The 57,671-nt window shown below is 42.3% G+C and carries 50 protein-coding genes and 1 pseudogene (1 of these 51 cut by a window edge); 22 read left to right on the top strand and 29 right to left on the bottom strand.

Annotated elements, in window-relative coordinates; all coding sequences use genetic code 11:
- A protein-coding gene (locus tag UN64_RS05050) for a thiamine pyrophosphate-binding protein (protein ID WP_077360308.1) crosses the window boundary here: on the top strand, positions 1-991 show its 3' portion. Its footprint begins 644 nt before the window's first position; the window shows 991 of its 1,635 coding nt (coding positions 645-1,635); its start codon lies off the left edge, out of view; the stop codon is at positions 989-991.
- Between the two features lie 112 nt (positions 992-1,103).
- Here the strand turns inward: UN64_RS05050 and UN64_RS05045 are convergent, their stop codons facing one another.
- Positions 1,104-1,931 (bottom strand): M23 family metallopeptidase, encoded by an 828-nt coding sequence (locus UN64_RS05045; protein WP_077360306.1) that lies wholly within the window; start codon positions 1,929-1,931, stop codon positions 1,104-1,106.
- A 524-nt stretch (positions 1,932-2,455) separates the two neighbouring features.
- Here UN64_RS05045 and UN64_RS05040 point away from each other — a divergent pair.
- A complete protein-coding gene (locus UN64_RS05040; protein ID WP_077360304.1) occupies positions 2,456-3,214 on the top strand; it encodes a TrmB family transcriptional regulator in 759 nt (252 codons plus the stop codon).
- Positions 3,215-3,329: 115 nt separating this feature from the next.
- Here the strand turns inward: UN64_RS05040 and deoD are convergent, their stop codons facing one another.
- Positions 3,330-4,043, bottom strand: coding sequence for a purine-nucleoside phosphorylase (deoD, locus tag UN64_RS05035; protein ID WP_077361149.1), 714 nt, complete (start codon positions 4,041-4,043; stop codon positions 3,330-3,332).
- A 93-nt stretch (positions 4,044-4,136) separates the two neighbouring features.
- Positions 4,137-5,306 (bottom strand): MFS transporter, encoded by a 1,170-nt coding sequence (locus UN64_RS05030; RefSeq protein ID WP_077360302.1) that lies wholly within the window; start codon positions 5,304-5,306, stop codon positions 4,137-4,139.
- Positions 5,307-5,480: 174 nt separating this feature from the next.
- Between UN64_RS05030 and UN64_RS05025 the strand changes: the two genes are divergently transcribed.
- The 6 genes and pseudogenes from UN64_RS05025 (at position 5,481) to UN64_RS05000 (ending at position 10,384) form a co-directional block, all read left to right on the top strand.
- Positions 5,481-5,831, top strand: a complete 351-nt coding sequence (locus UN64_RS05025) for a hypothetical protein (RefSeq protein ID WP_077360300.1) — start codon at positions 5,481-5,483, stop codon at positions 5,829-5,831.
- A gap of 53 nt (positions 5,832-5,884) precedes the next feature.
- Entirely contained in the window at positions 5,885-6,658 is a 774-nt protein-coding gene (locus UN64_RS05020) for a hypothetical protein (protein ID WP_077360298.1), read from the top strand.
- A 292-nt stretch (positions 6,659-6,950) separates the two neighbouring features.
- A pseudogene (locus UN64_RS05015) lies at positions 6,951-7,780 on the top strand (electron transfer flavoprotein subunit beta/FixA family protein).
- Positions 7,777-8,802 (top strand): electron transfer flavoprotein subunit alpha/FixB family protein, encoded by a 1,026-nt coding sequence (locus tag UN64_RS05010; RefSeq protein WP_077360296.1) that lies wholly within the window; start codon positions 7,777-7,779, stop codon positions 8,800-8,802. The pseudogene UN64_RS05015 and the gene UN64_RS05010 overlap by 4 nt, the downstream one beginning before the upstream one ends.
- Positions 8,795-10,090: an FAD-dependent oxidoreductase gene (locus UN64_RS05005; protein ID WP_077360294.1), complete on the top strand. Its 1,296-nt coding sequence runs from the start codon at positions 8,795-8,797 to the stop codon at positions 10,088-10,090. Before UN64_RS05010 ends, UN64_RS05005 begins: the two co-directional genes overlap by 8 nt.
- Positions 10,091-10,384 (top strand): ferredoxin family protein, encoded by a 294-nt coding sequence (locus UN64_RS05000; RefSeq protein ID WP_066293375.1) that lies wholly within the window; start codon positions 10,091-10,093, stop codon positions 10,382-10,384.
- A 273-nt stretch (positions 10,385-10,657) separates the two neighbouring features.
- Here the strand turns inward: UN64_RS05000 and UN64_RS04995 are convergent, their stop codons facing one another.
- From UN64_RS04995 to UN64_RS04910, 18 genes are all read right to left on the bottom strand, one after another.
- A complete protein-coding gene (locus UN64_RS04995) occupies positions 10,658-11,776 on the bottom strand; it encodes a Ger(x)C family spore germination protein (protein ID WP_077360292.1) in 1,119 nt (372 codons plus the stop codon).
- Complete coding sequence (locus tag UN64_RS04990; protein ID WP_171978797.1) at positions 11,773-12,834, bottom strand: GerAB/ArcD/ProY family transporter; 1,062 nt, start codon at positions 12,832-12,834, stop codon at positions 11,773-11,775. The genes UN64_RS04995 and UN64_RS04990 overlap by 4 nt, the downstream gene beginning before the upstream one ends.
- Positions 12,821-14,224, bottom strand: coding sequence for a spore germination protein (locus tag UN64_RS04985; protein ID WP_077360288.1), 1,404 nt, complete (start codon positions 14,222-14,224; stop codon positions 12,821-12,823). The genes UN64_RS04990 and UN64_RS04985 overlap by 14 nt, the downstream gene beginning before the upstream one ends.
- Before the next feature lie 320 nt (positions 14,225-14,544).
- Positions 14,545-15,813, bottom strand: a complete 1,269-nt coding sequence (locus tag UN64_RS04980; protein ID WP_077360286.1) for a helix-turn-helix domain-containing protein — start codon at positions 15,811-15,813, stop codon at positions 14,545-14,547.
- Between the two features lie 631 nt (positions 15,814-16,444).
- Positions 16,445-16,915, bottom strand: coding sequence for an HIT family protein (locus UN64_RS04975; protein WP_077360284.1), 471 nt, complete (start codon positions 16,913-16,915; stop codon positions 16,445-16,447).
- A complete protein-coding gene (locus UN64_RS04970; RefSeq protein ID WP_077360282.1) occupies positions 16,912-17,412 on the bottom strand; it encodes an HIT family protein in 501 nt (166 codons plus the stop codon). Before UN64_RS04970 ends, UN64_RS04975 begins: the two co-directional genes overlap by 4 nt.
- A gap of 102 nt (positions 17,413-17,514) precedes the next feature.
- Positions 17,515-18,276: a DUF2628 domain-containing protein gene (locus tag UN64_RS04965; protein WP_077360280.1), complete on the bottom strand. Its 762-nt coding sequence runs from the start codon at positions 18,274-18,276 to the stop codon at positions 17,515-17,517.
- Between the two features lie 199 nt (positions 18,277-18,475).
- Positions 18,476-18,805 carry a hypothetical protein gene (locus tag UN64_RS04960; protein WP_077360278.1) on the bottom strand — a complete coding sequence of 110 codons (330 nt, stop codon included), beginning with the start codon at positions 18,803-18,805 and terminating at the stop codon, positions 18,476-18,478.
- 162 nt (positions 18,806-18,967) lie between these two features.
- On the bottom strand, positions 18,968-19,363 hold the full coding sequence (locus UN64_RS04955; protein WP_077360276.1) for a hypothetical protein: 396 nt from the start codon (positions 19,361-19,363) through the stop codon (positions 18,968-18,970).
- A 138-nt stretch (positions 19,364-19,501) separates the two neighbouring features.
- Positions 19,502-20,935, bottom strand: a complete 1,434-nt coding sequence (eat, locus tag UN64_RS04950) for an ethanolamine permease (RefSeq protein WP_281249323.1) — start codon at positions 20,933-20,935, stop codon at positions 19,502-19,504.
- 199 nt (positions 20,936-21,134) lie between these two features.
- Positions 21,135-21,902 (bottom strand): SDR family NAD(P)-dependent oxidoreductase, encoded by a 768-nt coding sequence (locus UN64_RS04945; protein ID WP_077360272.1) that lies wholly within the window; start codon positions 21,900-21,902, stop codon positions 21,135-21,137.
- Positions 21,903-21,933: 31 nt separating this feature from the next.
- A complete protein-coding gene (locus UN64_RS04940; RefSeq protein ID WP_077360270.1) occupies positions 21,934-23,355 on the bottom strand; it encodes a glutamine synthetase family protein in 1,422 nt (473 codons plus the stop codon).
- 1 nt (position 23,356) lies between these two features.
- Positions 23,357-24,832, bottom strand: a complete 1,476-nt coding sequence (locus UN64_RS04935) for an NAD-dependent succinate-semialdehyde dehydrogenase (protein WP_281249322.1) — start codon at positions 24,830-24,832, stop codon at positions 23,357-23,359.
- A 113-nt stretch (positions 24,833-24,945) separates the two neighbouring features.
- Positions 24,946-25,524 (bottom strand): ANTAR domain-containing response regulator, encoded by a 579-nt coding sequence (locus tag UN64_RS04930; RefSeq protein WP_077360266.1) that lies wholly within the window; start codon positions 25,522-25,524, stop codon positions 24,946-24,948.
- Positions 25,521-26,936, bottom strand: a complete 1,416-nt coding sequence (locus tag UN64_RS04925; protein ID WP_077360264.1) for a histidine kinase N-terminal domain-containing protein — start codon at positions 26,934-26,936, stop codon at positions 25,521-25,523. Before UN64_RS04925 ends, UN64_RS04930 begins: the two co-directional genes overlap by 4 nt.
- A gap of 353 nt (positions 26,937-27,289) precedes the next feature.
- Positions 27,290-28,501, bottom strand: coding sequence for a M20 metallopeptidase family protein (locus UN64_RS04920; RefSeq protein ID WP_077360262.1), 1,212 nt, complete (start codon positions 28,499-28,501; stop codon positions 27,290-27,292).
- A 124-nt stretch (positions 28,502-28,625) separates the two neighbouring features.
- Positions 28,626-29,351, bottom strand: coding sequence for a CDP-diacylglycerol--serine O-phosphatidyltransferase (pssA, locus tag UN64_RS04915; RefSeq protein ID WP_077360260.1), 726 nt, complete (start codon positions 29,349-29,351; stop codon positions 28,626-28,628).
- 322 nt (positions 29,352-29,673) lie between these two features.
- Entirely contained in the window at positions 29,674-30,420 is a 747-nt protein-coding gene (locus UN64_RS04910; RefSeq protein ID WP_077360258.1) for a MurR/RpiR family transcriptional regulator, read from the bottom strand.
- Between the two features lie 166 nt (positions 30,421-30,586).
- On the opposite strand from UN64_RS04910, the gene UN64_RS04905 reads away from it, so the two are divergent.
- The 4 genes from UN64_RS04905 (at position 30,587) to UN64_RS04895 (ending at position 38,352) form a co-directional block, all read left to right on the top strand.
- Entirely contained in the window at positions 30,587-32,548 is a 1,962-nt protein-coding gene (locus tag UN64_RS04905) for a fructose-specific PTS transporter subunit EIIC (RefSeq protein ID WP_077360256.1), read from the top strand.
- Positions 32,549-32,636: 88 nt separating this feature from the next.
- Positions 32,637-35,297: a glycoside hydrolase family 38 N-terminal domain-containing protein gene (locus UN64_RS20450; protein WP_139343016.1), complete on the top strand. Its 2,661-nt coding sequence runs from the start codon at positions 32,637-32,639 to the stop codon at positions 35,295-35,297.
- Positions 35,298-36,971 (top strand): alpha-amylase family glycosyl hydrolase, encoded by a 1,674-nt coding sequence (locus UN64_RS20445; protein WP_139343015.1) that lies wholly within the window; start codon positions 35,298-35,300, stop codon positions 36,969-36,971. It begins immediately after the preceding gene.
- 238 nt (positions 36,972-37,209) lie between these two features.
- Positions 37,210-38,352: a glycerate kinase gene (locus tag UN64_RS04895; RefSeq protein ID WP_077360254.1), complete on the top strand. Its 1,143-nt coding sequence runs from the start codon at positions 37,210-37,212 to the stop codon at positions 38,350-38,352.
- Positions 38,353-38,466: 114 nt separating this feature from the next.
- On the opposite strand, the gene UN64_RS04890 is transcribed toward UN64_RS04895, so the two are convergent.
- Complete coding sequence (locus UN64_RS04890) at positions 38,467-38,805, bottom strand: hypothetical protein (RefSeq protein WP_077360252.1); 339 nt, start codon at positions 38,803-38,805, stop codon at positions 38,467-38,469.
- Between the two features lie 106 nt (positions 38,806-38,911).
- On the opposite strand from UN64_RS04890, the gene UN64_RS04885 reads away from it, so the two are divergent.
- The 5 genes from UN64_RS04885 (at position 38,912) to UN64_RS04865 (ending at position 44,695) form a co-directional block, all read left to right on the top strand.
- Positions 38,912-39,679, top strand: a complete 768-nt coding sequence (locus UN64_RS04885; RefSeq protein ID WP_077360250.1) for a LamB/YcsF family protein — start codon at positions 38,912-38,914, stop codon at positions 39,677-39,679.
- Positions 39,680-40,092: 413 nt separating this feature from the next.
- Entirely contained in the window at positions 40,093-40,857 is a 765-nt protein-coding gene (locus UN64_RS04880) for a DeoR/GlpR family DNA-binding transcription regulator (protein WP_245801960.1), read from the top strand.
- Positions 40,858-40,859: 2 nt separating this feature from the next.
- Positions 40,860-42,167, top strand: coding sequence for a four-carbon acid sugar kinase family protein (locus tag UN64_RS04875; RefSeq protein WP_077360246.1), 1,308 nt, complete (start codon positions 40,860-40,862; stop codon positions 42,165-42,167).
- A 46-nt stretch (positions 42,168-42,213) separates the two neighbouring features.
- Entirely contained in the window at positions 42,214-43,236 is a 1,023-nt protein-coding gene (gene pdxA / locus UN64_RS04870) for a 4-hydroxythreonine-4-phosphate dehydrogenase PdxA (RefSeq protein ID WP_077360244.1), read from the top strand.
- Between the two features lie 85 nt (positions 43,237-43,321).
- Complete coding sequence (locus UN64_RS04865) at positions 43,322-44,695, top strand: GntP family permease (RefSeq protein ID WP_077360241.1); 1,374 nt, start codon at positions 43,322-43,324, stop codon at positions 44,693-44,695.
- Between the two features lie 55 nt (positions 44,696-44,750).
- Here UN64_RS04865 and UN64_RS04860 read toward each other — a convergent pair whose 3' ends face one another.
- Positions 44,751-46,157 (bottom strand): DHA2 family efflux MFS transporter permease subunit, encoded by a 1,407-nt coding sequence (locus UN64_RS04860; protein WP_077360239.1) that lies wholly within the window; start codon positions 46,155-46,157, stop codon positions 44,751-44,753.
- A 111-nt stretch (positions 46,158-46,268) separates the two neighbouring features.
- Here UN64_RS04860 and UN64_RS04855 point away from each other — a divergent pair, with 111 nt between their 5' ends.
- Both UN64_RS04855 and UN64_RS04850 read left to right on the top strand, forming a co-directional pair.
- Positions 46,269-46,460, top strand: coding sequence for a hypothetical protein (locus UN64_RS04855; RefSeq protein WP_077360237.1), 192 nt, complete (start codon positions 46,269-46,271; stop codon positions 46,458-46,460).
- A 118-nt stretch (positions 46,461-46,578) separates the two neighbouring features.
- Complete coding sequence (locus tag UN64_RS04850; RefSeq protein WP_077360235.1) at positions 46,579-47,874, top strand: hypothetical protein; 1,296 nt, start codon at positions 46,579-46,581, stop codon at positions 47,872-47,874.
- A gap of 250 nt (positions 47,875-48,124) precedes the next feature.
- Here the strand turns inward: UN64_RS04850 and UN64_RS04840 are convergent, their stop codons facing one another.
- Positions 48,125-48,373 (bottom strand): hypothetical protein, encoded by a 249-nt coding sequence (locus tag UN64_RS04840; protein WP_077360231.1) that lies wholly within the window; start codon positions 48,371-48,373, stop codon positions 48,125-48,127.
- Between the two features lie 144 nt (positions 48,374-48,517).
- Between UN64_RS04840 and UN64_RS04835 the strand changes: the two genes are divergently transcribed.
- Positions 48,518-49,333 carry a YihY/virulence factor BrkB family protein gene (locus tag UN64_RS04835; protein WP_077360229.1) on the top strand — a complete coding sequence of 272 codons (816 nt, stop codon included), beginning with the start codon at positions 48,518-48,520 and terminating at the stop codon, positions 49,331-49,333.
- A 222-nt stretch (positions 49,334-49,555) separates the two neighbouring features.
- Here the strand turns inward: UN64_RS04835 and UN64_RS04830 are convergent, their stop codons facing one another.
- The 4 genes from UN64_RS04830 to pxpB are packed head-to-tail and all read right to left on the bottom strand — an operon-like array spanning position 49,556 to position 53,282.
- Positions 49,556-50,347 carry a putative hydro-lyase gene (locus tag UN64_RS04830; protein ID WP_077360227.1) on the bottom strand — a complete coding sequence of 264 codons (792 nt, stop codon included), beginning with the start codon at positions 50,345-50,347 and terminating at the stop codon, positions 49,556-49,558.
- Positions 50,348-50,365: 18 nt separating this feature from the next.
- Positions 50,366-51,556: an NRAMP family divalent metal transporter gene (locus UN64_RS04825; protein ID WP_077360225.1), complete on the bottom strand. Its 1,191-nt coding sequence runs from the start codon at positions 51,554-51,556 to the stop codon at positions 50,366-50,368.
- A gap of 15 nt (positions 51,557-51,571) precedes the next feature.
- Complete coding sequence (locus UN64_RS04820; protein WP_077360223.1) at positions 51,572-52,585, bottom strand: 5-oxoprolinase subunit C family protein; 1,014 nt, start codon at positions 52,583-52,585, stop codon at positions 51,572-51,574.
- Positions 52,578-53,282 carry a 5-oxoprolinase subunit PxpB gene (gene pxpB / locus UN64_RS04815; RefSeq protein ID WP_077360221.1) on the bottom strand — a complete coding sequence of 235 codons (705 nt, stop codon included), beginning with the start codon at positions 53,280-53,282 and terminating at the stop codon, positions 52,578-52,580. Before pxpB ends, UN64_RS04820 begins: the two co-directional genes overlap by 8 nt.
- Positions 53,283-53,497: 215 nt before the next feature.
- Between pxpB and manA the strand changes: the two genes are divergently transcribed.
- Together manA and UN64_RS04805 are read left to right on the top strand one after the other, a co-directional pair.
- Positions 53,498-54,463: a mannose-6-phosphate isomerase, class I gene (gene manA / locus UN64_RS04810; protein ID WP_077360219.1), complete on the top strand. Its 966-nt coding sequence runs from the start codon at positions 53,498-53,500 to the stop codon at positions 54,461-54,463.
- A gap of 105 nt (positions 54,464-54,568) precedes the next feature.
- Positions 54,569-56,311 (top strand): phospho-sugar mutase, encoded by a 1,743-nt coding sequence (locus UN64_RS04805; RefSeq protein ID WP_077360217.1) that lies wholly within the window; start codon positions 54,569-54,571, stop codon positions 56,309-56,311.
- Positions 56,312-56,348: 37 nt separating this feature from the next.
- Here UN64_RS04805 and UN64_RS04800 read toward each other — a convergent pair whose 3' ends face one another.
- On the bottom strand, positions 56,349-57,362 hold the full coding sequence (locus UN64_RS04800) for a LacI family DNA-binding transcriptional regulator (RefSeq protein WP_077360215.1): 1,014 nt from the start codon (positions 57,360-57,362) through the stop codon (positions 56,349-56,351).
- Between the last annotated feature and the right edge of the window lie 309 nt (positions 57,363-57,671).

Here is a 57,671-nt window from a genome sequence, read left to right as displayed (position 1 = left end):
GCTGGCAGAACTGGCGGAGCTGCTGAACTGGCCGATTCTATCAACTCCACAAGCTAAAGGCTTCATACCGACAGATCATCCCCTTAATGCAGGGGTGTTCGGATTTGCAGGCCACGAAAGTGCGTCAGAACTCATAAATGAAGGGAATGGGCGCACTCTTTTGGTGATTGGATCCAGCCTTGGAGAAACAGCAACAAACAACTGGAACGCGAATTTGACAAAAGACCGCACAGTCATTCAGATCGATTTCGATGGGACCGTCTTTAACAGAAAATATGAAGCAGATATTCCTATTTTAGGGGATGTTAATGCAAGTCTGGAAATGCTGATTCAGGAATTGAAAAGTCTCGGATTAGAAGGAACACCGAGTAAATGGATATCAGAAAAAGACACACATTTGGATGAAGACTTTAACACACAAAACGTGCTGCTGAAGCTACAAGAATACCTCCCGAAAACAAACCGATATACGATCGATATTGGAGAATTCATGTCTTACGTTATCCATCACATGAAGGTTTTGGATTCAGATACGTTTGATATCAACGTTCATTTTGGTGCGATGGGAAGTGGAATCAGCTCTGCTCTGGCTTCAAAACTTGCCGATCCGGCACGCCCGGTGGCTTGCATAACTGGCGATGGCTGTTTTTTCATGCACGGTATGGAAGTGCTGACGGCAAAGGAAAATAACTTGCCTATCCTCTTTGTAGTCATGAACAACGCCCGTTTAGGCATGGTGTATCATGGCCATTCCCTACAATATAAGCGCTCACATCCGAGCTTTGAACAAGAGCCTGTAAACATTTCAAAAATGGCTGAGGCGCTTGGGCTGCCAAGTGCGAGGATAGAAAGCTTAGATGAGATCAACCTTGATCTTTTAAGTTCATTGCAAAATAATCAAGGACCATCTGTTTTAGAGATTGCTTTAGTTGATAACAACGTCCCGCCGATGGGAGATCGAGTGAAGTTTCTTTCATCTTTTGGGAAGTAGAGGATAGATTTAATCAGTTGTTTAATCTGCAAAAAAGCACCCTTGATTCGGAGGGTGCTTTTCCCGTTTTCAGGTTTAAAGCCTGCTCCATTAAGAGGCAGGCTTTTGTTTTTTATTTATACCAAACCTTGTAACTAACGCTGGCAGCATCAGAGTTCTTCAAAAGAAGCCGGTATTGAAGATACGGAGATAATGCTGTGCCGCTATATTCTTGTGTGAACGTGACTGTTGTTACTCCTGTTTTAGGAACTTCAGTTTCTCCAACGCTTGTCCAGACGCCATTTATATTTCTTTGCAGATACACTTTGTATACTCCGCCGGTCGTACTTGTGGAATCTACTTTTACAATAATATCATTGTCGCCATTATATGAGTTTGGGTAGATGGTATCTGTGCCTACATGAGACGCGAAGCTGCCCGTTTTGTATTTGCCTTCCCACGTAGGGATATAATTCATCGGATTCATCGCATACGTTTTTGCTGAAGTCCAGTAGGGCTGGTGAATTTCAAAATGCAAGTGCTGCCCGGTTGAATTTCCCGTGTTCCCCATTGATCCAATCACTTGGCCCTGATAGACAGTGGCTCCAACACCAACATCTCTTGTATTTAAATGAGCGTAAACCGTTTCATATGGAAGCCCGCCAATCGTATGATTAATAAAGATGACATTGCCGTATGAAGTTGAAAAGTAGGATCTGCTGACTGTCCCTGCTGCGGATGCGGCGACTTTTACAAATCCGCTTTTAGCGATATCTATACCATAATGATTCGTACCATTTCTAGGTCCGAAATAAGATGTAATCGTTCCTTCAGCCGGCTTTAGAAATGTATTGTCCCCAGCCGCAGCCTGGGCCTCGGAACTTAAAAAGAATGCTGTAAATAAAAATGCAAAAACGGTTGATAGAATAAAACTCTTTCTCTTTATGCCAATACTTCTCATGCTAGTAATCCCCCGAATATTAGACTAAATTACATAATATAGAATTCTATATGTATACAATAAAACTTTTAAAGTCACACCAGAAGAGTTAAAAAGACTATTAAAAATTCAAATTTAAAATAGTAAATGTAAACTTTGTGGCTATTAAACTTTAGTCTTAATAGGGAAATGGTAGGGATTTCTTGCTGGCAAGAAAATCATTCAATGTAAAGCTGGGGGAAGGGGAAAATAAATATACATTGAGTTCTTCTATCACGATATGAAAAAGCACGACGATCCAGTGATGACTGGGTGAAACTCCAAGAAGTTGGAGTTAAAACAGGCAGAATCGGGGTGAAACGTGTGCTTGTTCGGGTGTAAATCCAAAATTAGAGGCGAATGTGTAATAAATAAAAGAACACGTACCGTAAAACGGGTGACCTAACCAACCGATAATTATGATTACCAGGGCTGGCGAAAGAGCTATAATTGTTTTAAGATACATGTAGTATGTTACGCCCTATAGAGGCTGTTCAGGAGGAACCATGTTACAAAAATTCGGTTTTTCACAATATGAGAGTCAGGTGTTCGAGGTCCTCGCATCGAGTGAGGAACCCATGGACGCAACGAACATCGTTAAATATTCAGGTGTTCCGAAATCCAAGATATACGAAGTGTTATCCCGCATGATCGAAAAAGGAATGGTGCTGGATTCGGTTTCGGAAAAGAAAAAGCTGTATACGGCACTTCCGCTGTCTATCGTGATTGAAAAACTGACGACGGAGTTTCAGGAAAATGTACAGCAGCTAAAAGCTAGTAAGAGTAAAAGAAAGTTTTATGATGAACACGTTTGGAGTCTAAAGGTGGATTCATCCATTCGGGCGCATACGAAGCAGCTTATTCAATCGGCGGAGAAATCAATTCGCGTTTCTGGCTGGCAGGACGATATTCAAGAAATCCTGCCTCTGCTGCAGGAAAAAGAAGATCAGGGAGTTGATGTTGAAGTGCTTGTCGTGGGAGAGCTGGATTCAACACTTTCCAATGTGCATACGCTGATTCCCGCACAAGAGCATCATTCGTTAGAGCGATTTCGCTTAGTGGTCGTGGATGAAGCAGAAGTCATTTTTTCGGGGATGGAAGGGCAGAGCTGGCAGGCATTGAAAACCAAATCGCGTCCATTCATTAAAGTGTTTATTGAGTTCTTTTATCATGATGTGGCGTTAGCGAAAATTACAGAAAAGCATTCTGAACTAATGATGAATGATGAAGAGATCAAGAGCGTATTGATGAAGTTGAGGTACTAAGCAGGTAAGGCGTCCTTTTTTTTACAGTCTAACGGCTATAAATAAATTAAGCACCACAACCACTAATCCACATAAAAAAAGCTCAGAGCCAACTCTGAGCTTTTCACATGCTTGATTAATTTTCCTTTGAACTCACAACTTCCAGCGCCATTTCAATCATATCATTGAAAGTCGTTTGACGTTCTTCAGCTGAAGTTTCTTCACCCGTAAAGATGTGGTCACTTACTGTTAAGATTGAAAGTGCGTTCACTCCGTATTTCGCTGCGATTGAGTATAGTGCTGTTGTTTCCATCTCTACAGCTAGTACGCCGTTTTCCGCTAACTTTTTCACGATATCCATGCTGTCGCGGTAGAACAGGTCAGCCGTTAACACGTTACCTGCTTTGATCTTTAAGCCTTTTTCTGTCCCAGCTTCATACGCTTTTTTCAATAGGTCGAAGTTTGCGCATGGTGCGAAGTCGATTCCAGGGAAAGCTAAGTGGTTCATGCGTGAATCTGTAGATGCTGTCATCGCCAAGATTACGTCACGAACTTTAACGTCTTGCTGAATCGCACCGCAAGTTCCAACACGGATCAAGTTTTTTACGCCGTATTCACGGATTAGCTCATTTGCATAGATCCCGATCGAAGGAATCCCCATGCCTGTCCCTTGAACAGATACGCGCTTTCCTTTGTATGTTCCAGTGAACCCAAGCATGCCGCGAACTTCGTTGTAGCATGTTACGTCTTCTAAAAATGTTTCTGCGATATATTTTGCACGAAGCGGGTCTCCAGGTAATAGAATGCTTTCTGCAATTTCACCTTGTTTTGCACCAATATGAATACTCATTTGTCCACCGTTACAACCCGTCATTAGTAGCTGTAACGGTTTCACCTCCTCAGAATTTTTTATCTCTCATTATCATGCCATAGTTTTACGAGACTAGCTAATGCTATGAGCATGACTCTCAGAACGTTCTCTTTTTGTCATGGAAAGAACGGCTGCACCTAATGCCAGTATGACCAAAAATCCGCCAACTGTTGCATTTATCTCAACAGATGCCTGTTCGATCACGATTCCGCCGATCATGGATCCGAAAGCAATGCCGAAATGAAGTGCAGAGTTGTTTAGACTTTGCTGAATATCGGATGTTTCAGGAGAAGACTCAATTAGATAACTCTGCATAGCGGGAGTGATCGCCCAGCTGAGCATGCTCCAAATGATCATGACCACTAAAAATAGCGGAAACGCAAACGTTGTATATGGAATCATAAAGATTGAGATGCCAAAGATTATAGTAACGGCTAAAATAGTAGGTTTCGTGCCGAACCGGTCAGCGAGCATGCCTCCGAAACCGCCGCCAAATACTGCTGCCACACCGAATATCAAGTATACAATACTTACCCATGTTCCATTAAGCCCAAGCGTCATTTTTAGAAAAGGCGTTAAGTAGCCGTATAACGTAAGATGTCCGGCTAGGAACAGGAACGATGTCAGTTGAGCAAATAGTACGGTGCGGTCTTTTAGCGTGCGCAGCTGCTGTCTGATCGGCATCGCGGGTTTTGGTTCGAGGCGTCCCATAAAGAAATACACGCCGAGTATAGATAAAACGGTCAGAGCAGTGATCAAGATAAATGGAGCACGCCAGCCAAATGCATTTCCGAGCATTAAGCCTATCGGAATGCCGAGTACGAGTGAAGCACTGATACCCATAAAGACCACGCCGATGGCACGGGCACGGTATTTTTCTTCTACGATGTTGGATGCTATAGTCACACATAAAACGACGAGTAATGAACCGCTGGCTGCAGACAAAATCCGAGCGATTAACAACATCGAATAAGTAGGACTCAAGATCGCAAGGATGTTTCCTAATAAAAATACCACTATGGCTATTAGGGTTAACCGTTTTCTCTCTATTTTTGCGGTCATCGTTAATAAAATTGGTGCAGCAATCGCAAACACGAGCGAGAAAATCGTGATTAGGAATCCGGCTTTTCCGAGACTCACCCCAAGATCCTCCGCCACTAAGTCTAAAATTCCGCCTATAATCAATTCGACCATCCCGACAACGAACGAAACGATCGTTAATAAGTAAACACGTTTATTCACGTTTATCTACCTTCTTTCGAAAAAGTAACCACTGTAATGGTAACTTATTTAGAAAAAGGTATCAATACAAAATTGGAGCTAAAAAAATAGAAGGATTTTTTAATTGCCCATCTTTTCGGGAAGAAACGTAAGTCATATAATGAGAGTAGAACAGAAAAGGGGACGAGAGACAGCATGACAGATATTTTATGGACGATTTACTTAGGTGTTTTGGGAGCTTTTGCGATTGGTTATTTTATTAAAGGCGGTTATAAATCGAATTTGGCGAAATTAGATTTTGTAATCTCGATCATCACCTGGATTGGCCTTTTTGGATATGTAACAAGTAACGATATTCTAAATCCACTGGTTTGGAAAATTGTATTCATCGGCGGTCTTATTTGGGATTTCATGTATGGTATTAAGAAGTTTAAAGAGGAAACGAATGATGAGATACCAAAAGCGGCGCAGCCGGTTGTTTTTGGGTTAACAGCCTTGATCATGATTGGTCCGTTATATTATGGATTGTTCCAGTATGCGTTTTAACAACCGTGTTAATGATTGAAATAAACACAAAGCTTGTTTAGGGGAGAAATTGCATGAGTAATGATCGAATACTTCGCAAGTTATTAGCAACGATATTTTCTGCCCTATTGTTTTCAGGTTTTATGGCGATAGGGTCATCGGCGATGGGGAATCCTGGTATTAACTATTTATTCTTTTCTGGTATCTTTTTTGTATATGCAGGAGCCATCATCTTAGTCTACGGAAATGTTGTTTCACATCTCTTAGAATGGGTGTTCAATCGCTTTTTTCGACCATCTAAAATGGCTTCAGTATGCTATATACTTCTTCACGGAGTTTTCGGTTCACTAATCGGTCTACTTGATTTAGACTACTCTATTGCGATAATGGGATTTATTGCTGCCCTTTTTTATGGGTTGATCGACTTTTGGATAAAACTTCGTCAAACCCAAGGGCGAACGTTGAAACCGATAACTTTTCTCTTCGTTCTATTTCTTATCCCCTCGATAGTCTTAGGCATTTTTAGCGATACAATCGATCCCTTTACAGAAGAAGAAGCTCTGGATTTTGTCGTAACCTTACCTGAATATAGTAGCTTCCCGAATAAGTCAGGAAGATTGGAGTTAACGATCCATGGGTTTCATGTTGTGCGGGAAACGATCGTTAAAAAAAAGGATGACGGGACTTTTCACATCACATTAAAAGAAACAGGGACGAGAGGTGAGGAAAAAACCAACTGGGAGGTTACTTACCGTGTGGAGTGTGGAGCAAGTTGGTTAGAGAAGGGGGACCCGAGCATACGGCCTCATTATTCGAAAGAAGGAGCAGGGTTTTATGAAGTTCGTTGAGATGGTTAAACATAGTTTAAGAGTGTGTTACACACTTTAATAGAATAAGGAAATAAAAGCGGTCAGACAGTAGTCTGGTCGTTTTTTTGATGTATTTGCATATCTAATTCGGGTGTGTTCCCAAAGTCCTTTCAATTAAAATTTACAGCTTTACGAGAGATTCTTTAGGATAATGAACCTTTCTTTTTTATTTTTTCCGTCATGTATCGGATAAGCCCTCCATATAGTAGTAGTAATCATCATACTAGTGGCTTCTAGAAAAAGACTGGCCAGTGATTAGAGGAGGGATCGAATGCTTCATATTGTGGCTTGTATTAAGCAGGTGCCTGATACGAAGATCATCAAGATGAACCCGAAGACGAATACGATGGACCGGGCGAGTGCGCCTGCTATTCTAAATCCTTATGACGCGCATGCTGTAGAAGAAGCGGTGCGTTTGAAAAAGAGGTACGGCGGGACGGTTTCGGTGTTGACGATGGGACCGCCGCCAGCTGTAAAGGCGATCAAAAAGTGTATCGAGATTGGTGCAGATGAAGGGTACATGATTTCAGACCGAGCGTTTGCTGGGGCGGACACTTTAGCAACGAGCTACGCACAAAAGCGATTGAAAAAATTTCAAAGATTAAACCGGTGGATTTAATCATCTGCGGAAAGATGACGATTGACGGTGATACCGGACAAGTAGGACCTGGAATCGCGCGCCGGTTAGACATGCCTCCTTTAACATCAGTCAACAAGGTAAAAGATATCAACTTGGAAGAAGGTTATGCGGTGGTTCATCGGAAACTGGAGGACGGTTATGAAGTGATTCAGTCGTCGATGCCTTGTTTGATGTCGGTGGAAAAAGAAATTAATGAAGTACCGTATTCTTCGATGACGAACATGCTGAAAGCTGCCAGGTACCAACCTATTATTTGGGCGGTTGCGGATCTGGAGGATGTGGAGAGAACGCAGCTTGGTTTGAAGGGTTCACCGACGATTGTATCTAAGGTGTGGGCGCCGACAAAACCGAGTGGTGGAGAGATGCTGGAAGGCGATGCGGCTCAGCAGACAGAGCAGCTTCTAAATATTTTACTAGAGAAAAAAGAACTTTTTGCGGTGAAGGGAGGGGACATAAGTTGAGTTTCGAAGACTACCATGGCATTTGGGTTTTTATTGAGGTGAAGGACGGAGAGATTGTGCCGGTTTCGCTGGAGTTGTTGGGAGCGGGGAAAGAGCTTGCGGACAAACGCGGAACGGAGCTTGCCGGTGTTTTAATCGGAGAAAACGTGGCACATCTAGCAGACTCTCTTTTTGAATATGGAGCGGATACGGTTTACGTGTATGACGACGCTATTTTCAAAGATTACCGGACGGAGTCATACATGAAGGCATTGCTGGAGTGCTGTCAAAAATACAAGCCGGAAGTGATTTTGTATGGGGCGACGTCGACGGGTAAGGACTTGGCGAGTGCGGTCGCGACAGACCTTCCGACGGGGCTCACGGCCGACTCTACCATTTTGGACATTGAAGAAGATACAGGCTTATTGCTGGCGAGCCGTCCGGCGTTTGGCGGGAATATCATGGCTACGATTCTTTGTAAAAAGTACAGGCCGCAAATGGCGACGGTCCGGCCGAAAGTGATGAAAGCTTTAACACCAGAACCTGGACGTAAAGGTAAGTTAGTAGAAGAGACGGCTTCTCTTAAGGAAGAAGATATCCGTACAAAGGTGCTCGAGATCGTCCGTCATACGACTCAAAAAGTAAAAATTGATGAAGCGGATATTATCGTCGCTGGTGGAAAAGGGTTAGGCAGTCCGAATGGTTTTCAGCTCGTCCATCAATTAGCTGAGACACTTGGCGGTGCGGTTGGGGGAAGCCGTGATGTGGTAGAAGCGGGTTGGATCGAGCATCATCATCAGGTAGGACAGACAGGTGTTACCGTTACACCTAAGATTTATTTTGCGATCGGCATTTCTGGCGCTATTCAGCACATTGTCGGGATGCAAAATTCGGGTCTCATTATCGCGATCAACAACGACCCTGAAGCACCGATTTTTCAATCGAGTCACTACGGAATCGTTGGAGATGCCTTTGAAATTGTGCCACTTTTAATCGAACAATTTAAACAAGCGTTTAACAGAGAGGCGGTCGACCATGTCTGAAAAATTTGATGTTATCGTTGTCGGGGCAGGTCCTGCCGGTATTTCCTGTGCGTACGAACTGGCGAAAGCAGGAGTGAATGTGCTGCTAATTGAACGCGGTGAATATCCAGGATCGAAAAACGTAATGGGCGGTGTCCTTTATCGAAAAATGATGGAAGATGTGATTCCTGAGTTTTGGAAGGAAGCACCTCTTGAGCGTCCGGTTGTGGAACAGCGGTTCATGATGATGGATAAGGAATCGGCAATCACCGTCGGCTACAAAGGGATGGAATGGGGACAAGAGCCGTACAACAACTTTACCGTGCTGCGCGCAAAGTTTGATCAGTGGTTTGCGGGAAAGGCTGTTGAACAGGGAGCTTTGCTGGTTAATGAAACAGTCGTTTTAGAGTGTATTGTTGAGAACGGAAAAGTAGTCGGGGTGCGGACTGACCGTCCTGATGGCGATCTTTATGCTGATGTTGTCGTGCTGGCGGATGGAGTTAACTCCCTTTTAGCAAAGTCACTCGGTTTCCATAAAGAGTTCCGTCCAGATGAAGTAGCACTGGCCACAATGGAAATCATTAAACTTGATAAAAAGACGATTGAGGATCGTTTTAATCTGGAGGAAAACCAGGGGACGACAATTGAGCTGTTTGGTGACGCGACAAAAGGAATTCTCGGCACCGGATTTTTATATACGAACAAAGACACGCTGAGCCTTGGGGTTGGTTCACTTCTATCTGGGCTGATTAAGCATAAGATTAAACCGTATGAACTTTTAGAGTATGTGAAGAACCATCCGATGATCCGGCCTTATATTGCGGGTGGGGAGCCGGTTGAGTACTTGGCGCACATGATTCCTGAAGGCGGATATAAATCAATGCCGAAAGTGGCGGGGAATGGGGTCCTCGTTGTTGGGGATGCGGCTCAGCTCGTGAACGCGATTCACCGTGAAGGTTCGAACCTGGCGATGAAGTCGGGACAGTTTGCTGCAGAAGCGGTATTGCTCGCTAAGGAACGCGATGATTATTCGGAAACCACACTCAACCATTACAAAACAAGGTTGATGAGCAGTTTTGTCGGGCAAGATATGAAGAAATATAAGGATTCTACACATCATTTTGATAAGTTCCCGCAGTATTTTGAAAAGTACATCCCGATGGCGAATAAGGCGATGAGCCAGATGTTCACGGTTGATGGCACGTCGAAATGGGATAAACAGAAGAAGATTTGGCGTGATGTGGGGACGGCTGGAGAGAAACTGAAACTAGCTCGTGATGCATACCGGGCGTGGAAGGTGATGAAGTAGATGAGCGAAAAAAAGTGTCAGACCATCGAAGAAAAGCAGTATCTCGTTCGTTTTAACGCAGACACGAAATCACATCTCACCGTTATGGATGCCGATGTTTGTTTGAACCACTGCCCGGATAAAATCTGTACGATCTTTTGTCCTGCAGAGGTGTATAAGTGGGAAGAAATCCGGATGCACGTGGGATATGAAGGCTGCCACGAATGCGGAAGCTGCCGAATCGGCTGCCCGCACCAAAATATTAAGTGGGAGTACCCAAAAGGCGGGCATGGGATAGTGTTTCGTTTGGGGTAAAGTTGGGGATTTTTTAAACAGATGTTTAAATCTTAGGCGAAAAAAGCACGCAGAGACGTGCTTTTTTGATTTGCCTTGTAAATTATATGGCTTAGGACAGCATATCTATCGTTGTTAAGAGGTACTTTGAGCGAAAAAGAAGGATCTTGAGCGTAACTCAGTGTTCTTGAGCGAAACTCAACGATTCTGAGCGAACGTGTAATAGATAAAAGAACACGTACCGTAAACTGCATCAAAACAATAATTGAGTAACTGTTATAATCAACAACCTCTTTATTTAAGTATCCCCGTCTTCTCAATCGCCACTTCAACCCTCGTATTTATCTTTATGGTGGGATAAGTTTCTCTCCAATCAAGAGCTTTCCAAGCTGCTGGATCTGTTTCTTTTAGTTCACGTCCAATTCCTAATACATCACTGTTGGCTTTTTGTGTTTTTTTCATAATTGATTGGGATTTTTTCGTTAAATCCCGAGAGATGGTTTCTTCTAACTTTTTAATCTGCTTTGAGCTTATTTTTTCGGTTATGGGGTATTGATGCAACAATACTTTAAGATCCAAATGAATATCAACCATTGGTTTTCCTGAAGCATCTTTCTTTAAATCTAACTCCCGCTTTGCCTTCAAAATCCGATAAGAAACTTGGTTATTTAATTTCTTTTTATCATTCATATAGGTTTCCAGATCGACAAGTTCCCCATAATTATCCATAATCAATAAAAGCAGGGAACATTCTTTTAATGATATCATTTGTCCAGAATAACCATTATGACTCATTAAACCTGCTCCTGAAACTAATATATTGCCCTCATTTTTCTCCAGGATGGGGAGGATAAAATCTTTTCCCTCTTCATTAAAATAAGTAAATAATGTGTTCAGCGTTCCTTTGGTAACTGTAGAATTATCTTCGGCAGCTTCAATAATTTCATATAAGCCAAAGGCAACAGGGTTTGTGCCGATCTCTTTTGTTGATAAAAGTTCACTCGCTTCCACACCCTTTACAATCGCTACTTTACTTCCTAAATAGGGATCAGGAACACGGTAGAAAAAATCGAGATAGGCGTTTAAATTTTTCTTCGCAAAACTTTCTCCGAGCAAAATGATTCGTGACTTTGAAGCGGTTAAAGGACCCGTATAATACGTTCTTAATTCACGGTATGTATCTTCTAAAGAATAACCAGTAGCAGAAGACATCTGATTTTTAAAGTCAAAAAAGTTTGTTCCCTTTGGTATGATGTTAAGGACTACGATCGTAGACTTTACCTTATTATCCTCTAAATCCAAACTTACACCGTTCATCACTTCTTGGTCCACAATTAATTTTTGATCCCAGCAGCCGGTCAGCAGAGGGAAAATGAATAAGAGAATGATTATTTTTCGAGAATTAGTCTTCATCCTTTTATCCCCTTCAGTTTAGCGATTATGAGTAAAAGTGCCGGAAAGATAAATACAAAGATGATATTTAAATAGATCATGATACTAGACAGTGATTCTTTCACAGTTAAGCTTATAGGCAACAAACCTAAGCATAATAAAAGTCCCGAAAGTAAATACACTGATTTTTTTCTTTGAATCGAAAATAATGTCTGGACACCGAGGCTTGCATTAAAAAGCTGAATAACAAGTGTTGTGGATATGGGAATAATCCAAAAGGAAAGAAAAATGATATCGATACTCTCAACAAATTCAAATGAAAGACCACGAAAAAGGTATAATAACGGCTCTTGAATAAGGCTAAATTGCACACCGCTAAAAGAAATTACACAAGTGATAAATAAGAATATATACAGCATAAGGGTAAACAAATTGGCAAACGTGAGAACCATCAAGCTTTTCTTAGGATTTTTTATCAACGGCATGATGAATAAAATGAGTTCGAAACCAATAAGTGAAACGAATGCATCAGGACTTGCTTTTATTATTTCTGTAAAGCTTTTTGAACCTATAGGCTGCAGTCTTCCAAAATGAATATCTTGAGGGTAGACCAGTATAAGTAAAAAGATCAGGACGATAAACCAAAATGAAAAAAAGAGAAACGATCTTGAAATAGTCAATAGCTGCTCCTTCGCAATATAAGATGTTGCAATCAAAAGCATTAAGATGATCGCCCATCGCGGTGTCTGATGAAGGATCCATGTGTTGATAACATCTGTAACAAGTATCATGAGCAGCATGGAAAACGAAATAAAATATAACACATAACATATGCTAACGATTTTACCTAAAAAATTCCCTAGAAGTCTAAGGTTAAGTTCATAAAACGTTTCCTTCGGTGACGTTCTGCTTAACGCGACAAGTATGATGATGATTCCTTGTGCCAAAACTCCAGCGATCAGAAGAGACATCCAGCCGTCTTGCTGCACATCGTTATATAGGATATAGGGCAGACCGAGGATACCAATACCGATCTGGGCTTGTATGATTAAGAAAAATAAATTCTTATTCGTGAGCATTCGTATCCTCACCCTTTCCATTTTTAGGCTGTGTGTTTAGAAATGACTGAAATATTTTAGGTGCCTCCACATAAGCTTTCCCAGCGGAAGTCAGCTTTACAAGGTGTGTCGTATAGACCATTAACCCAAATGCGATTCCAATAAAACCAAAAATAGCTGCCAAGAAAATTAATGGAAAACTCATGAGCCGCATGCTTGTGCTCATTTCCCCGATTGGAATGACAAAGGATGAAACGGCTGTAACCGCGATCACTACAACCATGGTGTTGGAAATAAAATTCGTTTGAACAATTGCCGAACCGATCACGATAGCCCCTACTGTACCAATCGTTTGTGCAACGGCTGATGGGAGTCTGACCGATGCTTCCTTCAGCAATTCCAAAACAATCTGCATCATGATCGCTTCAACAAAAGGATGAAACGGGACATTCATTACGGAAAGTTTGAGTGTATAAAAAGTGCTCACCGGCAAGATCGCAGAATGATACGCATTAACAGCGATATAAAAAGCCGGGAGTGTGACCGACAATATAAAAGCCAGTAATCGTAATGAATAATAAAAAAAGTTAACGAACCAGCGTGAGTTATAATCTTCAGGACTTCTTAAAAAGGAATAAAAAGATATAGGCGTAATTACCGCAGAAGGTTCATGCTCAAGAAAAATTACGGTATTCCCATTTAAGAGATTAAAGACTGCCCGATCCGGTCTTTCCGTTCTTAAGGATTGCGGGAAGGGCGAATATGGATAATCTTCAAGAGCCTCTTGTATCTGCCGGGAGTTAATGAGATCATCATTCTTAATTTTTTCTAATCTGCTTTTAATCGAATGAAGGACAGTCTGATCCACTTTTGACTCAAGATAACAGATCGCGACTTCAACATTGGTATCCGTTCCGTAAGTTTGATACTCCACTTTGAATTCAGGTGTTCTTAGCCTTTTTCGAAGCAACGATATATTGGTAGTGGCGCTTTCCACAAAACTATCATGTGCACCCATCGTTACTTTTTCGTTCAATGATTCATTGACCGCGCGTTTTTCATCCGATAAGGTTGCGATGGAATAAGCAATGTTGCAGTTTTCCGTAAGTAAAATAGTATTACCTTCTGCTATAGAGCTGCTAATGTCTTTATACGTTGTCATGATAGAAAATTGTTTAGTACCTAATGTATTCTCGATACTTTCAGATTCTTGTTTGTTGATCGGACCGATAATATGGAGTTCGATCGATTCTTTATCCGTCATCGTATCAAGATAGAGTAGTATAATAGCTTCCCCATGAAACGTTAACTTTCTTCGCTTTAAATCCGCCGTCTGCTTCATTTTTTCTTCTATTATTTTTAAGTTTTGCGTTAGATCAGAACTAAGGAATTCATTATGAGATTCGGCCATATGGCATCCATCTTCTTTCTTTAAAGTCGATAGTATGCAGTATAGACGTGAATCTAGATGAATATTCTTTGAGGAGGTGATTCATAAGGGGAAGTCCGCTTTTATGAATCACTTTTTTTGTGAAGTTTGAGCGAAAAGCGGTGTATTTTGAGCGATACTCGTCTGTTTTGAGTGGTACTCGAGCATTTTGAGCGTAGATCAAGGATTCTGAGCGTAGCGAACAATTTTTGAGCGAACGTGTAACAGATTAAAAGAACGTACCGTAAAAATGCATCTACCCATAAAAAAAGAACAACTATAATGATTTTAGTTGTCCCATCTTATACGTACGTAACCCCAACCTGATGCATATTCTTAAGCGCATCGAATGCCAAGGAATAATAATGACTCGCTTGTTTGTACTTTTGCTGCTTCTCAAAGTATTTTCCGAGAATCGGATAATAATCGGCAAGGTGAATCCACTCGTTCCTTTGCTCGAAGTAGGGGAGCAGTTCGTTGATCATAAAATCAGCATTTATTTCACCGTATTTAAACAAGTGTTTAAAATAGAGAAAATGTAGCTCGAATCCGCGGTTAAGCGGGTCAGTTTGAACTTGTTTCAGCCATGTATCTATGAGCTCTAAACCTTTTGCAGATTGATTGGTCTTTTCGTATTCTTTCACTAGTGCAAAGATCGTCATTATTTTTGCAGAAAGGGTCACCTTTTCTTTTGCTTCCAGGCTTTTTGAATAGAGCTCGATAGCTTGATCTGCTTCACCTTTATGTGTGGCGATGCTTCCTAAGTTATGATTGATCACTCCATGTAAAACATCGTCATTAAAAGTGTTCGCAATGGTTTCGGCAAGCAGTAATTGATTAGCAGATTCATCGAAATTTTTAACGCGAAGATGAACGATTGCAAGTATAACTCTGCAATCCGCACATCTCTTAAAGAAGTAGTTTTTCTCAAATATCTCTAATGCCCGCGCCGTATATTCCAGAGCAACAATATTTCTATACAGCTGGTTTGCTGTTAGTCCGATCATGTACAGCAAATATCCCTTTTCCCATTCTTGAAAGCTGTGATTCACTAACTGTTTTTCCGCCTTTAAGAAATAGTGAAATGCCTCATCGTAATCATTTGAAAAGTAGGATAGCTGACCTTTAGCGAGCAAGTAATAAAAGGCTTTTTCCCCTTTCATCACATTGCCTATATGAGAAACTTCGTCTAACAACTCGTGAACCCCTTGGGTTTCTAGTTTGGTCATCATGATATAGATGCTTTTGAAAATCTTGTGCAAGATATCATCATCGACAGATTGCAAAGGGGAAGCTGCCAAAGCATTAAATTTTTCCTCTGCAGATTTATGATCTCTCTGATAAAGAGAATAAAAAAGATCTATATACTTTTGAATCATCTCATTTTCGTTAATGGACTCAAGTCTTACTTCTAGTCGAGCGGCTAAATGCTGCTGGATTTCATCTGAAGGCTCGGTCACACCATTTTCAATTTTGCTTAAATAGGGAATAGAACAGATCCCGGCCGCTAGTTCTTGCTGGGATAAGTTTTTGACTTTTCGAAAGTACCGAATCTTTTCGCCAAGATGCATTTCTTTTACCCCCGCCGTTTTTCTTTGATTTTAACACTTAATATGATAGGAAAATACCTTTATCAAGCTGTTTAGTAGTTAATAAGGAAAGTTGAATGATTCTAAGTTGGGAAACAGTGATCATTTTCACAAGATTTGAACCCGTTTATCCGCAATGTTTCCCAATTTTCATAGGTCCTCTTTTAGGTATAATTATCTATGACAACTAACAGCTAAGGTGATAAGCATGCATATTGAAAAAGGAAATATTGTTACATATCAGGACGAACCTTATATCATAGTTCACGTTTATACGTCAGATTATATAGAAATAAGAAAAGTAGGAGAAAGGTTTATTTCACGTGTTATTTTAGTGCACAAGTCGGAAGTGACCGATCAAAGCGAGTAATTTCAAATACATAACGGCTGGAAAAAGGGAGAGGATGACCTGAAAGGGTTGTTCTTTTTTGTTTTTTCCTCCAAAAACCATTGCCGTATTTCAGCGAGTGAGATTAAAGCGGTTTTGCAAGGGAACAATAAGTGATGGAGTAATAAAATAAAAAGAACCTGCACAACGCGGGTTCTTTTTATTATTATTAACGTGTGAAATGTTCTTTTAGAACAAGGGGGGATGTTTAATAACCAAATTAATTTATGCGTGTATTAAGGGTGTTATCTTTTGTAACTCATTAAGTAATCTTACCTTCATTTCTTCTAATTCTTCTGGTGAAGGCTTAACTTCTTCGGCAAACATCTCATCCCGATCAACCCACCAGACAGGTCCCTTAACTGGAGCATCATTTTCTCTGCGCGGGAATAAATGCCAGTGCAAATGGGAATCTCCATTTCCGAGTAGTTCATAATTCAACTTCTCGACATTAAACGCTTTATATACAGCTTCAGCAACCTTGCTCATTTCGATTAAGAACTTATTTTTAAAATCCTCTTCTAAAAAGTGAAGCTCAGTTTTATGTTGTTTACAAAGAAATAAACTATATCCTTTAAAATATTGATGATCTCCTATAACTACGTATCCAGTCTCTAGTTCTGCAACAAAATAGGGATTGGTATTTGTTTTAATCATGTCAATTCTTTCGCATATTAAGCAGCTTTTATCTTTCATAAAACACTTTCCTCTATTCTCTTATAGGTGTTAAACCAATTTTTAAGTTTATTAGCGTAAATTGATCTTTCTTTAGCTGTACTGAGTTTGCCATTTGTGAAATAAAGATTGTCATTGTGATACCTAGGGTAGACATGGAGATGATAGTGCCAGACATCTTGACTTCCACCTGGTTCATTATGCTGTCTAGTTGAGATGCCGTCACATTCATAACAGTCTTTTAGAGCAAAAGCGATTTGTTGGGATAATTGATGTATTCTAACTGCATAATCTATTGGCAGGTCAAAGATATTTTCAAAATGTTTATTTGGAATGATGATAACGTGACCTTTATTGTTAGGCCACCATAAAGTCGCAATAAGTGCGGTTACATAGTCATCCTTATAAATAATGTCTTCCTGTTTGGTTTGTACTAACTTGTTTTCTTCATCTTCTTCCCCTTTAACTACTAGACAAAAAGGGCAGATATATTCATCAGGCATATGCTTAAACAGCATCTAGGTTTTCGCTCCTTTTTTATAACATTGATAAGCGTGGAATTAGAATCGACACAAGGATAAAAAATAAAAATGTCACAATAAATCAATAATAAATATTTATTACTTTTTTTCTATTTGCAATTGATAAGCTTTAGACTTTTTTTCACTTAATTTTTTCCCGTCGATATAAACCTCTTTCCATTCAAACAAATCTCTCTCTTGGTATACATGAAAAACGATGCGTACTCCTTCATTTTTAATAGAATCATAACCAGAAAACTCTACAACATGATAGGATCCTTCTTCTTTCACATACGTCCATCCTTGTTTAACCATCGTGTCTTCTAAAAATATCCCTTCATCATTCAAACGCACAACATCCTTTATGTTGGTTTCCGTTGGCAGTGAAGATAAGAAGCCGAGTGTGAAAAACAGAAGTATACCCAAAATGACATTAAGCCCAAGCATCATCCCAGTGTTTGTTCCGCCTTTTGTTTTTAAATAGGCAGGCTGCTTTAAAATAGTAAGAGATTTTGCTTGTTTTGAGATACTAGATACATAGTTGAAATACCAGCGATTGGCGTTTCGTCCAACGATAAAAGCAACCGTCACATAAAAAGTAAGGTAAAACCATAGCGGAATATCGATAATGGAAAAAGGAATCATCCACATTAGCTGCAGGATGCTTATTACAATAAAAGGCTTGTACATTTTTCGGTAAGTCAGCCAGAATGAGAAGAAGAAAAAGGCTGCCCAATTCCATGTGTTGTTTCTTGCGGGATCTTCGACATAGCCCCATTTCACATCGTAATACTCTGTATTTTTTTGTACGACTATATGTTCTTCTTCAAATAAAACAGGTCCTCTTAATGCTTCATTCATATAAATCCTCATTTCCTATTTGGTAAAATATAACTTAATTATAGATAAAAAATGGAAAAAAGACATAATAAAAATGAACTGGTGTCTGATCCACTTCACTGTCTGAGATTTTTATGTAGTTGAGAGGGCTTATGTACACTATTTCACAATCCAGGGTAAAAAGAAAAGCGAGTGTAAAACTGGTGATCTATCTATGTGGTTATTCGAGGGTATTCAGCTGATCTTCGCGTGCTTTTTGGCTCAGTTCGTTTGAATAGTTTATGGCATCATGTATGGATGAAAAGTGCTGTGACGAGAAGTAGGGTGACTTGTAGCAGTTTACTTTTTTTGAATCAGATGGGTAGATGAGAACTTTCCACTGATAAATGTCTGGCTGCTTTTCGCTGCCTTCCATCGCGATGAGCCAGTGTGTGGACCCTTCGTGTGAAGTGTTTTCTCCTGATTTTTGCATAAGAGCCGCTCGATCATTCTCTCCGATAAGAATGAGCCCCTTCTGGTAAAACTCCCTCATGTTCGGATATCCGCTCATATGATCTCTCCCTTCAAAACATGATTTGTCCATTTCTTTCGGTAATGGCTTAACCATATTTCATGTATTAACTCATTGTATGCAGGGAGAGGGGGGATGATGAATGATTTAAAGCGGAATTTATATAAAATGCAAGTTGCTGAACTGACTCTTTAACTTATGCTACTCATTTAAATAGTCACTAAAATATTCGTTTAATTCTTCTGTTATTTCCTCATAGGTTTCATCAAGTAGTTCGCCTGTAATTTTGCTTCCAGGGAGTTTTTTTATAGTGGGTATTCCTAAGAAAGAACGTTCGCAATTCCATATTTTAATAATGTGTATATCGATCGGTTCACCGGTGTCATCAGCTATTCCCAATGATATAGCTGAACTGTATCCAGGCTTAAAAGGGTCCTCGCCATCTTGGTCAAATGAGGCATCAAGATTTAAATCATTTTTCGCGAGTAAAGGTTTATACTGAATCATTAACTTTTCAATCAGGTTTTTCAACTCTAGTTCTCTCTTCTTAATTTCTACTCTTAAAGCAGCAGAAAAATCCTTTTGATAATATTTCACTTGTTATCACTTCTTTACTAATAAGATAAATTAAAAATTCGATGAGTATTTTTAAAAACCTTTTATTATTAAACAAGTGTTTAATTTAGTACAAAAAAATCCAGATGCTGATTGAATTTCAGCATCTGGACTAGTAAGTTACATTCCGATTTTAGCATCCCTTTTTATCATCTCATCATGCTGTTCTTCATCAGCCTCCAGCTCATCAAACACACCGAACTCTTCTTCAATCGGAAGAAGTTTGTGTCGTCCGACTGCAATATAATAGACGGTTGCAGCTCCGTATATGAAGAGAAGCACGCCGAGCAGGGGTACATTTACTCCGAAAAGCGGTAGGGATTGATTAAACACGCTGTAATAGATTACACAGAAAAGCGAGATAACCCCAAGAACAATCGCCACTCCTGGAACGAGCGGGTAGGAAACTTTAAACGGACGGTGCAGGTTGGGTTCTTTTTTTCTTAAGATAAAAAGGGAAACCAAACTTAAGCAATACATCATCGCAGCACCAAATACCGCTAGGATAATCAGCTGGTTGGCAAATGTGGCGTTTGCTGCTGCAATGACACCTATTCCGCCCGGGAGGAGAAGTCCCCAAGTTGGAATTTGACGCTTTGATAATCTTGATAAAAATTTAGGCAGGTACCCAGCGCGAGATAAAGCGAACGTCTGGCGTGAGTAGCCGATGATGATTCCGTGAAGGCTTGCAATTAACCCAGCAAGTCCAATAACGGCAACTAATTTTGGAAGGAAATGACCTTCACCGTAAACTGAAGCGAGTGCCTGTGGAAGCGGGTTATCCGCAGGCTGCCCAACACCGCCGCCAAGTCCGGCTGTGATGAAGAGCGTTCCAATCGTACAAATGGCGAGTGTTAAAATTCCGGCGATGAAGCCTTTTGGAATGTCTTTTTTGGGATTCTGAACTTCTTCAGCTGCCATTGCACCGCCTTCAACTGCTAGATAGAACCAGATCGCAAATGGAATTGCCATCCACATGCCGGTCCATCCGTTCGGAAGTGCATTTTCGTTAAAAATGTAGTCTAGCTGGACGTGTGTGGAGCCAGCAGCAAAATAAATAGCAAGTCCGATGAGTGCGATGATTGTGGCGACTAGCTCGATAAGTGCGGCACCTTTTACGCCGATCATGTTGATCAAAATGAAGAAGACGAACACAGCAACTGTCGCATAAACTGGGTTGATCGCCGGGATTAGAAAATTGATGTACGCCCCGGTCGCAACGGCAATGGCTGGCGGGGCGAACACGAACTCGATTAGAACCGAGATCCCCGTCATAAAACCGGCATATGGTCCCATCGCACGCCTGGCATAAGCAGAAGGTCCGCCAGCGTGCGGGATGGAGGTCGAAAGCTCTGAGTAGCTGAAAATAAAAGCAGTGTAGAAAATCGTGATGAAGATGGCGGCAGCCATTAATCCGAGCGTTCCGCCTTGTTCGAACCCGTAGTTCCAGCCGAAGTACTGACCTGAGATAACCATACCGACGGCGATTGCCCATAAGTGTATGGGCTTTAGCGCTTTGTGCAGCCCTTGCTTTTCGTGATTTACTTCCCCCAATTTAAACACTCCTTTCGAATTTAAGTTCATAGTTGAAACTCGTGGATAAACAGTGAAAACTTTTGGATTGAAGCCCAAAACTCGTGGATTCAGCCCCAAAATATTTGGATTCACCGCTCAAACTTTTGGATTGAGCGGTGAATTTTGTGGATGGGGGCTGGTGAGCACCAGCTACAACCACCGAAATCGGGCAAAATCATCAAAAATAGTTCGATGTAATCCCGCCGTCGATGTTTAACAGCGCCCCGTTCGTCCAATCTGACTCGTCAGATGCTAAATAAATGGCTGCGTACACGATATCTTCTGGTTTTCCGAATCGACCGGCCGGTTGTCGCGACAACCGTACCTTTTTTGCTTCTTCATCTTTCACGAGCCATTCCATCAATAGAGGCGTTTCGATTGGTCCAGGGCAGATGGAATTGGTACGGATGCCTTCCGGGCGGAACTGGATCGCAAGTGATTTTGTCAGTGCATTGACAGCTCCTTTTGAAGCGGTGTATGCATCTTGTGGAACGCTGCACCCGAGGAAAGCGACAAAGCTCGCAATGTTGATGATCGATCCTGATTGGTTCTTCTGCATTTCTGGAATGACATACTTGCACATAAAATAGATCCCTTTAACGTTTACGTTCATAACTAAGTCCCACGCGTCTTCAGGAGTATCAATGACAGAGTGATCCTCTGCAATCATGACGCCGGCGTTGTTATAGAGGACATCGATTTTCCCGTATTTTTCTACGGTATCATCAACGGCTTTTTTTACGCTTTTTTCGTCCGTTACGTTGCAATAAAAGTAGGTCGCGTCACCGCCAGCTTGACGAATCGCTTCAGCCGCCTCCGAGCCGCTTTTTTCGTTCATCTCAAATACTGCGATTCTTGCGCCTTCTTTTGCAAACATTTCAGCAGCGGTTTTTCCCATTCCGCCGCCGGCCCCTGTTATGATGCATACTTTGTCTTTTAGTCTCATCTGTTGTTCCTCCTCAAGTTTAAATAATCTGCTAGCACTGCTCGAAATAACGCTGACGTTCCCATTTCGTCACGATACGATCAAACTGTTTTTGTTCTAGTTTTGCTGTAAAAAGGTAGTGGGAGGCTGCTTTTTCGCCCAACACTTTTTGAACGACTTCACTATCTTCCCAACATTGGATGGCCTCATATAGCGAACCTGGAATACGCGGGATGTTTTTATCTTTATAAGCGTTTCCTTTGAATTCAGGTTCAAGCTCTAAGCCCTCCTCAATGCCTTGAAGTCCAGCACCAATCAGGGCTGTGTACGCTAAGTAAGGGTTCATATCCGCTCCAGGAATACGTGTTTCCATACGGAGACTTTTTCCGTCGCCGACAATTCTGTAGCCGGATGAACGGTTGTCATGACTCCAGATGATGTTAACTGGGGCCCAGCTTTCTTGAGCGTATCTTTTATACGAATTAACGTAAGGTGCGAAAAACAGGGCAAAGTCCCGTGAGTATTTTAAGACCCCAGCTAAAAAATGCTGCATCGTTTTAGACATATTATGGTTGCCGCTATCTGGATCATAAAAAATATTCTCGCCCGCGCGCTTGTCCCATAGGCTCAGGTGGATGTGGCCGCTTGAGCCTGTCCATTGGTGGTTTGGCTTTGCCATGAACGTGACAGATAAATTGTCTTGCATGCAGATTTCTTTCATGCCGTGTTTGAACATAATGTGGTTGTCTGCAGCGTTTAATGCGTCGGAATAACGCATGTTGATCTCATGCTGTCCTTTAAATGCTTCACCTTTAGAAGACTCGATAGGGATATCTGCTTTAGCCATTTTCCGGCGGATTTTTTGATAAAACGGTTCGTTTCGCGTTCCTTGAAGAAGGTTATAATCTTCGTTAATATGTCCAGCTGTCTCAACATCTTCATAGCCTTTTTGATGAAGGTCTTCAAAGGACTCTTTGAACAGATAGAACTCAAGTTCACTAGCCATGTTGAGTTCGAATCCTTTTGCTGCTGCTTTTTCAATTTGGTTCTTCAAAAGGGTGCGAGGCGCAATCGGGATGGGATCACCGGTCTTTTCATCGTACACATCGCAAAAAACGATGGCGGTACGGTCCGCCCAAGGTACGATACGGAGGGTTGACCAGTCGGGGAGGGCGAGCCAGTCACCGTAGCCGTTCTCCCAGTTCATCATTTCGTAGCCGTCAGGCGTGTTCATTTCGAAGTCCGTACCAAGCAGATAGTTGCAAAAATGGGTTCCTTTATCGAGGTTGTTTTCTAAACAATAGGCAGCCGTCAGACGTTTTCCCATTAGTCGCCCTTGCATATCACAGATTGCTAGATTCACCGTATCGATCGATCCGTCTTCCAGCAATGAAAGCAAGGTTTCTTTTGAGATCAATCCTGTTTTCTTTGACTCTTCCTTTTGGGATAGATTTACGATTGTTTCTTGACTCATTTTAATAACCTCCTTCTTCATTTTCGAGCGTGAGTGAGATGTATTTCAGTTCGAGAAACTCTTCTAATCCGTAAAATCCGCCTTCACGGCCGATGCCGCTTTCTTTAATTCCGCCAAACGGAGCTTGAGGGACACTCAGCGATGTTCCGTTTACGCCGATCATGCCGGAGTCGAGTTCTTCAGCCATGCGGTATACGCGGTTTACATCACGGGTGAAGAAGTAAGCTGCCAAGCCGTAAGGGCTTTTTTCGGTGAATTCCACGACCTCCTGTTCTCTTTGGAAAGAGAGGATAGGAGCAACCGGACCGAAAATTTCATCTTGTGTCAGTTTCATATCGAGTGTGACATCGCTGAGTACAGTTGGCTGAAAGAAGTAGCCGGTGGAGTCGCTGGTTCGCTCGCCGCCAGTTTCTACTGTGGCACCTTTTTCTTCGGCATCTTGAAGCAGTTGTTCGACGTTCTTGAGTGCTGCTTCATTCACTAAAGGGCCAATTTGTATAGGGTCTGTCCCGGGGTCTGACCCCGGGACAGACCCAGAGCCCACTTTTAGTTCTTTTACTAGATTCACGATCTTTTCAGTAAGCTTTTCCTTGATTTCCTCATGGGCATAAATGACGTTTATCCCGTTGCACATCTGTCCGCAGTTTTCGAACTTATTGTCGACGATCGCTTTTGCAGCGAGGTCAAGGTTTGCGTCAGGGAAGACGATCGCAGGTGCATTTCCGCCAAGCTCCAGCGAGATTCGCTTCACTTGATCGGCTGCGCGCTTCATGAGCTGTTTTCCGATTTCGGTTGAACCGGTAAACGAAATCTTCTTTACGCGTCTATCTTCAAATAACGTCTCACCGATTACAGATGCTTTACCCGTCACAAGGTTTGCAACCCCAGCTGGAATCCCGGTTTTCATGAGCTGTTCGAAAATGGCGATGGCGATCCTCGGGGTTTCACTCGCCGGTTTCACAACGACCGTACAGCCAGCCGCAAGAGCAGGAGCGGTTTTCCGTGCCACCATCGCGCCAGGGAAGTTCCAAGGTGTGATCAGCCCGCACACACCAACTGGCTGTTTGATCACGGAGATGCGCTGGTTTTCTTTGGAGCCAGTGATCACTTCGCCGTAAACACGTTTTCCTTCCTCGGCGTACCATCTGATGAACGTTGCACATCCTTCAATTTCACCTCGCGATTCGCTTAATGGCTTTCCTTGTTCTTCCGTTAAAATAGCAGCCAGTTCATCACGGTTTTCTAGTAAGTTATCAGCCCATTTCACTAAGTACGACTCTCGTTTTTCGGGGGTGAGCTTCTTCCACGGTTTAAAAGCTTCATAGGCTGCGTTGATCGCAAGCTTCGTTTCTTTTTCACCTCCATTAGGCACTTGGTCGATGACTTCGCCAGTCGCCGGATTTATAACATCGATGCTCTCAGATGTGCTGACCCTCTCGCCTTTGATCCATAGGTAGTTAAGTGTCGTTTTTTCCATGTTCATACCTCCTGTAAGGTTAGTTTTAGAGAATAAGAGAGTAAAAGAAGACAAAAGACGCCTAAGGACATACATGGTTGATGTATTTCTTAGGCGTCTTTGCCGGGTTTTATTTACATGTCATTTGCGTATTTTTTCAATATTGCATTCGCTGTGCGTTCGAGCGAGACTTGCTGTTTCATACTGAAGTTCCGCATCTTCTCATAAGCGGCTTGTTCGTTCAGCTTCTTCACTTTCATGAGAACGCCCTTTGCACGTTCGATCTGCTTTCGGGCATTCATTTTTTTATCTCTTTGTAAAAGCTCTTCTTCATATTGCACTCGTTGCTGGGCTTGAGAGAGTGCGATTTCAACTGCTGGAATCAAGTTCGTCTCAGAGACCGGTTTTACAAGATATCCAAGCACGTTCGCTTTTTTTGCATCTTCCACAAACTCTTTTTGGCTAAAGGCAGTAAGCATAAGAATAGGAGTTTTACTTTGTTTGGCGATGATCTGGCTTGCTTTTAGTCCGTTCATCTTCGGCATTTTGATATCCATGATCATTAAATCAGGTTGCAGCTGGTGAGCAAGCTCAATTGCTTTTTCTCCGTTATCACCCTCCGCTATCACGTGATAGCCCGCATCAGTGAGCATTTCTTTTAGATCCATTCTCAAAATCGCTTCATCTTCAATCACAATAATTTTTGGTTTCAAACTGCTTCCACCTCTTTTAATGGAAAAGTGATAACCGCTTTTGTACCGCTCTTTGTTTTTTCAATAGTAAACGTTCCGGCTAAATCGTGACATACAATTGTGTTCACAATATCGAGTCCAAACGAGGATTGATTAGAGGAAGAATAGCCAATACCGTTATCCTCAACTAAGACCTCAAAATGATCCTGAACATCTGAAAAATAAATACTGATGTTTCCTTGATGCTGCTTTTTAAAAGCATGCTTCAAACAGTTTTGAATAAGTTCATTGATGGTAAGGGCTAATGAAACGGCAACATCTGATTTTAAATACATCTCTTCACCATGAAACTCGATGGACACTTCAGCGTCAGCACACAACCGGCTTTGGATAGACATTTGTCCGATCCGTTCGATAAGCTGTTTGATCTCGACTTCATCAATCTTGGAACTTTCGAGCAGTTCTTCATGAACGGCCGCTATGCTGGAGATCCGGTTTAGACTTTGCTGAATACCTTCAGGACCGCCGCCGCGTTTCATCTGCAGCCGCAGAAGACTGGATACAGTTTGCAGGTTGTTTTTTACACGATGATGAATTTCCTGGATGACCGCTGACTTCACCATAAGCTGGCGTTCTTTTTCCCGGAGCTCCGTAAGATCACGGATCACGACGAGAATCCCTGTAATTTGTCGTTGGTTAACGAGTATGATCTGTTTCACTTCGAGCACTTTTTTTCCGACATTTACTTCTTGTTGCAGAATGCTTTCAGTTTCTTCATAAATACCCTTTATAAAAGGGAGGCGGTCATGGATGAACGTTCCGAGAATCTCCGTTTTTCCATCTAATTCTTTAATCAGACAACCCGCACATGAGTTGTAATACAGAATTCTGCCTTTTGGATCGAGAAGCAGAAGGGACTCCTGAATCATGTTGGAGATGATAGAGTCTTGCTCAGTTAGTCCGATTAAGGTTTGGCTTAGCTGTTCGTTCGTTTCCGATAGAGTTTTTACTTTATTTTCGTGATGAACCTGTTCGCTCACGTCTTCTTCCATGATGAGTGAACCGATCGTTTCGCCGCGTTCATTTTTAATAGGAACAACACTTTGTTTTACGTATTTTGCTTCTTGAGTGATGGCGCGCATTCTTTTCATCGGCTTGCCGGTTTTATGGGTAAAAGCAACGGCAGGCTCGAAGGACGCATATGCGTACTTTCCGACTACAGATTTTGAGTAAAGAGAAGGAGCGTTGGCAGGCTTTGCTTCAGCTACAACGATGGCGTGCTTGCCGTCGTTTGCTGGACAATCGATAAATAGGTTTGATTGGGTTAGATCGGCAGTGAGTTGAAGGGACTTTGATTTTTCAATAATGATTTCAATATCTGACAGGGTTAAGTTGGTATATTGCGTGCAAAGTTCTTGAATGGTACGGTGCATGGTTGTCTCCTTTCTCACTACTTTAAGAAGGCTGACTCCTGTTTTCGTAAACATTGTTGCAATTAGAAAGGTTGATTTCCGCTTCAGGTTGCTCGCTTTCCGTGGGGCGTGCGGTGAGCCTCCTGGCGCTTTGCGCCGTCAGGAGTCTCACCTGTCCCGCTCGTCCCACAGGAGTCTCGCACCTTGCGCTCCAATCAACTATTCAAAGAAGTGGCAACAATCTTTTAAAAACCAAAAAGGGGCGGCACAAATACTCCCGCTAAATTCGCAGGAATACCCATACATAGCCCCTTTGCTTACGTACTTTTCACTTATAGATTGATTCTAAAATAATGTTAATATTCTGTCAATAATCAAACTTTTCCAGTGAGTATTTGTTTTGTCGCTGTTTGGCTGCTTAAATATTGAATCGCAGCTTCACACATGACAGAGACCCCCGTTGTAAGCGCATCTTCTTCAAAGAGGACACCAGCATTATGCAGTGAAAGTTTTGATTCTGGTTTTTCATTATGTGTACCTAATCTAAACAGAACCCCAGGCACCTGTTCTGCGTAAAACGAAAAATCTTCAGAGCCTAATGATGGGTTTTCGAGATAGACGAGGCGGCCTTCTCCAAGCGTTTCGGTTACAACACGGTCAATGAGTTCGACCATCGAATCGTCACTTATCAGCGGGGGAGTCGCCATTGTATAAGAGATTTCAGCTTCACCGTTCATGCTCTCAGCTGTTTTGGAAACAACTCGGTTAATTATTTCAGGCATTCTTTTTTGAAGTTCAGGGTTCACGGTTCGAATCATTCCAGACAAGTGAACGGTCGATGGAATCACGTTCGGTGCTGTACCGCCATTAATTTTTCCGATTGTAAGAACAGCTGGCTCGGTAGGTGCAACCTCACGTGAAATGACGGTTTGGAGCGTTGAAACAACTTGTCCGGCTATGACGATCGGATCTACACACTTATGCGGATGAGCGGCGTGTCCTGCTTTTCCGTGAATCGTAATCTCAATAAAATCAGCAGCGGCGGTAATCGGACCTTTTCGGATACCGATCGTTCCAGCTGGAAGATCAGGCCAGCAATGCAGCGCTATAATCGCATCCACATCAGGATTTTGAAGCACGCCTTTTTCGATCATCTTTTTAGCACCTGTTAATTTCTCCTCACCAGGCTGGAAAATGAGTTTAATGTTCCCGTTGATTAAGTGGCGGTGCTGGTTAAGAAGGATAGCGGCACCGAGCAGGATGGAGGTGTGGAAATCGTGTCCGCAAGCATGCATAACACCAGGGTTGTTTGAGCTGAATTTGAGATCGGTTTGTTCCTGAATCGGAAGGGCGTCCATATCTGCACGCAGTGCAATGGTTTTACCAGGTGAGTCTCCTTTGATGAGTCCGACAACACCTGTTTCGGCTACGTTTCTTAACACCTCGATGTTGTTTTCTTCTAATATGTTTGCAACAAATTCAGCGGTTTTGTATTCGGAAAAACTCAGCTCTGGGTATTGGTGCAGGTGACGACGGTATTCAATGATTCGGTGCTTGATGGATTCTGCCAACTGTAAAAAAGACACGTTTAATCCCTCCTGAACAAAAAAGGAGCCCCAGTCCTATACCCGAAGTATAGTGATGGAAAGCTCCTTTGCTGATTATATTTACTTTTTTATAAATGTATCGGATGATGGCCGCTTCGTCAATTTAAAATCGTCTTCTCTTGTTGCGAGGCTTCCGTTTTCGTTTAATAATTTTAATCTCTTTTACTTTAATGAACCTCATGCTAATAAATAAGATGTACGTTATAAGTGCGACATAAAAGAAAATGGGAACACTTTCGAATTGGTTCTTGGCCACCAAATAAAACATATAGAATAAAAACAGCGTGATAATCGTTCCGTATCTTGGCAGCGGAATGTCTTTCAAACTCGGAATTTTGATGGTGCTAACCATCATTAATGCTACTCCGTAAAAGATTAAGACGAAAATCCATAGCGGAATCATTTTTACAAAAAAGACTAAGAAAACGACGATGCCACCAGCAGGCGGGATCGGAATACCTTTAAAGTATTTCATGGATTCTTCTGAGTCGGTAATATTAAATCGGGCAAGTCGGTAAGCACCGAATAACGGGAATAGGCCAGCAAGAACGTAACCCCACATGCCTAAGTGCGCAAAATAGGAGTTTGCCGCTATAAAGGCAGGAGCCACACCAAACGAAACGACGTCTGCCAGGGAATCGAGCTCCTTACCAAGTGTGCCGGAAACGCCGAGGATCCGTGCTGCTCTTCCATCAACAGCATCCAGCATCATTGCGATAAAAATCAGCATGGCTGCGTTTCGAAAATCGCCATGTGCGGCATATCCAATAGAAAGAAATCCGCAAAATAAGTTCCCTAAAGTTAATAAATTCGGAATATGTTTTTTCATATTACACGTCCTTAAAAAGTACTCTATCTCTATGATAGACCATTTTCTGTTAAAAAGTTAATCTTTTTTAGTTAAATGACAATCTTAACAGAGTTTTGAGGAAGAAAAAAGGAAAAAATCAGATAGGAACTTTCGCTCTTGAGCGAAGATCGACATTTTTGAGCGGTAGTTTGGTATTTTGAGCGAAACGGGGGGATTTTGAGCGAAAGTCGACCTAGTTTGAGCGAAAAACAAACTTTTTGAGCGAACGTGTAACAGATAAAAGAACACGTACCGTGAAAAACAAAAATAACGCAGGGACTGGCCACAAAACCAGTCCCCTCTATTTAACGCTCTTCTTCAAATAACTCTCAAACAGCAAATCAATCAGCAGCATCAGCGTGGATCTCGCGGTGATGTCATACCCCGCAAACTTCACGCGATCGACCGTCATACTTAAATTCGTTTTCACCATTTTACCTAAAGTGGAATCGGACGAGTTGGTGATCGCTACTGTGTCTACAACTTTATACGTCAGTTTTTCCGCGGCCTGCACCAGGGTTTTCGTTTCGCCGCTTGATGAGATAAAGAAAACAAGGTCATCTGGCTGAACCATGTTTGGCAACAGATCGATCATGTGTGATTCATATGTATAGTGAGTTTGCTTGTTCGTCTGCATCAAAAGCTTGCTAAAATACTCCGCCATCATTTTGGACAAGCCGACACCGACGACAATGACACGTTTTGCGTTTACCATTCTCTCGCTCAATTTTTCTAGTTCACTTGTTTGAATCGTTTCAAATGCCGAGACGAACTCATCTTTATAGCGGTCAACTGGATTATCGTCCAACAGAGATTGCTGGTTTTCAATTGTCTTCAATATATATTTCAGCTCCGAAAAGCCTTCTAATCCGAGTTTGTGAGACATCCTTACAATCGTAGTGGTACTCACGTTGTTCACTTTTGCGATCTCGGTCAGTGAATGTTTTTTCGCCGCGTCTAGATTCCCATCTATATAGTAGAGCACTTGTTTTTCGGTTGGTGTGAGTTCGGCCAGGCGGCTTCCGAACTGATCTAAGACTTTCCCCATTCCTAACTTCCTCTTTTCCGTACATGTCTTTCCCTTAGTATAGCCCATTTTTCATTCTGTACAAATATACAGCGACTGTACAAAGATAACGCTTACTTTTGTGATAAAACTTAAGTATAGATATTTGGAAGTGCTTTCATACTAGGGAAAGATAGGAGTGAACGTCATGCAACTTAGAAACATGACCCATTCGAATTTAGTGATGTTCGATGTTGACGCTCAAAATAAAGAGCAAGTCATTCGGCAGCTAATTTCTAACATTTATAAAGAAGGTTATATAGAATCAGAAGACGCTTTATTGGAAGCGGTTTTAAAACGCGAGGAGCAATCTCCGACAGGAATGGAGAAAGGTCTTGCGATCCCGCATGGTAAGTCTTCAACGGTTAAAAAAGCCGTTTTCGCCGTAGCGCGTTTGAAGACGCCACTCGCTGATTGGGAAAGCATCGACCCGAACAACAAAGTTCAACTCGTGTTCCTAATCGCGATTCCTGAAAGTGAAGCAGGTACAACACACTTAAAAGTATTGTCCACATTGAGCACAAACTTAATGCGTGATGGATACTTAGAGGGCTTGATGGCGGCAGAAACATCTGAAGAATTTTTAAACAGACTGGATGTAAAAGAGAAATCGGAAGCTCCATCTGAAAAAGAGTTTACGAAGACAGTTGTTGCGATTACAGCTTGTGCAACAGGTATCGCTCATACGTATATGTCGGCTGAAGCTTTAGAAAAAGCAGGTCGCGAATTAGGCGTTAAAGTACTTGTTGAAAAACAGGGGGCGAACGGGATTGAGGACGAACTAACTGCAGATGTTATTAAAAATGCAGATGCGGTTATCTTCGCAACAGACATCGCTCCTAAAAAGAAAGAGCGTTTCGCGGGAAAAGCATATGTGGCAACACGTGTTGCGGAACCACTCAGACGCGGTAAAGAATTGATTCAAAAAGCTCTCGACAAGCCTGATGGAGTAGTTGAAGCAGGTGACGCAGACGAGTCATCAACAACAACTTCAAACGGCGGCGGATTTTTCAAAGACATGGTTCAAGCCGTTATGACTGGTATCTCTTACATGATTCCGGTTATCGTTGCCGGTGGTCTGATGATGGGGATCGCGAAACTTGGTGCGATGCCGTTCGGACTTGTTAATGAACTCGGTGATCCGAAATATGCAACACACTCAAATGAACTATTCGTTATTTTACATCATTTAGATAAGTTTGGCGGATTGATCTTTAAGTTTATGTATCCGATATTCGCTGCTTTCGTAGCCTATTCACTGGCTGACCGTGTTGGTTTAGTAGCCGGATTTATCGGAGGAGCTTTTGCGGGCGGACTTCATTACACGTTCTGGAACAACCCGGAAGGTATTCCGTCTGGATTCTTAGGGGCTTTAATTCTAGGTTTGGCAGCGGGTTACATCGCTCGTTTCTTGAACCAAAAGATTCAGTTGAACAAAAATTTGGCTGCGATGAAACCGATGTTCATCATCCCTGCAGTCTCTGTATTATCGATTTTCTTCTTAAACTTTTACATTGTAGACCCTGTGTTTGGCGGGTTGAATGTTGTTCTGCGTAACTGGATTGAAGCGGCGCAAGGTACTGGAGATGTTGTATTGGCATCTATCATCGCGTCTGCGACTGCTTTTGACCTTGGTGGACCGATCAACAAAGCAGCCGGTGCGATCGCGATCGGACTTGCGGCTGACGAAGTTTATCCGTTAACGGCACGTGTATTGGCAATCGTTATTCCACCAATCGGACTTGGACTAGCAGTTATTATCGACAAATATGTAGTAGGACGCCGTGTATTTCCGGCTGACCTTCGAATCGCAGGTAACACATCGTTACTATTAGGATTCCTTGCAATCTCTGAGGGTGCGATTCCTTTCATGCTTCGTAACCCGCTGATTACGATTCCGATCAACATCATCGGTGCAATCCTTGGTGCAAGTACAGCTGTACTTCTAGGAGCTGTACAATGGCTGCCGCTTCCTGCAATCTGGGGCTGGCCGCTTGTTGAAAACCTATGGGCATACTTGTTAGGACTAGTAGTCGGTGCAGGATTCATAGCATTCACGAACATCTTCGTACGATTTGCGATTTTAAAGAAAAAAGAGAGACAAGCATAAAAACTAAAGGGGCGCATCTTGAAAAAGATGACCCCTCTTTCTGTTAAAAGTAGAGAAAATGAGTGGAGCAACTTGGGAGGGAACCAGCATGAAACAGAAAAAAGTTTACGTCGTACCGCATTCCCATTGGGATCGTGAGTGGTACTTTACAATAGAAGATTCAAACCTATTACTCGTTGAAAATATGGACCGTTTGCTGGACGTAATGGAGAACGATCCGGAATATACAGGGTATGTGTTTGACGCGCAAAGCTCGATTATCGATGAATATTTGAAGATCAGACCAGAGGAGAAAGAACGTTTGGCTAGGCTGATCTCCGACAAGCGTATCTTCGTTGGACCTTGGTATACACAAGCCGATTCATTGCTTGTGAACCGAGAGTCTTTGATTCGTAACCTGATGTACGGAACGCGAATCGCTGAAAAAATGGGGCATTCCATGAACGTTGGATACTTGCCTGATATTTTCGGTCAGAACACGTATCTGCCTTCGATGTTCAAAGAATTTGATATCGACTATAGCGTGCTTCAGCGCGGAATTTACACAGATCAATTGAATGGGGACCTAAATTTTACTTGGAAATCTCCAGACGGAGAGAGCGTGAAGGCAAACAACATCTATTTCGGCTACGGTCCTGGTAAGTTTTTATCAGCCGACTCCGACTATATGGAAGAACGTTTACTGCCGATTTTAGAAAAAATAGCAGATTTAAACGAGAATACGGATAACTTGCTGCTGCCTGCTGGCGGAGACCAAGTACTTGTCCGCGATCATTTTCCTGAAACCGTAAAAAAGTTAAACGAAATCGATATGAAGCATGAGTATGTTCTTTCAGATTATGAAACGTTCATGAAAGACACGTGGGAGACTGGAAACTTCGAGAACGTGATTGAAGGAGAATTGATCGCGACACAAAAATCCAGAATCCATAACACCATTCGTTCACAGCGCTATGACATCAAAAAGCTGAATGATATCGCGGAGGAAAAAGTAATCTATGAGCTTGAGCCATTAGCGAGTTTAGCGAGCACGATCGGTTTCAAGTATCCACAGAAATGGCTTGATGAGATGTGGAAGATGCTGTTTGATGTGCACGCGCATGACAGCATCGGCGGATGTAACTCTGACGACACGAACCAAGAGATCGTGAACCGTTTAACAAAAGTAATCCGCATGGCTGACGGGTGCTTGAATCTATTGAAAAAGCAGATGACAGAAGCGGTGAGCCGTAAGCTAGGAAAGGACTCTATCTTTGTTGTATTCCACATGCTTCCGAAAGCTTTAACTGGATCTCAAAAGATCGTTCTTTTTACAAAAGGAAATGCATTTAACGTTCGTGATTTAAATGGAAATCCGGTAGCGCTTGATGTGTTGAATCAGGAGTACATCTCGGGCGGAAAGACGATCGTCGTTACAGCAGAAGGCGAAAAAGAAGTTGATGCACCAGGTTACTACCGAAATGAAGTGCTGCTTCGCGATGTGAAGCTGCCTGCGATGGGCTATGAAACGTTTGAAGTGGTTGAAGGCGGAGAAAACGACCTTCTATCTCATAAGTTTTTAAACAGTCATTTAATCGAGAACGACCATTTCCGCATTTTTGAGGAGAATGGGATACTAAATCTTGAAGTAAAAGCTACTGACCAAACGATATCTGATTTTATGAGATTCGAAAATGTTGCAGACGCTGGTGACTCGTACGACTTCTCACCTCTAGAAGAAGATGCACCAATCTATTCGAAAAAAGTGCTGTCTGTGTTCGTGGAAGCGAGTGCGGGGACTGAATTTATGGAAGTTGTTCATGTGTTGAACGTTCCGGGCAACTTAAAAGACCGAAAATCAGGCGATATTAAAAAAGGACTAGCGGTTGTAACGCGATTCGAGCTTCGTAAAGGTGAAAATTTTATCCGAGTTAAACATGAGATCGAAAATGATGTGAAGGATCACCGCGTTCGCGTGCTGCTTCAAACATCCATTGAATCACCTGAACATTCTTTTGGTGATCAAGGCTTTAGCTTGATTCAGCGACCAACAGTTAATCAATATATGGAAAACTGGCGTGAACAGAAGTTTGCAGAAGCTCCAGTACCGATCTATCCATTGGAAAACTTGGCTGGCGCGACGAATGGTGAATGGACTGCCGCTTTCCTGACAAAAGGAATCAAGGAATATGAGCTGATTAAGGAAACAGGTGAGATGGCGCTGACATTGTTCAGAAGTGTTGGGCTGCTCGGCCGCGACAACTTGGCTTGGAGACCAGGAAGAGCGTCTGGAATCAACAACAAAGTCGTTTACACACCTGATGCTCAAATGCAGGAAAAGATGACGTTTGAGTATGCGATTCATATCGGAAAAGGTCACGATGTTAAACAGTTGTTTAAATTTGTGGACCAATATCGCGGTCATTCTTTAAGTTATCAAAAGCAATCACTGAACACATTTGAAGAGCGGCTTGACCGTTTTGAGATTCCTTATCCGGTTGATATTCTGCCAGCTAGCTTCAGTTTGTTTGAATCAACAGGAGATGTTTTCTTGAGCACACTGAAAAAAGCACACGATGACAATTCTGTAATTTTACGCTTGTTTAACCCGAGTGAGCAAGAACAGACGGTGGTGTTATCGAGCGAACACATCCAGTCTGTTTCACAAACGAAACTGAACGAGAAAAGCGTAATCGACGTTAAGGATGAAGTAACTGTTAGACCCAAAGGATACGTTACACTGAAACTGGTTATGAAGGAGAATGCGTAAATGAGTTTTCCAGAAAAAGTTGAGAAGCTGCTAAAAACGATCTATGGTGAGGACTTTTTACCTGAATATAAAAACGAGATTTTAAATCTTGTTGAGGCGTGGAAAAAGAAAGAGTGGAGCAAAACAGCTCCCCTTTCCGAGAAAAATGTGTATCTGATCACTTACGGCGACATCATTAAAGAAGAAGGTCAGCCGACGTTAAAGACGCTGAACAAGTTCATTAATGAATATGCAAAAAATGAGATCACAGATGTTCACTTGCTGCCGATGTTTCCGTACACATCTGATGACGGTTTCTCTGTAGTCGATTACCGTGAGATTCATCCTAATCTTGGCGACTGGTCTGATATTGAACGCTTTTCTGGGGATTACCGTCTCATGTTTGATTTTGTGGCGAATCATATGTCCAAATCGAGCAAGTGGTTTCAAGGGTATCTGAAGGGTGAGCCGGAATATGCGAGCTACTTCATTCCTCGTGAAGACGGATTTGATGCTTCAAAGGTGGTTCGTCCGCGTACGTCGCCTCTTTTCCATGAATATGAAGGCGGGAAGACAGCTTGGACAACTTTCTCTGAAGATCAGGTGGATGTGAACTTTAAGCATTTTCCGGCGTTAATGGAAATGACGGATATTTTATTAGAGTATGCGAACCGTGGCGGGACAAGCATTCGTCTAGACGCGATCGGCTTTATGTGGAAAGAATCGGGCACGACTTGTATCCACTTGCCGCAAACGCATGCGATCATTCAGTTATGGCGTGAAATTTTAGAACAGTTGGAGTTAAACACTTTATTAATTACAGAGACGAACGTACCTCATAAAGAAAACATCAGCTATTTTGGTGATGGCGAGAATGAGGCGCACATGGTGTATCAGTTCTCCTTGCCGCCTCTAGTACTGCACACGTTAACAACACATGATGCGAGTAAACTGACTGGCTGGGCGAAAACGATTGAAAAAGTTTCTGATTCAGCTACTTATTTTAACTTTTTAGCAAGTCATGACGGAATCGGCATGCGTCCGACGGAAGGAATTTTAACGGAAAAAGAGCGTACAGTTTTGGCTGAAAAAGTGCTGGAGAACGGCGGCCGCGTATCATACAAGAGTAATCCGGATGGAACGGAATCTCCTTATGAGCTGAACATCAATTATATGGACGCGCTCATCAACAAGGACGAAGATGTAAGTGAGGATGTTCAAGTTCAGAAGATGCTTGCGGCACACTCCGTACTGTTTTCAGTGATGGGAGTTCCGGCAGTGTATTATCACTCGCTTTTAGGATCTGAAAATGATTATGAAGGCTTAGAGTCATCAGGAATCAACCGAAGGATCAATCGTGAAAAATTCGACTATGAAGATTTGGTTGGTCAGCTGGAAACTTCAACGCGCAGGCAGAAGGTTTTTACGGGATTGAAGAAACTGATTCGTACTCGCCAAGGCGAGAGCGCGTTTAATCCGTTTGCGGCTCAATTGATTTTAGAGCTTGGCGAGCAGGTATTTGCGTTAGTACGCAGAAATGAAGAGACAGGTGAAACGGTGTTGTTTGTTGTGAACGCTGCATATGACACGGTTGAAGTTGAGCTTCCGTTTGGTGGACCTGACCTTTGGAGCGGAGAAACAGTCGAAGGATCTGTTGAGCTCGCGCCGTATCAGTTTATGTGGATCAAAAAATAAAGGCAGCTAAATCACAGTTGTTTTTGAAAGTAGTTGATTTCCGTTCCAGGTTGCTCGCTTTCCGCGGGGCGTGCGGTGAGCCCCCTAGGCTTTTTCAGCCTGACGTGGTCTCACCTGCCCACTCGTCCCGCAGGAGTCTCGCACCTTGCACTCCAATCAACTTAACTATGGAGACAACTAAAACAACCTCACAAGCAACAATTTAATAGAAAAAGAAAAATAAAAGAAGGTGGACGCAATGAAGATTATCATCGCTCCCGATTCGTTTAAAGAAAGCATGACGGCGGCCGAAGTCTGTGCCGCTGTCAAGGTTGGATTTCGGAAAGTGTTTGGGGACACTGAATATGTGCAAGTTCCTGTTGGTGATGGTGGAGAAGGAACCGTTCAGTCGGTCGTGGACGCGACGGATGGTCAAATCGTTGAAGTTACAGCGACAGGTCCGCTCGGAGAAAAAGTGGATGCCTTTTATGGACTGACAGGTGACGGGAAGACGGCAGTGATCGAGATGGCTGCCGCTTCTGGTCTCCATCTTGTTCCGAGAGAGAAACGAAACCCTTTGGTGACAACGACTCGCGGGACGGGCGAACTGATTTTAGATGCTCTCGATAAAAAAGTGGAACGTATCGTGCTCGGTCTTGGCGGATCGGCGACGAACGACGGTGGAGCAGGAATGGCTTCAGCTCTTGGTGTGAAATTTTTAGATGTAAATGGTGAGGAGCTTCGTCCGGGCGGAGAAGCGTTAGGCGAACTGCTTACAATTGACGTATCTGACATGGACCCGCGATTGAAATCAGTAAAAGTAGATGTTGCATGTGATGTGACGAACCCGTTGACTGGACCACTGGGAGCATCTGCTGTCTTTGGTCCGCAAAAGGGAGCGACACCTGAGAAGGTTGGCGTTTTGGATGCGGGTTTGAAAAGATACGCTGAAGTTGTGGAGCGGAATCTTGGCTTGCAAGTGGATGAACTTCCAGGAGCAGGTGCTGCAGGTGGATTAGGTGCTGGAGTTGTCGCGTTTTTAGACGGAAAACTGCAAAGCGGAATCGACCTCGTGCTTGATGTTATCGGATTTGAAGAAGCTGTTCGTGATGCGGATCTTGTGATCACAGGCGAAGGCCGGATTGATTCCCAGACGGTTCATGGGAAAGCACCAGTTGGTGTGGCCAAACGTGCAAAAGCTGTGGCGCCAGATATTCCAGTCGTTGCAATCGCAGGAAGCATCGGTCCGGATTACGAAGCAGTGTTTGGACATGGCATCGATGCAGTTTTTAGTGTTGTTAACGGTGTAGTTACGTTAGAAGAAGCACTGGCGAACGGATCGGTTAATGTTGAAAAAACAGCTGAAAACATCGCGCGTTTGTTACAATTGAAAATAAATTAGCCCCTTGCTCTCAAGGGGCTTTCCTCATTTATATAGGATTTGAGATTTTTAGAAGTGATTCTTGAAGTGTGATGTTTGGGGACTTATTGTGAGGCAACCTACACGAAATGAACGTTAATGCTTTTGTTTATGCATCATCTTTAACGACGCGATCACGTCATCATTTTGGCTAACTTCGATACGGTTCACAGTATCACGAATTTCGTTAACATCAGTTTCTAATGTATCAAGTCTGGATACAATCTGTTGCTGGCCCACTTCTAAGTTTGTGACTTTATTGTCTAAATTAAAGAATTTATTATCTAATTCAGAAACTTTGTTATCTAATACAGAAACCTTATTATCTAAATTAGAAACCTTATTATCTAAATTAGAAACCTTATTATCTAAATCAGAAACTTTGTTATCGATGCTAAGTAATTTTACTAAAATTTCATTCAATACTTTTTCCATATTTCTCACCTCCTTCATTAGTATTCCTAATGATTTTACAATATATAAAACTTGTCGTACAGTTGGGGTAAATTAAACATGTGTTTAAATTCGAGGAGGTTTTTGCATGAGTGTTATTGATATTAACTGCGATATGGGCGAGAGTTTTGGCGCTTACAGACTCGGAACGGATGAAGAGATTTTAAAGTACGTGACGTCAGCTAACATTGCGTGCGGATTTCATGCTGGTGATCCAGCGACAATGAGAAAAACGGTGAAGCTGGCTCTTGAGCATGGGGTTGGAATCGGCGTTCACCCTGGCTTGCCTGACCTTGCAGGGTTTGGTCGCCGCAATATTGATATTTCGCCTCAAGAAGCGTATGAAATGGTGGTGTATCAGATCGGTTCGTTATGGGCGTTTGTTCAGTCAGAAGGCGGAACGATTCAACATGTGAAGCCTCATGGTGCACTTTACAACATGGCTGCAGTGAACCGTGAGCTGTCAGAAGCCATTGCAGAAGCGGTTTATAAGGTTAATCCGGATTTGATTTTGTTCGGCCTTGCCGGAAGTGAGCTTGTGAAGGCAAGCGAGAAGGCAGGACTTCGCACGGCATCAGAAGTTTTTGCAGACAGAACGTATCAGCAGGATTGCACGCTGACCTCCCGAAAGCTGCCGAACTGCATGATTGAAGATGACGATGAGGCTGTTGCACAAGTGATCCGCATGGTAAAAGAGGGGAAAGTACTGACCCAGCAGGATGTGGACGCGGATATCACCGCAGATACGGTTTGTATCCACGGAGATGGAGCACATGCACTTTCTTTTGCGAAAAAGATTAGGCAGACGCTTGAGGATTCGGGGATAACTGTTCGTAAAATTGGTGAAACTTTATAAAAAATGTTGTAAGCTGGTTCGAATGTGTATGTGATTACACAGATGAGCCAGCTTTTTTTTGATTACCTTCTTATATGAGAATGTTTGAGGTTCGAAATGAAGCATGATTGTAGTTGACCGGGTGAAACAAGCGAAGTGTGTGAAACATTTCAGTGACTCACTTTCCACGGGAGGCGCGTTGACTCAAGGCTAAACAGGTTGCCGAGTCTCGTCGTACCTTACACTCTAATCACTTTACCAATGAATCCAATCAAAATCTCCCCCTTAGAAGCTACAATCTTCTAAAAAACATCAAACAAAACACAGTTTTTGTTTCTTTTGAACAATTTTACGAAAAAACATTGACTTATGTGTTCATTTGTAACAAAATACTTTATATAAAGTGTTCGAAATTAACAAAGGTGATGATAAAGGTGCCTAAAGAGCGTAGAAATGAAATTCTTAAACAATTGAATGCTAATGGAAAAATTGATATTGAAGATCTTGTGAGTAAATTAAATGTTTCAGCGATGACTATTCGACGGGATCTTGCTTTTCTTGAGGAAAACGACAAGATTATTCGGACACACGGTGGTGCGATCTTAAATAAACCACTCGTTGTTGAATCAACTTTTGCCTCCAAAGAAGGGAAATTCAATGCGCAAAAGAAAATGATCGCTCAAAAAGCGATTGAGTTTATTCAAGAGCATTCAACCATTCTTTTAGATTCTGGCACCACAACATTAGAGATCGCAAAACTGCTCAAAGAAAAAAAGACGATAACGGTTGTGACAAATGATATAAAAATTGCAGCAGAGCTGATTGATACTCGTGTAAAAGTGATCGTGACGGGCGGCGAATTGCAAAATAATGTAGGAACATTATTCGGACCGCTGACCGAACAAATGCTGAAGAACATCCATGTTGATGTCTTTTTCCTAGGTGCCCATGCGATTGACTTTAAAGCAGGAGTTACGGCACCTACTTTTGAGAAGGCTTCCATCAAAAAGCTCATGATTGAAGCATCAGAAAAAACGTGGCTAGTAGCTGATTCAAGCAAATTTGATCAAAAATCTCTCACAAAAGTATGCGGCTTAAATCAGATCTCAGGCGTAATTACGGATCACAGCATTACTTCTGAATTGAAAGAAAATATAAGTGAATATCTGGAAGTTGTCATTGTTGAAGGTGGTGAGTAATCATGAAAGTCGGTGTCATTGCGGATGATTTAACGGGTGCGAACGCAACGGGAGTCAAACTCGTGAAACAAGGATTTGAGGCTGCGACTATGGTTTATTATGATCAGCCCCTTGTATCAGGCAGCTATAACGCTGTTTGTATCGACACAGATAGTAGATATGCCAGAAGAGATGTTGCGGAAATGCGAATTGAAAAGTCGATAGAAAACCTGAAATCCTGGGGAGCAGATGTGATATGCAAGCGAATCGACAGCACGGTAAGAGGAAATATCGGCATTGAAGTTGATAAGGTTCTGAATGAACTGGGAGAAAAATCAATTGCCGTTGTTGTCGCATCATTTCCTGACTCAAGCCGTATCACATCTGGCGGATATCTTTTAGTGAATGGTGTACCAGTTCAAGCGACTGATGTTGCAAAAGATCCAGTTACACCGCTGACTGAATCGTTTGTCCCTTCTATTATTAAAAAACAAAGTGAACATCCTGTTACTCATCTCGGGCTTGAAACTGTCCTTCAAGGAAAAGATATCATTCTACAAGATTTGAAGAAACGGATTCAAGAAGGGAACCGGATTATCGTTATGGATGCGGTGACCGACGAAGAGATTGAAGATATTGCACATGCCATGGCTTTAATAGAGGATTATCAGCTAGTACCGGTTGATCCGGGGCCGCTTACTGCGTACTATTCAAAAGCTTATACAAGTCAGCACACACAAAGCAAAAAGATTATCGTAACCGTTGGAAGTGTGACATCGTTAAGCGCACAGCAACTGGATTACTTAATCGATAAAACAGATGCTATACCCGTCTATGTAGATGCAAATAAACTGGCTAGCCTATCAGAAAGCTGGGAAACAGAAGTTGACCGGGTGGTACAAGAAGCTTTAGAACAAATTCGCATGCAAGATATTCTGGTGATCACGACCAATTCGCCTGCAGCTGAACGATTAGATCTTAAACGATTATCTGAAGGACAAGGTGTAAGTCAAGACCAGCTAGCAAAACGAATCGCGGATGGATTAGGCAAAATTACGCGATTAGTCATTCAATCAACTTCGTACGAAATCGGCGGATGCTTCTCAAGTGGAGGTGATGTTACAGCTTCTCTATGTTCGGTGGGAAGAGCGGAAGGAATCAAACTAAAAGACGAAATCCTTCCACTAGTCGCATATGGGGAGTTCATTGGAGGATATTTCAATGGTATCCCTTTAGCCACAAAGGGTGGAATGGTTGGCGACAAAAAATCGATTTACACGATAGTAAAGCATCTTTTAACCAATCAAACGTCAACAAAACAAGTGAATTAAGTTTATAAAAAACTTTAAAATAAATACTTTCGAGGAGGAACTTAACATGACAACAACAACAAACGAGAGAGCAATAATTGCCATTCCGATGGGTGACCCTGCAGGTATAGGGCCAGAAATCACGATGAAATCTCTTACAAAAAAAGAGATCTATGATATTAGTAAACCACTAGTAATCGGGGATGCAGCCGTATTGGAGAAAGCAATTGCGATTGTTGGAGCAGATCTAACAATTAATGAAGTAAGTTCACCAGCAGAAGGAAAGTATGAGCTGGGGACTGTTGATGTAATTAACTTAAATAATATTGATATGGATCAGCTTCAATACGGTGAAGTTTCTGCTCAAGGTGGGCAAGGAGCTTTTGAATATATCCAAAAATCAGTAGAACTTGCAATGGCTGGAGAAGTTAAAGCACTTGCTACAACACCTATCAATAAAGAATCACTAAAGGCGGCAAAAGTTCCTTATATCGGTCATACGGAAATGCTTGAAGCATTAGCAGGTTCCAACGATCCGTTAACGATGTTTGAAGTAAGAGGGATGAGAATTTTCTTTTTAACCCGTCATCTGTCACTTAAAGATGCGATTGACGCTATGACAAAAGAACGCGTACATGATTATTTGATACGCTGCGACAGAGCACTTGCTCGTCTTGGTGTTGAGAACAGAAGATGGGCGGTTGCAGGCTTAAATCCTCATGGAGGGGAAGGCGGTTTGTTCGGCTGGGAAGAAGTAGAACAGATTAGACCAGGCATCGAACTGGCTGCTGCAGACGGAATCAACGTAGTAGGTCCAGTTCCGGCTGACTCTGTATTCTTCCAGGCATTAAACGGAAAATATGATGCCGTTTTATCTCTATATCATGACCAGGGTCATATCGCAGCGAAAATGACAGATTTCCATGGAACAATTTCGATCACAAACGGCTTACCTTTCTTAAGAACATCTGTAGACCATGGAACCGCTTTTGATATTGCAGGTAAGAATATTGCAGAAAGCACAAGTATGGAACAATGCATCAAGCTTGCCGCTCAATACGCACCAAAGTTTACTGCGAATAGCTTATAAAAAATTAATAACGTGAAGGGTGTAAAATCGCCCTTCACTATTATAGTAGCAAAATAAAAGCGCTTACAAAATAGGGGGTATTAACATGGAAGTTTCAGGAGCACAAATGGTAGCTGGTTTAGTTCTTGGTGTTATTGCATTAATCTTTTTTGTATTAAAAACAAAAGTTCATGCGTTTTTAGCTTTGATTATTGCAGCCTCCATCGCAGGATTAGTAGGTGGAATGGAGCCGGGTAAAGTGGCAGACACCATTTCTGCCGGATTCGGAAGCACGTTAGCATCCATTGGTATCGTTATTGGTCTTGGAGTAATGATCGGACGAATTCTTGAAGTATCAGGAGCTGCAGAAACATTAGCTTATTCGTTAATCAAATTTGTAGGCAGGAAAAAAGAAGAATGGGCCATGGCTATAGCAGGTTACATCGTGTCTATTCCTATTTTTGTAGATTCAGCGTTTGTAATTTTAAATCCGCTTGTAAAAGCACTTTCTAAAAAGACAGGAAAATCAGTTATTTCTTTGGGTGTTGCATTGGCTGTAGGTCTTGTCATTACTCACTCTTTAGTACCACCTACACCCGGACCTCTTGGGGTAGCAGGCATTTTCGGAGTGGATATTGGTTTAATGATCGGTCTCGGGCTTGTATTTGCTATACCGATTATGATTGCAGGTGTACTTTACGCGAAATGGTTAGGTAAAAAAATCTACCAAGTTCCAGATGATACCGAACTCGGCTTTACAAGACCAAATAAACAAGCTGCTTATCAAGAGTTTATTGAACTTGCCAGTACAAGAGAGAATGATCTTCCTTCACTAAGCCGTTCGCTTGTGCCGATTGTCTTACCGATTCTATTAATCTTTTTAAATACGACATTAACCGCTCTAGAACTGACTACAGGCTTTTATGGTATTCTCATTTTCTTAGGTAAGCCGATTATTGCGGTCAGCATTGGTTTACTCGCTGCCATCTATTTCTTGGCTGGAAATTTAAGCCGTTCTGACTCTCTTGATAGAATGGAAGAGGGAATCCAAACAGCAGGAATCATCCTTCTCGTAACAGGGGCAGGTGGTGCGCTAGGGAACGTACTTCGTGAAAGCGGAGCGGGGGATTATATCGCTAAAAGTATTGCGGATTTGGCGTTGCCGGCCGTTCTGATCCCATTCTTTGTAGCTACGATTGTACGACTTGTCCAAGGAAGCGGAACGGTAGCGATGATTACAGCGGCATCTATTTCAGCACCGATTCTTTCACAGCTTGATGTAAACATGGCATTAGCCGCACAAGCTGCTGCAATGGGTTCAATGGTCTTCTCCTATTTTAATGATAGCCTATTCTGGGTGGTTAACAGAATGTTGGGGATAAAAGATGTAAAAGAACAGATCATGGTATGGTCTGTACCGACGACAATTTGTTGGTTTGTCGGGTTGGTTTCTCTTCTCGTCGCAAATATGATTTTTTAAAAAAATTACGAAAAAAGATGCTCAAAACGAATTGAGCATCTTTTTATTTAGGTGATCATTCCGCAGACTCTTCATCCGCTTTTTCATTTTTAATAAAAAATGAAATAATGAGTCCGATTAAGGATAAAACGGAAACCACAATGAACGCCATGTTGGCGCCATACATATCAGGATAAGAAATCCCAGGGTTATCTTTGGCGTTACCTGCCACTGTTGTCATAACGGTCACCAAAATCGCTGTTCCGACTGATGCGGCGATCATTTTCATCGTATTATCCATCGCGGCGCCGTGCGGTATTAAACGTTTTGGCAATCGATTCAGCCCGGCAGTCGCCACAGGCATCATTACCATCCCTAGCCCCAGCATCCGAATGCTGTACATGACCGTGATAAACGTAAAGGATGTGGATGGGCCGAGTGTCGCGAATGCAAAGGAAGAGCCCGTGATTATAGTTAAACCTGTGAACGCAAGCCATTTCGCGCCGAATTTATCAAATAGCCGGCCGGTAATCGGTGATAACAGCCCCGTAATCAGTGCGCCAGGTAAAAGTGCCAATCCTGCCTCAAACGCTGTAAAATCCCTCATGTTTTGCATAAATAACGGAATAATCGTCTCAGCTCCGATCAGTCCCATAAATGTGATCATCCCAATCGCTACAGTAAGCGGGAAGACTGAGTTGGCAAACACACGAAACTCAAGCATCGGATGTTTTAAACGTAGCTGTCTCGTGATAAAAAGCACAAGCGCCACCACGCCGATTCCCAGCCACAACAAGGTGCTTGAAGCCGTCCATCCTAAGTTCCCCGCGCATGTGAATCCATAAAGAAGTCCGCCGAATCCAAACGAGGACAGGATAATGGATAAAACATCAACCCTTGTTTTCGCCGTCTCTGTCACATTTTTTAAAGCAAAATAAGCGACGATAATATCGATAAGTGCAATTGGTAAGATAATAAAGAATAGTAGCCTCCACGAATAATGCGATGTTACCCAGCCGGACAAGGCTGGACCGATTGCCGGCGCAAATGATATAACAAGACCGACTAACCCCATCGCAGATCCTCGTTTGTTCACCGGAAAAATCATGAGAAAAACAGTTTGCATGAGCGGCAGCATGACGCCAGCTCCGCTTGACTGAATCACCCTTCCAAGCAAGAGCATCTCGAAGTTTGGTGCCAATCCGGCAACTATTGTACCAAAAGCGAATACGCCCATAGCAGAGAGAAAGAGCTGTCTTGTCGTAAAACGCTCTAATAAAAATGCGCTGACTGGAATCATGATCCCGTTCACGAGCATAAACACCGTTGTCAGCCACTGTGCGCTGTTCGCAGTGATGTTCATCTCGTCCATGATCGGCGGTATCGCTGTAATCATCAGTGTTTGGTTCAAGATTGCAATAAACGTTCCGGCAAGAAGCAGAGTTACAATCGTAGACTGTTTATAATTTTGTGTTGCTTCCATTCACATCTCATCCCTGTCAAAAATTATGATGTGTACAGCTTACACGATTTTTATTTGAAATCACATAAAAGTGCTTAGCGTAATATATTAGTTAAAAACCTGGATGATGAGATGGATGCGGAACAGCTAGCTTTGAACGATGACGTGTTACTTTTACTAGATATCTTTGTGATTTTATCGGTTGATAGGAACCCTATGATGGGTGTTTTAGTAGGATTGCTTAAAGCAGTGACAAAAGATCGTTCTCTCAGGATAGCATTTATTTTATTAGTGATCGTATTGAACATGGGAGTGAGAAAATAATCATTTATACCCGGGCATGAGGAAGGATGATGTCTAGCTGTTTTCCTGTTTTTAAACAATTCATACTATTTAAACGATTTCGTTATTATCTTACAATAGGGTGAAAAGGAGGGCTATTGTGAGAATACAAGCTAAGCGATTACTTATTTTAGGGATAATATGTTTATGTAGTATGGTATTTTTCGATTCACAAGCGGCTGAGGCAAAAGAAAAGGACAAGACAAGCTGTTATGACTCAACTGTTTCGTTAACACCAGAGGAACAGAGGATTGAGGATGGGAAGCCGATTCCACAGCAGATTTTAGAAGACAGTGAATTTACTCAATACGTAGATAAGTTTAAGCGAGATCTTTGTTCGGCAAAAAGTGAAAAACAAGCTGAAAAGTTAATCGAAAGACACGGAACGAAGCTATGGAAAACAGCGGTTGACCGTGCTCAGGGGAAACGACCCGATTTAGGAGAGCTCGATACATATGATGATCGTCCGCTATACTGGGCGAGACTCAGCATGACAAGTGCACTAAGACAATGGGATCCACATTTTGAGGTAACAGAAGAAAAACGGGAACAGCTCATGAAAAAGCTAGAGTACACTTCACGTGGGATTACAACGATTCATTTTCTGCAGGGTGAACGAGTTAAGCGTGTCCTCGTAAGTGGTTTTGACCCGTACCGTTTGGAGCAGGAATTTCGCCGTACGAATCCTTCAGGCGCAAGCGGATTGCAGCTCGACGGTCGATTGGTCTGGACGGATGATGGACTAGCTGTGATTCAAGCAGTGAATTTTCCAGTTCGATGGGACGATTTTGAAGAAGGGATTGTTGAAGATACGTTCGGTCCATTTTTAAAAGAAGGTCCGAAGCGTGTGGACTTGATGATGACGATCAGTCAGGGCGGACCTCGCAAAATGGCGATTGAAGGTTATGCCGGTCGCTGGCACACAGGGGCTGACAACAAGCTGGAAGAGCGGGCTGAAGTGACGCCGACCGTTTCTGATTGGCCGATGCCAGAACCGCTCCCGGAATTCATTGAAACAACACTGCCGTATGAAGAAATGATTGCGGCGGAAACAGGTCCATGGCCGGTATTCCGAAACGATGAGGTTTGTGAGTGGCTGCCGCCGAACTTTGAAGATCCAGCTGTTTGTCATGATGGCGGTCCAACACCAGGCTCAAAGGCAAGAGCCGGCGGGGGAGGGAGCTACTTATCGAACGAAAGCATGTACAGATCCAATCGCGTTCGTTTAGGTCTAGGGGCTGACGATATCCCGGGTGGCCACCTTCACATCGCGGCCCAGGAATTTTATCCAGTAGATAAATCGGTTTACATCACCGATGAATTTAAGAATTTCCGCAAGAATACGGTAGATCAGACGGTTGAACTAGTAGAAGCAGCTGCACGAGGAATAGAGTAATAGATTTGGGAAGGGTGCCTTCAGGTCGGAGGGCACTCTTTTTAGTGTGATAACTTTTTATAAAACCATATGAGAAATAAACCTATCGAAATGACAGACACAAGAACGAAAACCCAAATCCCTTCAGCAAAAAGAGAAACAATTAATCCGACGATGCTAAAAATTAATATAAACCAGCCAACTATGAACACTAAACTCAACGTAAATTCTTTAAACGCAATCAAGAAAACTTTCCTCCCAGATTAAGAATCTACTGCCCCTCAAACGGAAAGCCAGTTAAAAGGTCTAAGATAAAAATCAGAACAAAACTAACATACGATAAGGCTATGGTAATCAATAGTTTGTTAAAACCTTTGTTTAAAATAATTGCAAGTATGTAAAAAACTGCTGACAACATGATGGTGTTATTCCAATAGCCCGTTCCCTGAAAAAATCGATAGAGCGTGATCGTGTAAAAAACACTCCATAACAGAAGTGAAATGATGTAAAACTTCCTCATTCGTAATCTCCTTTTGAAAATTTATCCTATAAAAATACTAACATAGGAATCAGCCTCAATAAAAAAGTGACCTAAACGGACAGCTCTCTACGTATTCTAGAATAGTGAGTTCTACGGACTTGCTAAGATAAGAGGTGCTGCACCATGAATATCGTCGAGATCCTGAATCAATTGAGCGACCGCTTTTTTAAGATGAGGGTGTATGATTTATCTGCTCAGATGGCTTATTATTTTCTAATGTCGGTTTTCCCGTTTTTGTTAGTGATTTACTCATTGATGACTTATCTGCCCCTAAATGAGAGCAACATATTGGAGCTGATCCAGCCATATGCTCCTGATGCGACGTACGCTCTCATCGAGAAGACGCTATCTTATACGGTGAGGAGGCAGGAGGGAAATCTTCTTTCCTTAAGTTTAATCGTTACTTTATGGCTTTCTTCGATGGGCTTTCAGTGTATGAAACGTATTTTTAATGACGCGTATGAGGTTCGAAATGATGAACATAAAGTAAAACAAATCGTAGAGAGTCTCTTGTTAACAGTCGGGTTTATGATTGCGGTGCTGTTTTCTGTAATCGTTCCTCTTTTTGAAAAATTATTAAGTGTGTATCTAAAGGGGATCTTTTCGATTGTTGAGTTTCAGAAGTTGTGGATTATAGTGCAGTGGGGGATCGGGACGGTCTTTCTACTTGTCTTTTTTATTGTCCTGTACTCATTTGCGCCTAGCATCAGGCTCAGTTTTAGAAAAGTAGTTCCAGGAGCGTTTTTCGCTACGATTGGCTGGCAGCTTGTATCGATGGGATTTGCTTCTTACGTTAGTGGAAGTAATTATTCTGCGTTGTACGGCCAAGTGGCTGGTCTCGTTGTCTTGATGCTGTGGTTTTATTTGTCAGCGATGATTATTATACTCGGTGGGCTGCTGAATACGGTGGTGTATCCGAATGAGCCTGTAGAATGGTAGCTTCTTAATGGTGTTTTTCTCTATGAAAAGTGGGTTCGCGTGAAACGAAGGAGTTTGTGCGTGAAACAGAAGTGAAAACGCGTGGAACTAGCAAATCACGGGTGAAACGAAGGTGATTTGGCGTGAAACTAAGCCAAAAACGCGCAACGTGTAACAGATTATAAAAACACGTCCCGTAAATAGATAAGGGTGCCTCCAACAAAAGAGGCACCCTCACATTTTTTATAAAACCCCAAACTTCTCATCCCGCACATCCGTAATAAACATATGCCCTGGGGCGTGAGTGATCATGATTTCCGGCTTTACATGCATCGCAACCGCTTGAGGTGTCACGCCGCATGCCCAAAACACAGGAACTTCGCCTTTATGGATCTGAACGGGATCACCGAAATCGGGCTGATACAAATCATAGATCCCGATGCTCTCGGGACTTCCGATATGAACAGGTGCGCCGTGAACAGAAGGGAAGCGGCTTGTAACTTGAACGGCTCTCACTACGTCTTTTTCAGGAATTGGACGCATGCTCACGACCATCGGCCCTTCGAAACGGCCGGCTTTCACACATTCGATGTTCGTTTTAAACATCGGAACGTTGCATCCACGCTCGATGTGCCGTACCGGAATTCCGTTATTCATCAACGCATGCTCAAACGTGAAGCTGCAGCCAAGCAAAAAGCCAACCATCCCGTCATCCCAAAGGTCAGTAATATCGGTTTTTTCCTCAATAAGCTCACCTCGACGATAAACACGATACTTCGGAATATCCACCCGCAAATCCGCATCAGGAGCGACAAGCGCAGGGATAGCTGAACCTGGCTCAGTCACATCCAGAACTGGACATGGTTTCGGATTCCGCTGACAAAATAGAAGGAATTCAAATGCCAATTCTTTTGGTAAAACGACTAAATTTCCTTGAGTATATCCATTAGCAAGTCCGCTCGTCGGCTTTCGCCAATCACCGCATCTGATCATATCGCGCGCTTCAGCAGGATTCATACGGTCTAGTGCATTCATGAAAGCTCCCCCTCAACTTTATGCAAATAACTTAGGCAGTCCTGTGTACAGTGAATAAACACTCATTACGGCCATGATCACAACGATCAGCACACCAAAGATCGTCATCCACATTGGATGCTTGTAGTCACCGACAATCTTTGGTTTGTAAGCCGCAATCAGCATCACACCTAATGAAATCGGTAAAATTAATCCGTTTAATGATCCTACTAAAATGAGAATCTTAACCGGCTGTCCAATAATTGTGAAAACCAGTGTTGAAACAGCAATAAATCCGATGATAATCCACTTATGGTACTTTTCCAAAGTTGGGCTAAATGTACGGATAAATGAGACAGACGTGTAAGCTGCACCGACAACAGAAGTGATCGCAGCGGCCCACATGACGACTCCGAAAATTTTATAGCCAACATTACCGGCAGCTAATTTAAACACGGAAGCCGGCGGGTTAGCTGGATCAAGCGTCAATCCTTGCGCCACGACACCAAGTGCCGCTAAGAATAAAAAGATACGCATGATGGATGCAATCCCAATCGCTGAAACAGAACTTCTAGTAACTTCTCCTAAATTTTCTTTTCCTTTAATCCCTGCATCAAGCAAACGGTGAGCACCTGCAAACGTAATGTAACCACCGACTGTTCCTCCGACTAGGGTTACAATCGCAAGTACATCGATTGTGTCTGGAACGAACGTTTTTACAACCGCTTCTCCAACAGGAGGCTGAGCGGTAAACATGACATAAACCGTTAACGCGATCATGATAAAACCAGCAACTTGCGTGAAACGGTCCATCGCTTTTCCAGCTTCACGGACAACGAAAACTAAAATGGCGATAACTCCACTTAATAGGGCACCCATTTTAGGAGAAACGCCAAAAAGAACGTTAACTCCAAGTCCAGCACCCGCAATGTTTCCGATGTTAAAGGCTAAGCCTCCCATTACGATCAACGCGGCAAGGAAAAATCCTAAACCAGGCAGAACATCATTTGCGATATCCTGCGCTCTTTTTTCGGAAACCGCGATAATACGCCACACGTTCATCTGAGCCCCAATATCAATAATGATGGAAGTTAAAATAACAAAACCAAAACTTGCGGCAAGAATAGATGTAAAGTGTGTAGTCTGTGTTAAAAATCCTGGTCCGATGGCGGATGTTGCCATCAAAAACGCGGCGCCTAGCAGTATACTAGCTTTCGATTCTTTCTTCATACTCTTCCTCCTAGATTACTTCGATTCTTGTTTTATTTTTAGTGAGATTCCTTGTTTCAACTGGTGTATTTGTTTTTCTCGGTCTAAATAAAGTTGTTGAGCGACTTCGTGTGAGACCTCGGTGAATTGTACTTTGTCGCCAGGCTTCAGCTGCGCCATGATTGGTAAGTCAACCGTCGCGATCTGCCAGATTTTTGGATAGCCGCCTGTTGTTTGGCGGTCTGCGAGGAGCACGATCGGATTGCCTTCTGACGGAACTTGGATCGTCCCGAAGTTCACCGCTTCTGAAAGCATTTCTTGTTCTTTTTCGAGTTGGAGTTCAGGTCCTTTCAGGCGATACCCCATCCGATCAGACTGCGATGTCACTTCAAACGATTCGGTAAAAAGTTTCATCTGACTTTCTTGTGTGAACCAGTCATACTGTCGACCTTTCATCACGCGCACTTTCGGCTTTGAAACAGGTGTTGACGTGAATTCTGATGCGATCGTCCATTGCATCTCGGCAAACTTTTGTCCGTCTAATTCCGCAGCTAACACTTTCGTAATTTGAGTTGCAAAGTCACTAGGTTCCTTAAGTGAAAGCTCGTCATCTGCTTGAAGCGGTTTTCCGTTAAAGCCGCCGATTCCTGCCCGTATGTAAGTAGATTTGCTGTCCATCACTTCAGGCAGGTCGAAACCACCGGCAACAGCGAGGTAAGCACGACAGCCAGTTTTACATCCTCCGAACTTAAGCTTGCTTCCGGCTTTCACTAAAACAGAACGCCATAACTTAACCGGCTTCCCATCGACTGAAGGGGAGAGGTTTCCGCCACAGATCGAGATCAGCGTGTCTTTTGTAAATTCCATGTCAGGACCTAATAAAGTGAGCTCCAGTGTCGCTTCATTCTCATCATTGCCAACTAAAAGGTTTGCTATCCGGTGAGCGGTCGCATCCATCACGCCACTCGCGATCACACCGTATTTTTGATAGCCGTAGCGGCCTAAATCCTGAACACTTGTAAGGAGGCCCGGCTTCGTAATCTTAATCATTTTCGCTCTCCTCCCATTTTTGAAACTCTTCTTCTGAAATCGGTACGAATTTTATCTGATCACCTGCTTGTAAAAGGCTAGGTGTATCGCCTTCCGGTAGAAAAAGTTTGAGCGGCGTTTTACCGATTAATTGCCATCCACCAGGCGTTTCGATCGGATACACTCCCGTTTGTTTGCCGGCAATCCCGACCGATCCAGCTGGAATCTTAAGTCTCGGATTTTTTCGTCTTGGCGCAGCAATTCGTTCATCCATCCCGCCGATATAAGGAAATCCAGGGGCAAACCCGATCATGTAAACGATGTATTCACCATTTGAATGAATGTCGATCACTTCTTCTGGGGTCAGTTCGTTTCGTTCTGCTACTTCTTCCAGATCTGGTCCGAACTCTCCGCCATAGCATACAGGAATCTCGACGACACGCGGTTTTGCTCCTTCTTCCACGTCTAGTTTTTCCAAATGTGCGCTCAATTCCTCACACACTTGTTCATAAGGAAGAGTGTTTGTTTCGATTTTACAAGGGTCATAAAAAACGGCGACCGTCGTAAAACCAGGAACATATTCAATCACCCAGTCAAAAGATTGTTTCTCTAAAAAAGAGGAGACTTTATTCACTTTTTGCTGAATGTCCCGGCTGATGTCTTCGCCGAGCTCGATGATTACACTGTTGTCACCTAAAGGCTGCAATTTAAACTCCATCATTTTCTCCCCTGTCTATTTATGTAAAATTAATCAGAATATTTGTATATTTATAAAGTTCTAGTATAAAGGAAACCGCTTTAAAATCAAACCTTCATATCAATTGTTTCCCGATAGTAATTATTTCTAGTCTCGAATTTTTCATACAGGTGGTTTATCTTTAAACAAACGTTTAAAATGAGGAGTAGAAAACCCAGATAGGGAGTGTTGTGAAAGTGTATAATGAACCGATTTTTCTAAAACCTGTATTCAAAGACCGAATCTGGGGCGGAACAAAGCTTCGTGAAGAGTTCGGCTATGATATTCCAACGGAAACAACCGGTGAATGCTGGGGAATTTCCGCTCATTCAAACGGACCGAGTGAAGTAGTGAACGGACCCTTAAAAGGAAAAACGCTTGATCAAGTGTGGGACGAGCATCGCGAACTCTTCGCTGATCAAGAGGGAGAAGACTTTCCTTTATTGGTAAAAATTTTAGACGCGAAGACAGATCTTTCCGTTCAGGTGCATCCGGATGATTCCTACGCGCGTGAAGTAGAAGGCGAGGCGTTCGGTAAAACAGAATGCTGGTACGTGATCGATTGCGAGCCAGGCGCAGAATTGGTGTATGGCCATCACGCTGGTTCGAAGCTTCAGTTTGAAGAAATGGTAGCAGATGGGCGCTGGAATGATCTTTTGCGGAAAGTAGCGATCAAGCCAGGCGATTTCGTGTATGTGCCAAACGGAACGATTCATGCGATCGGTGAAGGAACGATGATTTTAGAGACGCAGCAAAGTTCTGATATCACATACCGCGTGTATGACTATGACCGTCGTGATGATGCTGGAAACACACGCGAGCTTCATATTGAAAAATCAATAGAAGTCGCAATGATTCCGCATCAGGATGCTGACTTCGAGCCAGTATTATCAGCGAATGAGGATTTGAAGATCGAGAAGCTGATTAAAGAGAACTATTTTACGGTGTATCACTGGAACTTAGAAGGTTCAGTTAGCGCGGTAGAGAATCCTTCGTATCTTTTGGTAAGTGTGCTGGAAGGTGAAGGAGAGTTGAAGATTGATGGTCAATCTTCTTCCGCATTTAAAAAAGGTGACCACTTTATCTTGCCATCCACAGTGAAAAACTTCGGAATGAGCGGTAATGCGAAGTTTATCATGTCGCATCCGACATTTAGTAAATAAGAAAAATATATCCAAAAGTATTCAATAAAATGTTAAAATAAGAAAAGGGCATCCATAGTGATGCCCTTATTTTTATTGAATATTTTATAAAATGGGGTAGGAAGTATGAGTTGGGAAATTCAATATGAAAAGTGGATGAATAGTCCTGTTGTTGATGAAGTAATGAAAGATAAAATGAAGTCTCTTTCAGAAAAAGAGAAGGAAGATGCATTTTATAAGAACTTGGAATTCGGAACAGGCGGCATGCGTGGAGAAATTGGACCTGGAACGAATCGGATAAACACCTTCATGGTTCGTAAGGCGACTGAAGGATTAGCCTTGTATATAAAAGGTCAGGGGGAAGACGCACAGTCTCGTGGTGTCGTTATTGCATATGATTCACGTCATATGTCAAAGGAGTTTGCTTTAGAAGCAGCATTAACCCTCGGAAATCATAACATAAAAACATATGTGTTTAAGGAACTGAGACCAACACCTGAGTTATCATTTGCCGTTCGTCACCTCAATGCATTCGCTGGTATTGTTATTACTGCTTCACATAATCCACCTGAATACAACGGATATAAAGTATATGGTCCAGATGGGGGACAACTTCCACCGGCTATGGCTGATAGAATCATTGATTTTGTGAATGAAGTGGAAGATGAGTTAAAGATTCAGGTTTCAGAAGAAAAATACCTTTTAGAAAAAGGGTTGTTATCATATGTACTTGAGGAAATTGACACAGCTTACAATGAACAGCTAAAAACAATTGTCCAAGATCCTGAACTATTGAGAAAGTATGCAAAAGATTTAAAGATCGTATTTACCCCTCTGCACGGAACTGCTAATATCCCAGTCCGAAAAGGGTTGGAGAGTCTTGGATTTAAAGATGTAACAGTTGTAAAAGAACAAGAACTGCCAGATGCTAATTTTTCTACGGTGAAATCACCAAATCCAGAGGAGCATGCTGCGTTTGAGCTCGCAATTCAATATGGCGATCAGTTGGATGCTGATATCCTCCTCGGTACTGATCCAGATGCAGACAGGGTTGGGGTAGCTGTTAAGAATTCTGAAGGAAAATATCAAGTATTAACAGGTAACCAGCTAGGTGCACTAATGCTGGACTATATTTTAACAAAACGACAGGGTCAAGGGACTTTGCCATCTAATGGAATCGTACTTAAGACGATTGTTACATCCGAAATTGGTCGTCAGATTGCTGGAGAATTTGGAATAGCTACCATGGATACACTTACAGGCTTTAAATTCATAGGGGAGAAAATCAATGAATTCGAGAAAACAGGAGAGCATACATTCTTGTTTGGATACGAAGAAAGCTATGGGTATTTAATTGGTGATTTCGTTCGTGATAAAGATGCGGTTCAATCTTGTCTTTTAGCGGCTGAAATAACTCTATATTATAAAACGAAAGGCATGAGTTTGTATGAAGGTCTTTTGGAGTTATTCGTTAAATACGGTTACTATAAAGAAGATTTAATTTCTATGACTCTAAAAGGTAAGCAAGGTGCAGAAGAAATTCAACATATGATGACTTATTTCAGAGAGAATGCACCATCTTTAATGGCTGGACAAAAAGTTACTGCAATTGAAGATTACGAGATTGGCGAACGATTTGATATGATTAAGAGTTTGAAAGAATTTATTAATTTGCCAAAATCTAACGTATTGAAATTTATTTTGGAAGACGGAACATGGTTCTGTTTACGTCCGTCAGGCACAGAGCCCAAAATTAAGTTTTATTTCGGTGTAAAAGGAAACTCTCTAGCGGACAGCTCCGAAAAATTAGAAATTGTTAAAAGAGAAGTTATTGAAAAGATACAGTCAATACAGGTTCTTAACGTGTAAATATGAAAATGCCCAATCAAACGAGATTGGGCATTTTTTATTTAAAGGCATCAAAGGTAGACTCGCGTTTTAATAGTTTAGCAGGGAGAAGAAGCTCTGTGATCGGTTCATCTGTGTTGTCCATCCGCCAAACGAGCTGTTCGATCGCTTTTCTTCCATACAGCTCCAGATCAATATCCACCGTTGTAATTTTGGGATTAGCCAATCTTGAAAGCTGCCCGTTATCAAAGCTGCACACCGAAACATCATTAGGCACGCTTAAGCCCTTTTGCTGAAGCGCAGACTGAACAAAAAATCCGAGTCCGTCGTTTACGCAAAACCAAGCTGTCGGCTGTGTCCCGTCTGAATCCACCAAATCACGAACTACGATTTCACTTTCCTCGACAGATGAAAAAATCAATTGCTGATCAACTTGCAGTTCGTGCTCTTGAAAAGCGAGCAAGTAGCCTTCAAGTCGTTCCTGATAACTCGGTGAAAAGCGGGTATTCCCAACGAATGCAATCTTTTCATGACCAAGATCAATCAGATGTTTAACAGCCGTATATGCCGCAAAACGGTTATTCGTCAAAATCGCATCTGCCTGAATGAGCGGGTGATGATGGTCTATCGTTACTGTTGGAATGCCGGTTGCGATGACTTTGTTGATATATTCCGTGCTGATATGCGATAAGATGAGCACGCCATCTACTTGTTTGTTTTCTATAAAAGAAGGGAGAGTCAGATTCTCCTTCGCCTCGTTAGTTACCGACTGAATCAGTACATTCAGCCCTTTGTTTGTCGCCTCTTTTTCCACACTCAAATAAATCTTTCCAAAAAAGCTTTGCAACGAAAAAGCTAGGTCTGAAGCGATCAGTCCGATGTTTCCTGTTCCACCGTTATATGTTTTCACTGGATTCGTCTTGTATTGATATCCTAACTCTCTAGCTGTTTCTTCAATTTTTTTACGCGTTGCAGGACTTACACCGGGTTTCCCAGAGAGAGCCTGCGACACGGAGTTTTTTGAGATGTTTAAATGATCCGCAATGTCTTGCATGGATACTTTTTTCGCCATAATATAAACAAACCTTCCAAAAAAGAATTTTGTCACGTTACAAATTAAATATAAATGAAAAGGTAGATTAAGTAAATAAATTCTATTAATAAATTTCGATAGACAAAGAATAACCAGTAATAATGGCATTTATCTTACATAATTAATTGTCAGAAAAATCATTTGACAACATTACATTAACATGTGATAATGCATTACATAAAGTTACAAAATTACATTTTATGATTACAAATTTATCCTATGTAATGTTCATAGGAAGTTTTTTTGACTCAGAATGACAGCGCTGTCATTTTGGTTCGTCCATTATAA

The sequence above is a fragment of the Fictibacillus arsenicus genome, assembly GCF_001999465.1.
Classification (GTDB): Bacteria; Bacillota; Bacilli; order Bacillales; family Fictibacillaceae; genus Fictibacillus; species Fictibacillus arsenicus.
The sequence above is the reverse complement of the archived record's forward strand: the minus strand, read 5'-3'. Positions and strand labels throughout refer to the sequence as shown.

Bases quoted from the DNA above. Each gene is read 5' to 3' on its own strand.
- UN64_RS05045 (WP_077360306.1), bottom strand. From the start codon at position 1,931: ATGAGAAGTATTGGCATAAAGAGAAAGAGTTTTATTCTATCAACCGTT.
- UN64_RS05040 (WP_077360304.1), top strand. From the start codon at position 2,456: ATGTTACAAAAATTCGGTTTTTCACAATATGAGAGTCAGGTGTTCGAG.
- deoD (WP_077361149.1), bottom strand. From the start codon at position 4,043: ATGAGTATTCATATTGGTGCAAAACAAGGTGAAATTGCAGAAAGCATT.
- UN64_RS05025 (WP_077360300.1), top strand. From the start codon at position 5,481: ATGACAGATATTTTATGGACGATTTACTTAGGTGTTTTGGGAGCTTTT.
- UN64_RS05020 (WP_077360298.1), top strand. From the start codon at position 5,885: ATGAGTAATGATCGAATACTTCGCAAGTTATTAGCAACGATATTTTCT.
- UN64_RS05005 (WP_077360294.1), top strand. From the start codon at position 8,795: ATGTCTGAAAAATTTGATGTTATCGTTGTCGGGGCAGGTCCTGCCGGT.
- UN64_RS05000 (WP_066293375.1), top strand. From the start codon at position 10,091: ATGAGCGAAAAAAAGTGTCAGACCATCGAAGAAAAGCAGTATCTCGTT.
- UN64_RS04995 (WP_077360292.1), bottom strand. From the start codon at position 11,776: ATGAAGACTAATTCTCGAAAAATAATCATTCTCTTATTCATTTTCCCT.
- UN64_RS04990 (WP_171978797.1), bottom strand. From the start codon at position 12,834: ATGCTCACGAATAAGAATTTATTTTTCTTAATCATACAAGCCCAGATC.
- UN64_RS04985 (WP_077360288.1), bottom strand. From the start codon at position 14,224: ATGGCCGAATCTCATAATGAATTCCTTAGTTCTGATCTAACGCAAAAC.
- UN64_RS04980 (WP_077360286.1), bottom strand. From the start codon at position 15,813: ATGCATCTTGGCGAAAAGATTCGGTACTTTCGAAAAGTCAAAAACTTA.
- UN64_RS04975 (WP_077360284.1), bottom strand. From the start codon at position 16,915: ATGAAAGATAAAAGCTGCTTAATATGCGAAAGAATTGACATGATTAAA.
- UN64_RS04970 (WP_077360282.1), bottom strand. From the start codon at position 17,412: ATGCTGTTTAAGCATATGCCTGATGAATATATCTGCCCTTTTTGTCTA.
- UN64_RS04965 (WP_077360280.1), bottom strand. From the start codon at position 18,276: ATGAATGAAGCATTAAGAGGACCTGTTTTATTTGAAGAAGAACATATA.
- UN64_RS04960 (WP_077360278.1), bottom strand. From the start codon at position 18,805: ATGAGCGGATATCCGAACATGAGGGAGTTTTACCAGAAGGGGCTCATT.
- UN64_RS04945 (WP_077360272.1), bottom strand. From the start codon at position 21,902: ATGAGACTAAAAGACAAAGTATGCATCATAACAGGGGCCGGCGGCGGA.
- UN64_RS04940 (WP_077360270.1), bottom strand. From the start codon at position 23,355: ATGAGTCAAGAAACAATCGTAAATCTATCCCAAAAGGAAGAGTCAAAG.
- UN64_RS04935 (WP_281249322.1), bottom strand. From the start codon at position 24,832: ATGGAAAAAACGACACTTAACTACCTATGGATCAAAGGCGAGAGGGTC.
- UN64_RS04925 (WP_077360264.1), bottom strand. From the start codon at position 26,936: ATGCACCGTACCATTCAAGAACTTTGCACGCAATATACCAACTTAACC.
- pssA (WP_077360260.1), bottom strand. From the start codon at position 29,351: ATGAAAAAACATATTCCGAATTTATTAACTTTAGGGAACTTATTTTGC.
- UN64_RS04910 (WP_077360258.1), bottom strand. From the start codon at position 30,420: ATGGGGAAAGTCTTAGATCAGTTCGGAAGCCGCCTGGCCGAACTCACA.
- UN64_RS04905 (WP_077360256.1), top strand. From the start codon at position 30,587: ATGCAACTTAGAAACATGACCCATTCGAATTTAGTGATGTTCGATGTT.
- UN64_RS20450 (WP_139343016.1), top strand. From the start codon at position 32,637: ATGAAACAGAAAAAAGTTTACGTCGTACCGCATTCCCATTGGGATCGT.
- UN64_RS20445 (WP_139343015.1), top strand. From the start codon at position 35,298: ATGAGTTTTCCAGAAAAAGTTGAGAAGCTGCTAAAAACGATCTATGGT.
- UN64_RS04895 (WP_077360254.1), top strand. From the start codon at position 37,210: ATGAAGATTATCATCGCTCCCGATTCGTTTAAAGAAAGCATGACGGCG.
- UN64_RS04890 (WP_077360252.1), bottom strand. From the start codon at position 38,805: ATGGAAAAAGTATTGAATGAAATTTTAGTAAAATTACTTAGCATCGAT.
- UN64_RS04885 (WP_077360250.1), top strand. From the start codon at position 38,912: ATGAGTGTTATTGATATTAACTGCGATATGGGCGAGAGTTTTGGCGCT.
- UN64_RS04875 (WP_077360246.1), top strand. From the start codon at position 40,860: ATGAAAGTCGGTGTCATTGCGGATGATTTAACGGGTGCGAACGCAACG.
- pdxA (WP_077360244.1), top strand. From the start codon at position 42,214: ATGACAACAACAACAAACGAGAGAGCAATAATTGCCATTCCGATGGGT.
- UN64_RS04865 (WP_077360241.1), top strand. From the start codon at position 43,322: ATGGAAGTTTCAGGAGCACAAATGGTAGCTGGTTTAGTTCTTGGTGTT.
- UN64_RS04860 (WP_077360239.1), bottom strand. From the start codon at position 46,157: ATGGAAGCAACACAAAATTATAAACAGTCTACGATTGTAACTCTGCTT.
- UN64_RS04855 (WP_077360237.1), top strand. From the start codon at position 46,269: ATGGATGCGGAACAGCTAGCTTTGAACGATGACGTGTTACTTTTACTA.
- UN64_RS04840 (WP_077360231.1), bottom strand. From the start codon at position 48,373: ATGAGGAAGTTTTACATCATTTCACTTCTGTTATGGAGTGTTTTTTAC.
- UN64_RS04835 (WP_077360229.1), top strand. From the start codon at position 48,518: ATGAATATCGTCGAGATCCTGAATCAATTGAGCGACCGCTTTTTTAAG.
- UN64_RS04830 (WP_077360227.1), bottom strand. From the start codon at position 50,347: ATGAATGCACTAGACCGTATGAATCCTGCTGAAGCGCGCGATATGATC.
- UN64_RS04825 (WP_077360225.1), bottom strand. From the start codon at position 51,556: ATGAAGAAAGAATCGAAAGCTAGTATACTGCTAGGCGCCGCGTTTTTG.
- UN64_RS04820 (WP_077360223.1), bottom strand. From the start codon at position 52,585: ATGATTAAGATTACGAAGCCGGGCCTCCTTACAAGTGTTCAGGATTTA.
- pxpB (WP_077360221.1), bottom strand. From the start codon at position 53,282: ATGGAGTTTAAATTGCAGCCTTTAGGTGACAACAGTGTAATCATCGAG.
- UN64_RS04805 (WP_077360217.1), top strand. From the start codon at position 54,569: ATGAGTTGGGAAATTCAATATGAAAAGTGGATGAATAGTCCTGTTGTT.
- UN64_RS04800 (WP_077360215.1), bottom strand. From the start codon at position 57,362: ATGGCGAAAAAAGTATCCATGCAAGACATTGCGGATCATTTAAACATC.